General features: G+C 67.7%; 40 protein-coding genes (1 of these 40 running past the window's edge). 23 read left to right on the forward strand and 17 right to left on the reverse strand.

Annotated features, from left to right (window positions below; genetic code table 11):
• The 6 genes from AC5P8R_RS18020 to AC5P8R_RS18045 form a co-directional block, all read right to left on the reverse strand.
• Window positions 1–79, reverse strand: partial view of a hypothetical protein gene (locus AC5P8R_RS18020; protein WP_141098646.1) — the beginning only. 326 nt of this gene lie to the left of the window's left edge; 79 of the gene's 405 nt are visible here — the first part of the coding sequence; its start codon is at window positions 77–79; the stop codon falls past the left edge of the window.
• Window positions 80–437: 358 nt separating this feature from the next.
• Window positions 438–893, reverse strand: coding sequence for an SEL1-like repeat protein (locus AC5P8R_RS18025; protein WP_049420889.1), 456 nt, complete (start codon window positions 891–893; stop codon window positions 438–440).
• Entirely contained in the window at window positions 890–5,575 is a 4,686-nt protein-coding gene (locus AC5P8R_RS18030) for a DUF8616 domain-containing protein (protein WP_495223693.1), read from the reverse strand. Before AC5P8R_RS18030 ends, AC5P8R_RS18025 begins: the two co-directional genes overlap by 4 nt.
• 315 nt (window positions 5,576–5,890) lie before the next feature.
• The gene (locus AC5P8R_RS18035; protein WP_169411271.1) at window positions 5,891–7,246 is read right to left on the reverse strand and encodes a Gfo/Idh/MocA family protein; all 1,356 of its coding nucleotides are present in this window, start codon (window positions 7,244–7,246) and stop codon (window positions 5,891–5,893) included.
• 65 nt (window positions 7,247–7,311) lie between these two features.
• Window positions 7,312–10,287, reverse strand: coding sequence for a TonB-dependent receptor domain-containing protein (locus tag AC5P8R_RS18040; RefSeq protein ID WP_495223694.1), 2,976 nt, complete (start codon window positions 10,285–10,287; stop codon window positions 7,312–7,314).
• Between the two features lie 132 nt (window positions 10,288–10,419).
• Window positions 10,420–13,779: a TIM-barrel domain-containing protein gene (locus AC5P8R_RS18045; RefSeq protein WP_495223704.1), complete on the reverse strand. Its 3,360-nt coding sequence runs from the start codon at window positions 13,777–13,779 to the stop codon at window positions 10,420–10,422.
• A 322-nt stretch (window positions 13,780–14,101) separates the two neighbouring features.
• Here AC5P8R_RS18045 and AC5P8R_RS18050 point away from each other — a divergent pair, with 322 nt between their 5' ends.
• From AC5P8R_RS18050 to AC5P8R_RS18075, 6 genes are all read left to right on the forward strand, one after another.
• Complete coding sequence (locus tag AC5P8R_RS18050) at window positions 14,102–15,256, forward strand: SIS domain-containing protein (protein ID WP_495223695.1); 1,155 nt, start codon at window positions 14,102–14,104, stop codon at window positions 15,254–15,256.
• Window positions 15,249–16,187 (forward strand): ROK family protein, encoded by a 939-nt coding sequence (locus AC5P8R_RS18055; protein ID WP_046433033.1) that lies wholly within the window; start codon window positions 15,249–15,251, stop codon window positions 16,185–16,187. Before AC5P8R_RS18050 ends, AC5P8R_RS18055 begins: the two co-directional genes overlap by 8 nt.
• Before the next feature lie 16 nt (window positions 16,188–16,203).
• Entirely contained in the window at window positions 16,204–17,538 is a 1,335-nt protein-coding gene (locus AC5P8R_RS18060) for a D-tagatose-bisphosphate aldolase, class II, non-catalytic subunit (RefSeq protein WP_014648754.1), read from the forward strand.
• 33 nt (window positions 17,539–17,571) lie between these two features.
• Window positions 17,572–18,348 carry a DeoR family transcriptional regulator gene (locus AC5P8R_RS18065; protein WP_495223696.1) on the forward strand — a complete coding sequence of 259 codons (777 nt, stop codon included), beginning with the start codon at window positions 17,572–17,574 and terminating at the stop codon, window positions 18,346–18,348.
• Window positions 18,345–19,460 carry an N-acetylglucosamine-6-phosphate deacetylase gene (gene nagA, locus AC5P8R_RS18070; RefSeq protein WP_126411477.1) on the forward strand — a complete coding sequence of 372 codons (1,116 nt, stop codon included), beginning with the start codon at window positions 18,345–18,347 and terminating at the stop codon, window positions 19,458–19,460. Before AC5P8R_RS18065 ends, nagA begins: the two co-directional genes overlap by 4 nt.
• Before the next feature lie 192 nt (window positions 19,461–19,652).
• Window positions 19,653–21,431, forward strand: a complete 1,779-nt coding sequence (locus AC5P8R_RS18075) for an MFS transporter (RefSeq protein ID WP_495223697.1) — start codon at window positions 19,653–19,655, stop codon at window positions 21,429–21,431.
• A 52-nt stretch (window positions 21,432–21,483) separates the two neighbouring features.
• On the opposite strand, the gene AC5P8R_RS18080 is transcribed toward AC5P8R_RS18075, so the two are convergent.
• The 6 genes from AC5P8R_RS18080 to AC5P8R_RS18105 all read right to left on the reverse strand — a co-directional run bounded on the left by AC5P8R_RS18080 (window position 21,484) and on the right by AC5P8R_RS18105 (window position 25,687).
• Window positions 21,484–21,954, reverse strand: coding sequence for a SecDF P1 head subdomain-containing protein (locus AC5P8R_RS18080; protein ID WP_180834995.1), 471 nt, complete (start codon window positions 21,952–21,954; stop codon window positions 21,484–21,486).
• Entirely contained in the window at window positions 21,951–22,502 is a 552-nt protein-coding gene (locus tag AC5P8R_RS18085) for an HdeD family acid-resistance protein (RefSeq protein ID WP_014648758.1), read from the reverse strand. The genes AC5P8R_RS18080 and AC5P8R_RS18085 overlap by 4 nt, the downstream gene beginning before the upstream one ends.
• Window positions 22,503–22,560: 58 nt before the next feature.
• Complete coding sequence (locus AC5P8R_RS18090) at window positions 22,561–23,256, reverse strand: ComF family protein (protein ID WP_014648759.1); 696 nt, start codon at window positions 23,254–23,256, stop codon at window positions 22,561–22,563.
• 93 nt (window positions 23,257–23,349) lie between these two features.
• A complete protein-coding gene (locus AC5P8R_RS18095) occupies window positions 23,350–24,690 on the reverse strand; it encodes a chloride channel protein (RefSeq protein WP_014648760.1) in 1,341 nt (446 codons plus the stop codon).
• Between the two features lie 123 nt (window positions 24,691–24,813).
• Window positions 24,814–25,008 carry an NIF family HAD-type phosphatase gene (locus AC5P8R_RS18100; protein ID WP_197651620.1) on the reverse strand — a complete coding sequence of 65 codons (195 nt, stop codon included), beginning with the start codon at window positions 25,006–25,008 and terminating at the stop codon, window positions 24,814–24,816.
• A 115-nt stretch (window positions 25,009–25,123) separates the two neighbouring features.
• The gene (locus tag AC5P8R_RS18105; RefSeq protein WP_049442015.1) at window positions 25,124–25,687 is read right to left on the reverse strand and encodes a DUF3658 domain-containing protein; all 564 of its coding nucleotides are present in this window, start codon (window positions 25,685–25,687) and stop codon (window positions 25,124–25,126) included.
• 160 nt (window positions 25,688–25,847) lie between these two features.
• On the opposite strand from AC5P8R_RS18105, the gene bioB reads away from it, so the two are divergent.
• The 5 genes from bioB to bioC all read left to right on the forward strand — a co-directional run bounded on the left by bioB (window position 25,848) and on the right by bioC (window position 30,686).
• Entirely contained in the window at window positions 25,848–26,891 is a 1,044-nt protein-coding gene (bioB, locus tag AC5P8R_RS18110) for a biotin synthase BioB (RefSeq protein WP_014648762.1), read from the forward strand.
• A gap of 67 nt (window positions 26,892–26,958) precedes the next feature.
• Complete coding sequence (gene bioF / locus AC5P8R_RS18115) at window positions 26,959–28,182, forward strand: 8-amino-7-oxononanoate synthase (RefSeq protein ID WP_046433053.1); 1,224 nt, start codon at window positions 26,959–26,961, stop codon at window positions 28,180–28,182.
• 18 nt (window positions 28,183–28,200) lie between these two features.
• The gene (gene bioH / locus AC5P8R_RS18120; RefSeq protein ID WP_495223698.1) at window positions 28,201–28,980 is read left to right on the forward strand and encodes a pimeloyl-ACP methyl ester esterase BioH; all 780 of its coding nucleotides are present in this window, start codon (window positions 28,201–28,203) and stop codon (window positions 28,978–28,980) included.
• Window positions 28,981–29,009: 29 nt separating this feature from the next.
• Window positions 29,010–29,789, forward strand: a complete 780-nt coding sequence (locus tag AC5P8R_RS18125) for an SDR family oxidoreductase (protein WP_014648765.1) — start codon at window positions 29,010–29,012, stop codon at window positions 29,787–29,789.
• A 12-nt stretch (window positions 29,790–29,801) separates the two neighbouring features.
• On the forward strand, window positions 29,802–30,686 hold the full coding sequence (gene bioC, locus AC5P8R_RS18130; protein ID WP_014648766.1) for a malonyl-ACP O-methyltransferase BioC: 885 nt from the start codon (window positions 29,802–29,804) through the stop codon (window positions 30,684–30,686).
• 259 nt (window positions 30,687–30,945) lie between these two features.
• Here bioC and AC5P8R_RS18135 read toward each other — a convergent pair whose 3' ends face one another.
• Window positions 30,946–31,590 (reverse strand): YdcF family protein, encoded by a 645-nt coding sequence (locus AC5P8R_RS18135; protein WP_049442020.1) that lies wholly within the window; start codon window positions 31,588–31,590, stop codon window positions 30,946–30,948.
• The gene (locus AC5P8R_RS18140; RefSeq protein WP_014648768.1) at window positions 31,575–32,537 is read right to left on the reverse strand and encodes a pyridoxal-phosphate dependent enzyme; all 963 of its coding nucleotides are present in this window, start codon (window positions 32,535–32,537) and stop codon (window positions 31,575–31,577) included. The genes AC5P8R_RS18135 and AC5P8R_RS18140 overlap by 16 nt, the downstream gene beginning before the upstream one ends.
• A 160-nt stretch (window positions 32,538–32,697) precedes the next feature.
• Between AC5P8R_RS18140 and AC5P8R_RS18145 the strand changes: the two genes are divergently transcribed.
• Window positions 32,698–33,189, forward strand: a complete 492-nt coding sequence (locus AC5P8R_RS18145; protein WP_032957537.1) for a hypothetical protein — start codon at window positions 32,698–32,700, stop codon at window positions 33,187–33,189.
• A gap of 551 nt (window positions 33,190–33,740) precedes the next feature.
• Entirely contained in the window at window positions 33,741–35,630 is a 1,890-nt protein-coding gene (gene mnmG, locus AC5P8R_RS18150) for a tRNA uridine-5-carboxymethylaminomethyl(34) synthesis enzyme MnmG (RefSeq protein ID WP_495223699.1), read from the forward strand.
• Window positions 35,631–35,780: 150 nt separating this feature from the next.
• Here the strand turns inward: mnmG and smeC are convergent, their stop codons facing one another.
• Genes smeC through smeA form a run of 3 tightly spaced genes read right to left on the reverse strand, consistent with a single transcriptional unit; the run spans window position 35,781 to window position 41,551 of the window.
• The gene (smeC, locus tag AC5P8R_RS18155) at window positions 35,781–37,196 is read right to left on the reverse strand and encodes a multidrug efflux transporter outer membrane subunit SmeC (RefSeq protein WP_495223700.1); all 1,416 of its coding nucleotides are present in this window, start codon (window positions 37,194–37,196) and stop codon (window positions 35,781–35,783) included.
• Complete coding sequence (gene smeB / locus AC5P8R_RS18160; RefSeq protein ID WP_046433064.1) at window positions 37,193–40,342, reverse strand: multidrug efflux RND transporter permease subunit SmeB; 3,150 nt, start codon at window positions 40,340–40,342, stop codon at window positions 37,193–37,195. The genes smeC and smeB overlap by 4 nt, the downstream gene beginning before the upstream one ends.
• Before the next feature lie 12 nt (window positions 40,343–40,354).
• Complete coding sequence (gene smeA, locus AC5P8R_RS18165) at window positions 40,355–41,551, reverse strand: multidrug efflux RND transporter periplasmic adaptor subunit SmeA (protein ID WP_329890718.1); 1,197 nt, start codon at window positions 41,549–41,551, stop codon at window positions 40,355–40,357.
• Window positions 41,552–41,679: 128 nt separating this feature from the next.
• Between smeA and baeS the strand changes: the two genes are divergently transcribed.
• From baeS to AC5P8R_RS18215, 10 genes are all read left to right on the forward strand, one after another.
• The gene (baeS, locus tag AC5P8R_RS18170; protein ID WP_014648774.1) at window positions 41,680–43,071 is read left to right on the forward strand and encodes a sensor histidine kinase efflux regulator BaeS; all 1,392 of its coding nucleotides are present in this window, start codon (window positions 41,680–41,682) and stop codon (window positions 43,069–43,071) included.
• A complete protein-coding gene (locus tag AC5P8R_RS18175; RefSeq protein WP_014648775.1) occupies window positions 43,068–43,757 on the forward strand; it encodes a response regulator in 690 nt (229 codons plus the stop codon). The genes baeS and AC5P8R_RS18175 overlap by 4 nt, the downstream gene beginning before the upstream one ends.
• A gap of 135 nt (window positions 43,758–43,892) precedes the next feature.
• Window positions 43,893–44,714 (forward strand): nucleotidyltransferase domain-containing protein, encoded by an 822-nt coding sequence (locus AC5P8R_RS18180; protein ID WP_495223701.1) that lies wholly within the window; start codon window positions 43,893–43,895, stop codon window positions 44,712–44,714.
• Between the two features lie 141 nt (window positions 44,715–44,855).
• On the forward strand, window positions 44,856–45,386 hold the full coding sequence (locus AC5P8R_RS18185; protein ID WP_014648777.1) for a gamma carbonic anhydrase family protein: 531 nt from the start codon (window positions 44,856–44,858) through the stop codon (window positions 45,384–45,386).
• A gap of 123 nt (window positions 45,387–45,509) precedes the next feature.
• Window positions 45,510–46,199 (forward strand): RDD family protein, encoded by a 690-nt coding sequence (locus AC5P8R_RS18190; RefSeq protein WP_014648778.1) that lies wholly within the window; start codon window positions 45,510–45,512, stop codon window positions 46,197–46,199.
• Entirely contained in the window at window positions 46,196–47,188 is a 993-nt protein-coding gene (locus tag AC5P8R_RS18195) for a stage II sporulation protein M (RefSeq protein ID WP_014648779.1), read from the forward strand. Before AC5P8R_RS18190 ends, AC5P8R_RS18195 begins: the two co-directional genes overlap by 4 nt.
• Window positions 47,178–48,794: a DUF4129 domain-containing protein gene (locus AC5P8R_RS18200; protein WP_495223702.1), complete on the forward strand. Its 1,617-nt coding sequence runs from the start codon at window positions 47,178–47,180 to the stop codon at window positions 48,792–48,794. The genes AC5P8R_RS18195 and AC5P8R_RS18200 overlap by 11 nt, the downstream gene beginning before the upstream one ends.
• Window positions 48,791–49,975, forward strand: a complete 1,185-nt coding sequence (locus tag AC5P8R_RS18205) for a DUF4350 domain-containing protein (protein WP_495223703.1) — start codon at window positions 48,791–48,793, stop codon at window positions 49,973–49,975. Before AC5P8R_RS18200 ends, AC5P8R_RS18205 begins: the two co-directional genes overlap by 4 nt.
• Entirely contained in the window at window positions 49,972–50,958 is a 987-nt protein-coding gene (locus AC5P8R_RS18210; protein WP_197621833.1) for an AAA family ATPase, read from the forward strand. The genes AC5P8R_RS18205 and AC5P8R_RS18210 overlap by 4 nt, the downstream gene beginning before the upstream one ends.
• Window positions 50,955–52,253: a DUF58 domain-containing protein gene (locus AC5P8R_RS18215; RefSeq protein ID WP_014648783.1), complete on the forward strand. Its 1,299-nt coding sequence runs from the start codon at window positions 50,955–50,957 to the stop codon at window positions 52,251–52,253. Before AC5P8R_RS18210 ends, AC5P8R_RS18215 begins: the two co-directional genes overlap by 4 nt.
• The last annotated feature ends 275 nt before the right edge of the window (window positions 52,254–52,528 follow it).

Here is a 52,528-nt window from a genome sequence, read left to right on the forward strand (position 1 = left end):
GAATTCCAGCTAACTGGAGATCATGAATATCAATACTCACAAGTTCCTTCTCTTTGGCCAATGCTACAAGCTGGCTCAACAGCTGCAATCTCTGCCCCGCCCGCAAGCACACCAACAGAACGCTCGCAAATGAAATTCCCACTTCCCTATTCCCACCTCAGACCCACTCACTTAAGAATCTTCAAAGCGCTCCTGAGCACCCTCCGAAGACCTTGGCAGGCCTCTTATTCAGGCTCACAGCAACCACTTCGATGCACTTGCTCCCCACAACGTCCCATTACCCCGTACAAGATGAGAATTCCATTGTCATTCCCATCTATTGACATACGACCGGTAGCCGAAAGCCCACGCCCATCCTCTGCGCACCATGTGAGCCTGGGGACTTAGTGCGTAGCTGGACGTTGTTAGCCCTCAATCGGCAAGTGACCTCTCTCTCCCTATCGTTTACTACCGCATCGTTGAGCTGCTATGCGGGCCGCTTGCTCAAGTTCAGAGTCCGCGCCTCTCACCCCCTTCAACGCGGCACTCTTGAGCCATGCGTATGCCTCACTTGATGACGCGCAGTCCTTCTTGTCCTTCAACATGAAGAACACGTTGTACTGTGCAATCGGGTGCCCCAGTGCTGCGGCATAGACAAGCCACATGTGGGAGCTGCCAGCCGTGCCTCTGCCCTCGAAGTGGCGTGAGATTCGAAACGCTGCCTCAGCGTCGCCCGCGTCTGCGCGGCCAGTCAACGCAAGTAGCTGCTTATCATCAAGCTCAGCGCCACTATCCGTCGCGATCGAGCCGTCAAGCTCAACCACCGGCCTTTCCGGCTGAGGGGGCACCTGTGCATTTACATACCCTGCACCCACCAGATACAGGAGAAGACCAGTCTTCTTGAACATGCTCATTTGACCCCACCCTCCTTCATGAAATTCACCCACTCTCCAGGATTGCTTTTATCTTTCTTCCCTTCAGGTGTTTTTCCATAGTTTCCTTGATCCGGATACAAAGGATCGTTCTTTGCCCAGGTGTACTCGGTAGGCGCCTGAATCGTCATATTCAGCGCCTTAGATAGCTGCTGAGCTGGGATCGGCCCACCATTTACCGACTTACCTGTTCGACAGGAATAGAGCCTGATATACAGATACTTTGAAAGATCTGCATCGCGTCGAATTGACTGCGCCAGCGATTCAACAGACATGCTTCTACCATCCGGCCCTATGAAGTTATTTCCGTTGTGGTGAATGCTAATGGTAAGCATATTCGGGGGCGACGGAATCATTTTATTGCCCAGATAAGAATCAGGATTGTCGTGGGGTGGAATATAGTTTAGGTCGGTAAGCCCGTGAGGGTCGACCCGCCTTGCCGGGGAAGCGCTAGCGTACCCATAGGTCGAGATCCCCCCCATCAACCCAATCGGATCACTCTGCGAATACCGCCCCACAGCCGGGTCGTATTCACGCTGGTAGTTGTAGAACAACCCACTCACATCCGTCGCCTGCTGGCCCGGAAAACGCAACGCCAGCTCGAACACCACACCATCGCCATCCGGGTCGGTACTCGGAATCTGGTTGCCGAACACTTCGCTCTTGTTGCTCCACTCCCAGATCGCCACATCGCGCGCCGGGTCGATCACTACGCGCGGTGTGCCCAGGTGATCCGGCTGCACGTAGGCAAGTTCCGGCACGCCGGTAGCCGGCATGTTGATCAACGCCACCGGGTAGTTGTCCAGCCAGATGGCCTGCTGCTCCGCCTGGCCTGTGGCCGAGTAGTTGCCCAGCCACTGCCCTGCTTCGTCGTACAGGGTGATCTGCGCTGCACCACCGGCCGGGGTACGCAGCACGCGCTCGCCGCGGTGGTTGTAAACGTAGCTCTCCAGTGTGGCGTTACCCTGCTTCACCGCGTTCATGCGGTTGGCATCGTTGTAGGTGAACGCCTTGCTGCCAATACTGGTGGTATTGCCCGCTGCGTCATGGCTGCGTGCCTCGCCATCCACAGCAGTCAGGCGATGGCTGGTTGCGGGATAAGTGTAGCTGGCCGTGCCTGCCGAGGTGGTCAGCGCGGTGCGATTGCCGGTGGCGTCATAGGCATAGGTCTCGATCGGGGTGCCGGTCGTGCCGTCCTGGGTCTGGGTCAGGCGACCCAGCGCGTCATAGGCGTACTGGGCCAGCAACGTCGAGCCTGTGCCGTTCTTCAGCTCGGTGATCGAACCGACGGGATCGTAGCCATAGCCCAGCGACAGGCCACCGGCGGCCGGGTCATGCACCGCCTGCGGGCGGTAATCCAGATCCAGCGGACGCTGCAGCTGGCGGCCGTTGCCGTAGGTCCAGCCGGTCGCCGGGCCGAAGGCCGCATAGGTCACGTTGTTCACCACGATCTGGCGCGCCTGACCAAGCCGGGTCAGGCCGATCTGGCTGATGCGGCCCTGGGTATCGCGCACGTAGTCAGCCACGCTGCCGTCGGGGTAGGTCAACGCGGTCAGGCGGCCCGACTTGCTATAGGCGTAGCGCAGCGTGCTGGCAACGCCGTTGACGGTCTGTACCTTGCGGGTGACCTGGCCGAAGCGGTCATGGCAGTACTGGGTGCTGCCATTGGCATGCAGCACCTGCCCAAGCCGTCCCTTGGCGAAGCGCTCGTCGGCGGCACAGGCGGCAGGCGCCACGTCATAGCTGTAGCCCACGTCCAGATTGGGGTCCGGATAGGCGATGCCGATCAGGCGGTTGAGCCCATCGTAGTGATAGGTGGCGGTGACGCCGCGTGCATCGGTGGCCGTCTTGCGATTGCCGGCGGCATCCACGGTGAAGCTGCTGGCACCGCTGTCCGGGCTGACTTGCCCGGTCAGATCACCGAAACCGTTATAGGCATAAGTGGTGTGCAGGCCCTTCGGGTCGGTGACCTGGGTGACCTGGTCCAGCGCGTCGTACTGGCTGCGGATCTCCGCCGCGACGCCACCAACGTCCTGCAGGATTTGCGCCAGGCGGTTGAGCGGGTCGTACTGCTGGCTGGTCACGCGCTGCAGGGCGTCGGTCACCGTCTGCGGGTTGCCGTTGGCATCGTAGGTAAAGCCGGTGGCGTGATTGCCTGCGTCCTTCAGTGCGGTCAGCTGGCCGAGTGTGTTGAACGTCCGTGCCAGGGTACGGCGCAGCGTGCCGCCTGCATCCAGCGTGTCTTCCTTGAGGCGATTGCCGGCGTTGTCCAGCGCATAGTGAATGGTGTTGCCCGCACTGTCCGCGATATCCGTCAGCCGCTGGGCGGCGTCGTAGACATAGGTGACGCTGCTGCCGTCAGGCTCGGTGACCTGTTGCACCTGGCCGGTCGGCCAGTAGCTGATCTGGGTCATCCGATCCTCGGCTGTGGTGGCACCGCGCACGGTGACCGAGGTCGGCCAGCCGCGGGCATGGTAGGTGTAATCGGTGACCACGCCGTTGGCATCCTTGACCGACAGCGGCCTTCCGAAAGCGTCGTAGGCCAGGGTCTCAACCGTCTGGCCGAGCGCATTGGTCACACTGCGCAGGTCGCCCTTGCGATAACTGCAGGCACCATTGCCCGCGCATCCCGCGTCGTCCGCAGTGTAGTAGGCATAGGTGGAGACATCTGCCACATCACTGCGTGGGCCATCCACGCTACGCAGCAGTCCCACCAGCGGGCACTCCGGCCCTTCGGCCTCACAGTAGGTCTGCGTGGTGATGCGGGTATCACCGGTCACCCTGTCGCGCACGGTGATGGTGGTCGGCTGGAGGCGTGCATTGCGCGCGATGCGGATCTCACGGTTACCGACGGTCTGCTGCACCAGCCGATTGCTGTCCATGGCCACGCGCGTTTCGCTGACGCGCTGATCCGGAGTACCGGCCGCTTCGGTGGTGGTGGTCACGCTGACGGTGCCTGCGACAGCGTCGCTGGCCTCCGCATAGGCGTAGTTGGTGACGACACCACGGCGGTCGGTCGCCGACTGCAGCCGACGCCGGAAATCGGTGCCCTCGGGCAGATAGGTGCGAGTGATGCTGCCATTGCTTTCGGTGATGCCATTGACCTTGCGCGGAAGGCCACTGGTGCCGCTGGCGGTCAAGGCGTAGGTGCTCTGCTTGCCCAGTGCGTCGGTGACGATGGTGGTGCCTGCCGGGGTGTACTCCAGGCGCACGCCATCAATGCCCACGTCGGCTTGGCTGCAATCGCCGGAATGGCGGCTGCAGGTGACTCGCCCTTGCGTGTCATAGCCGTACCAGCTGTAGCGCTGGTTGTCTTCGGCGGTCACGCCGGTCAGGTAGCCCGGGAAGCGGGCATCCTCATAATGATACGTACGGCTGGCACCGTCTGCATAGGTCGCGGTGATCAGTTCCCCGGCCGGGGAGTAGGCGTAGCTCACCACAGGCTGGCCGGCGATCACCAGGGCCGAGATCAGTGAATCGTCGCCCGGCGCGAGGTACTGGACGTCCACGCGTCGGCCGGTTGAATGGGTGATGCTGAGCAGGCGGCCGCGGCCGTCGTGTGCATAGGTCAGCGACGTTCCGTCTTCGAAATCGCGGCGCTGCATCAAGCCATCAGCATCAAAATGAATGCGCTCTCCGGCACGTGAAAGTTGCCAGTTGGTGCCCTGCTGGACCGCGCGATCGCCGCTTCCGTCGATGGCTTCGTAGCTTGCCCCCACTTTCTGGAATGCGGTCTGCCCGCCATCGGCGCCGATCAGCCCAACTTTCAGTTCGGGGCTGGGAGGGAAGGTGGAATCGTCTACGCCTGCGGTAAGCCGCAGATTGTGGGAATGGGTCCAGCCCGTGCCCAACGCGCCACCCGCCGTGCTTGTCAGGGAGTGATAGTGGCGTTGGAAGTTCACCCATCCAAGGTTGAAATCCGGCTCAGGCTGGGATTTATCGCCAGTGGTCGGGTCACACGGGTTACCAACGGGACACTGCTGCGGCGGCAGCGGCGCGCTTGTGTAGGAGAGCATGGGCGACATGTGCGGCTCGTCCTGCTGGACCAGTGAGCACATCTGCAGGGCCTCATTCCACGTCAGGGACGGTCGATTCGGACAAAGCGCCGTTCTGGCCCGGCGCACACGCTCCCACCCCACTATCGACGAGCATTCTTGAGTGCTCTGATGATAGAAGTTCAAGGTGTAATGGAAATCCTTCTCCTCGTTGGTGACGCTACCGTCGTCGCCCCTGCCAAGTCCAAGGAGCTCCACCCAAGGATCCTCCGTGAGTGAAGTCGCCGGGCACTGCGGGTCGCTGACGCGGGTAGCGAGGATCACGCTACGAATCTGATCTTCGGAGGAGTACTCCTGCCCTGAGTGGATGTAGACCCAGTCGGTAGTAACGATCTTCTCGGGTCTGACCCGGTAGTCGTAGATGACCTTCTTTCCAAGGACGCGTTGGCGTTTGACATGCCAATCGAAGGGTTTGTCCTTTTCGTACTGGGAAAAGAGCGACCTGATGTCCTTCTGCACCGCCGCTTCGGTGGCTCGCGGCTGGCCCATCGACAGGTAGCTCTCCCACTTCTTCTGCACCTCCTGCGCCTGCGCAGCCCAAGGAGCCAGGCTCCCTAGCGCGATCATCGCCAGTGCGGCACACGAAATGGTCTTCAGTCGTTCCAACATCCCTGTTCTCCTTCCTGGACGAACACAGCTCCGGCGGGAACGAGAACGTGGGGCAGCTGCCTCGCCACGTCATGCTTCGGATCGTCCCTGGTCCGGAATGCGGCCTGACCGCATGGAGGACGTTATCTCCGATGTGGTTTACACATTCAAGTCAGAAACTGTGGAGTGGGTCGGATTTCAGAGTTTTCTGATAAAGCGAGCGGCCGACCGCACAAGCAGCCGGGCGTGGGCTCGGCTCTACAAGGCGAATGCCCACAGAAACAGAAACGCCGGGCATGGCCCGGCGTTTGCATCACAGCAGGGAAGGGATAAACCTCAGTACTTCCCGTCGAACGCGAAGATCGGCTTGCGCGTCTTCCACGCACCAGCAGTAAAGTCCGGGAACTCCAGCGTCTGGAAGCCGTTGGCGATCGACTGCTCGCTCAACGGGGTAATCGCACTCCAGGTCACCGCGTCGTAGATGTCGATCGGCATCGGTGCCTTGGCCTTCAGCGCTTCCACAAATGCATGGATGACGAACCAGTCCATGCCACCATGGCCGGCACTGGCGGCAGTGTCGGCATTCTGTTTCCACAGCGGGTGCTCGTACTCGTCCTGGTACTTCTTGAACTCTTCCCACTGGTGCGGCGGGCTGCGGCCTTCGATGTGGATCGAATGGTTCACGTCCATCCACAGGCCCTTGGTGCCTTGCACACGGAAACCCATTGAATACGGGCGCGGCAGCGAGGTGTCGTGCTGCAGCAGGATGGTCTCGCCGTTCTCGCAGGCCAGCGTGGTGGTCACGATGTCGCCGAGCTTGAACTTCACCTTGGTGCTGGGGTGGGTGGTGCCGCCACTCTTGGCCACGGTGTATTCGTGCAGGCCGCGTGCCTTGGTCGCGAAGGCGTTGATGTGGGTGAAGCGGTTGCCACGGTTGATGCCGGTGTACATCGCGCACGGGCCGATGCCGTGACTGGGATACAGCTCGCCGTTGCGCTCCACCGAATGCTCGGTGCGCCAGCGTGCTTCGCTCCAGCCCTTGGGACCGAACTCCACGCCGCTGTCGTAGGGCTGGTTGGGATCGCCGGAATTGAACTTCACGCCGCGCAGGTCGTGCTGGTAGCCGGCCTGCAGATGCACCAGTTCGCCGAACAGCCCCTGGCGCACCATCTGCAACGCCGCCATCACGTCGCGACGGTAGCAGACGTTCTCCAGCAGCATGTACGGGGTGCCGGTGCTCAGCTGGGTCTTCAGCACGTCCCAGTGGTCCTGCAGGGTGATGCCGGCCACCACTTCGCAGCCGACGGCCACGCCGGCCTGCATCGCGGCTATCGACATCGGTGCGTGGTATTCCCACGGCGTGGCGATGATCACGCCATCGATGCCCTTCTGTTCCAGCAGGCGCTTCCACGCGTTGGTGTCGCGGTCCTGGCCATAGGTCTTCGGCGCGGGCTTGCCGGCCTTCGCCACCATCTCTGTGGCACGGCCCAGCATGATCGGCTCGATGTCGCACAGGGCAACCACTTCGACGTCGTCGCGACGCACCAGCTCCTTCAGCAGCACCAGCCCGCGCATGCCGGTGCCGATCATGGCCAGACGCACCTTGCGTCCGCGTGCCCAGGCGGGGGTCTGCGGCAGCAGGCTGCTGGCGGCAACAGCGGCACTGGCCGCGATGAATTCCCTACGCTTCATGGCAAACATCTCTCCTCTTGGCAGCGTGCCGGCCGCAGCCGGCACGCCAGGTCACGCAAACGGAATTACTTGAACCGGTAGCCGATGGTCACACTGTAACCACGACCGAAGATGGTTGCGTAGTCACTGGAGTCACCCAGGAAGCTGTTCGGATCGTAGAACGGCAGGCGGTTGAACAGGTTCTTGACGGTGAAGCTCAGGTTCCACGCATCGTCCGGGCGCCAGGTGACGCTCATGTTGGCGGTCCACCACGACGGTGCACCATCGCACTTGCTCTTCTGCAGGGCCAGGTAGCCGCCGGTGCAGGTTTCCTTGTTGTTGCTCTCTTCGTCGATCTGGTCGGTGGCCCACTTGGTGCCGCCGACATAGTTGACGAACATGCTGGTGGTCACCTGCTTGTAGGTCCAGTCGGCATTGAGCGTGGCGCGCAGGCGCGGATTGTTGTAATAACCCACAACGTCGCCGTAGTACCAGCCGTTCTCCGCGTCCATGTAGAAGCGGTTGCGGTTGGCGATGGTGGCGGCCAGGCCGATGTTCAGGTTGCCCCAGTCGCCCAGCGAGAAGCGGCTGCGCGCATCGATGTCGAAGCCGTCGATCAGGGTCTTGCCGCGGTTCTTGTACTGGCCGACCACGCTGGCCACGTTGCCGGCGGAGTAGCCCGGCAGAGTGGCCGGGCAGCTCACGCCGCTGGCCGGATCGGCGCACATTGCCGCCAGCTGGGCCAGGTTGGCACGGTCGCTGTCGGTGATCGGCGAGCGCGACATCGAGATGATGTCTTCCATGCGGCGATAGTCCGGCGCGACGATTTCGTTGTTGCGGTAGATGAACCAGTAGTCGGCCGACACCGACAGCCAGCTGGCCGGCTCGTAGACAAAGCCGAGGGTGGCGATCTTCGCCTTCTCCGGCTTCAGGTCCTTGTTCGGCTGGGTCATGCGCGCCACGGTACGGCTGCAATCGACGTTCAGCAGGCTCTTGCCCAGATCGACATCGCCCGGCCGCTGCGACTTCAGCAGCAGGTTGGCGATGGCGTTGGTCTCGTTGCAGCGCAGCTCGTCACGGAAGCCGCCGAGCTGGGCGAACACGCCACCGTTGCCGGACTCGGCCAGGCTCGGTGCGCGGAAGCCGGTGGAGTAGGTACCGCGCAGCATAAGCTGGTCGAACGCCTGGTACTTGAAGCCGATCTTGGGCGCGATGTTGGCGCTGAAGTTCGGATACTTGTCCACACGCACTGCGGCATCCAGCTCCAGCTTGTCGGTGATCGGCGCCACGGTCTCGGCGAACAGCGCGTAGGTGTTGCGCTTGCCGTCGAACCACGAGCCGCCCTGCTGGGTGATCAGGCCGTTGGCTGCATCGGCGTTGCCCGGGGTGTAGAAAGTTTCGCGGCTGGCGTTGAAGCCGAATGCGGCGCGCATCTCGCCGGCCGGCAGCTGGAACAGCGGGCCTTCGATCTTGCCGTCCAGGGTGTGCAGGCGGGTCCACGACTGGATGTCGAAGGTCGGGAACGCTTCACGGATCAGCGCGGCGTTGGCGTCGCTGATCTCGCCGAACTTGTACGCCGGATGGTCGGAGATGATCACCCGACCGGTACCTGGATCGATCGTGTATGGGCCGAAGGCCTTCTCGAAGCCCTTGGTGTTGACGTTGATCGTCTGGTAGGTGGTGGAGTGGGTACCCGCGCTGGCGAATGCGGTTTCCCAGTTCCAGTCGCCCCGGTTGCCACGCGCACCGGCCAGCACGCGGTAGCTCTTGTCGGTATTGCGCTGGCCGAAGTAGTTCGCGCCGGCATCCTGCAGCAGGTAGTTCAGGCCGACCACGCCGCCCATCATGGCCTTCAACTGCGGGCTGGCGTGGTTGTACTCGTTGTTGGGGCCCAGGAACGGATACAGGAACTGGTTGACGGTGTTGCCGGTGTTGCGCGAGAACCAGCTGGTCGGGTTACCGGTCGTGGTGCCATAGGTGCGCGGCGTGCCGCCGTTGGCGCGCAGGTCGATGTCGGTATAGGTCGCCTCGGCGAAGATCTCGGTGTTGTCACCGACCAGGAAGGTGCCGTTGAGGTAGGCGGTGTTGCGCTCGGACTTGGCGCCGGCATCGATCTCGTTGTTCATCCAGGTTTCCCAGACGCAACGCGGGCCGGCCGCTTCACTGGTCAGCACGTTCCTGCAGCCCGGCGCAGCTTCCTGCACGCGGCGGCCGGTGACCGGATCGAAGGCGAAGTAGGTGCCCGGGTTGAACTCGCCCGGCTTGCTGCCCACGCCCAGGCGCAGGTTGTTGAGGTAGTTCGGGTTGTTGACGTAGTACTGGTCCGGACGCTTGTCGTAGAAATCGCTCAGCGGAATCGCGTCGCGACGGTACATGTTGACCGCGCCATAGATATTGAAGCGGTTCTCGGCCAAGTCACCGAAGCCGGCGGTGATGCTGGCCTGGCGCTCACCGTAGGAATCGATGCGCGAGGAGGTGTCGTTGGTGAAGCTGATCTCGGCACCCTGGAAGTTGCGCTTGGTGATCACGTTGATCACGCCGGCCACCGCGTCGGTACCGTACACGGCCGACGCGCCGTCGGTCAGCACTTCCATGCGCTCGATGGCCGCCGCCGGGATCGCATCGATGTTGACGAACTGGGTCTGGAAGCCGGCCGGCGCACCGTAGTACGACAGGCGGCGACCGTTCAGCAGCACCAGCGTGCCCTGTGCGCCGAGCCCGCGCAGGTTGGCCTGCGAGGCACCATCGGAACCGGTGAACAGCGAGCGCGCATCCTGCTGCGCAGGGCGTGCGGCCGGCAGGTTGTCGAGCACCTGCAGCAGCGTGCGCGCACCCATGTTCTGGATGTCCTGCTTGCTGATCACCTGCACCGGCGAGGCGGTTTCAACGTCGGTGCGGCGGATGTTGGAACCGGTGACCTCGATGCGGGCCAGGTCGGTGGCCTTGTCCTTGCTCTCTTGGGCGAAGGCGGGAACGGCGACCGACAGCAGCACGCCGGCGATGGCCAGCGTCAGCGGAGCGATCGAGCGACAGGGGGGGCGGTGGTGGCGGGCGGGCAACATCGGGGTTCTCTCCTGGCAGGGGTGCGGCGCAAAAAGTGAGCGCGTGGGCGTTCGGCGGGCAAAACGCTCCCGGGCCACGGCCATGAGGGCCGTAGTCGGATTGGGCGGGGGAGGAGCGGTGTTACGTGGGGGTCATGGGGCGACGATGCTGGCGGAGTCGCCCTCCTGGCCGATCAGTACGGCGTTGGCCCAGTTGGCGCAGACCTGGGCGGGTTGACTGCCCTGCGCACCCAGCGTGCGCAGGCTCAGGGTGGAAAGGCCACGGATGTCCAGCTCCGGCTTGACCACGCCGGGCGCCTTGACCAGGCCGCTGTCGTACAGCAGGCGGTTGTCACCCCAGACCTGGAACTGCAGGCCGCCGGCGCTGCGGCAGGCGTCGTCGATGCCGAGGTCGGCACGCAGCAGGTGCCAGCCGCCCTGCAGGCGCAGGTCGATGCGGCTGCTGGCGCCGACGCCCAGGCCACGGCGGAACTGCAGGCCGTTCATGCGCATGCCGGCGTCGCCACGGAAGGACTGGTCGGTACGCAGCTGGCTGGCCAGCGCGGCCGGCACCGGCAGCTCGGAGAGATAGCGCTGCCGGGCCGGTCGCTCCGGTTCCTGGTGTTCAAGGATGTGGAAGGTGGACAGGGCGATCGGGCCGACATCGCGCGGCTGCAGTGCATCGAACGCGCGGGCGCTGCCCTGTGCGGCGGTGACCATCGGGTCGGTGCTGCTGGCGCCGTCGCCTTCGGGGTTCTGCACGCTCAGCACGCGGAAGCGCAGCAGGCGGCCGGCGTGGGCCGGGAAGTCGATGCGCTGCACGCCTTCCTTCAACTGCAGGCGGCCACGGGCGATCGGCTCGCCCCACTCACCGTTGCTGTCGCCCAGGTAGACCTCATAGTCACGTACCTGCCCGTGCTTCCAGTTCTTGTCATTGCGTGGCGCGATGTCGATGCCATCGATCATCTTCCGCTCGCCGAAGCCGATCACCCACTCGTGGGCGCCGGTGCGCACGGCCTGGTTGCGCACGCTGCGGAACCAGGTGGCCGGATCGTCGTCGAAAGCATTTTCCAACGCATGGCCAGGCTCTTCGGCCGGGCGGTTGACCACCAGCAGGCTGTCGGCCGGCAGTTCGCGGCCCAGCACCGGTGCGGCCGGATAGGCATCATCGGTGGCTGCGGCAGCGACTGCGAAGTCCAGCTGCAGCTGCAGTGGCTGGCGGATATCCTGGGTGGCAGTGCGCACATGCACGGTGCCGCGGCGGTCCTTGGCATCGAAGTACCAGCCCTCGTTGGCGCTGTTGAAGGCGGCAGCATCGGCCAGCGCCGGCAGCGCGCGGCCACCGGCCTGCACCGCACGTGGTGCCTGCCGGCTGAGTACGCGCAGGCCGTAGCGGCGCTGCGCCAGCTGGCCGTTGTACTGGCCCTGCACGGCGTCGATCTGCACCTGCACCGGGCCACTGCCCTGCGCCGGCGCCTGCACGCGGATTACCTGCGTGCTCGACTCGCCCTGCTGATAGCGGCGCGTGTTGCCATCGTCTTCGTACAACGTGTACTGCGAGTCGCCCTGCGGGTACAGGTCGAAGGTCACTTCATCGAGCGGTTTTTCGCCATCGAACAGCATCGACGGGTACATCGGCAGGATCGCACCGGCACGCACGAACACCGGCAGCGTGGCCAGGTCCACCTGGCGGTCCAGCTGGCGGCCGTCGGCACCGGCCTGCACGCGACGGCCGTCCCAGTAGTCGATCCACCCCCCGGCCGGCAGGTGGATGTCGCGGCGCCAGCCACGGCTGGCGGCCTGGCTGCGGTACACCGGCGCCACCAGCAGGTCGCGGCCGAGCAGGAACTGGTACTTGTAGGTTTCATCCTGCGCATGCGGGTCGCGCGGGTTGTCCCACATCAGGCCACGCACCGGCGGTGCACCGGTCTGCGCGGCCTCGTGCACCAGCCCATACATGTATGGCGTCAGGCGCATCTTCAACTTCAGGTAGTCGCGGTTGATGCTGCGGTAGGGCTCGTCGTACCACCACGGGTGCTTGCGCGCGTTCGACGACCAGCCGCTCATGCCCATCAGCACCGGCGTGAACGCCTTCCACTGCAGGTCGCGGGTGAAGGTCTCGGCGCTTCCGCCGAAGATCGCATCCACATCGCCGCTGGCGTAGGCCATGCCGGACAGGCCCGAACCGACCAGGGTCGGCACGTGCCAGCGGATGTAATCCCAGCTGCTGCTCTGGTCGCCGGTCCATGCCACCGCGTAGCGCTGGATACCGGCCCAGCCCATCACCGTCCACAGGAACGGGCGCGAATCGGAATTGTCGAGGATGCCGTTGAATGCCTGGCGGTTGGCGTCCATCGCGAACTGGTAGCCCTTGCCGGTCCAGGCCACGTCCAGCTTCTGCACGCGGCTGCCGGCCTTGCCCACTTCCCACGCGATCTTGTCGACGCCGTTCTCGGTCCACAGGCCGGTGCGGAAGCCGTAGCCGGCCAGCCCCTTCACCGTTTCCGGCAGCTGCTTGTAGCCGCAGCCGTAGCCATCGTTGGGCAGAATCCAGCCACCGGGCATGTCGTGGGCGCGGTACTGCTTGGCCACGCTGTCGATCACATCGGGCGTGGTGCCGGTCGGGCCGTCGCTCCAGCCTTCGGGCACGGTGCCGGGCTTCCTGCTGTTGTCGCCGTCGTTGTAGCAATCGGCATCGCCGTAGGACAGCGCCCAGCGCGCGACCATGTTGGGGCGGCCGGTCAGCTGGGTGTAGCGTTCGATCAGCTTGGGCAGGTCGGCGCCCACGAAGTAGTACGCATCGAAGCGGTCTTCGCGATGCAGCAGCGTGGCCTGGTCGCTCTGGCGCAGGTCGTAGCTGCCATCGCTCCATGTATTGCGCAGCATGCCCCAGCCACGGCTGCTCAGCAGCATCGGCGCCGGGCTCGGCCGATCACCTTCTTCCCAGCCACCGGAATAGGACACCTCCAGCTCGCGGCCCTTGAACTGGTAACGGCCGTTCTGCTGGCCACCACCGAAGTAGCCCTCATCGGCCTGCGAGGACAGCACCTGCACGCTCTGCGTGGCATCCAGATCCAGCGGTTGCAGTTCCTGCCACAGCGCGGTGGGCTGGCCATTGTCCAGCCGTTCCAGGCGCAGGCGCAGCGGCTGCCGCTGTACATGCAGTACCAGTGCCTCGGTACGCACGCGGATTTCCTGTGCGTCTTCTTCCAGCTGCGCCTGCACGCTCGCCTTGGGCTGCGGCAGCACGATCGGCGCGGCCTTGTCGCCGGCGCCGGTCAACGTGCCGTTGCGGCCGGCCTGCACGCGGATGATGTCGGTCGCCGGCAGTTCAATGCGGATGCGCGCGCCCTTGTCGGTCTGCAGGTCCCAGCCCTGCACGCCGTCGCGGCTGGCGCTGGCGCGGACGGTACGCAGGTTGCCGACCGGCTCGGCGCGGGCCGTCATGGACGCCAGCATCAAGGCCGGCACCAGGGCCAGCATCAGCGGCGAGCGACGAACGCAGTTTTCCACGCGGACTCCCAACCCGTTCACCGGGCGTTTCGAAAGCGGTTGGGCCGACTCTAGGGCAGCGATTCGAAAGATGTCAACAAATTGAAAGGAAAAAGGAAGATATATTCCATTGAAACGAAAGTTGCTGCGCCGCAATACTTTGTGTAAGCGCTTGCAGGCGCCTGTTAAGCATTGTGCGATACGGAATTCCGTCGGTCCTTTCGTTTTTCCCGGCATCGCGGGCAAGGCAAAGCCACTCACCTTTTTTCTTTCTTTTTACTTTCGATGTTTGACATTTCGAAAGAAAACGCAGATGGTGCGCTGGCCCAACTGGAACCTCCGAATGGACGTCACCCTGCTTTCCGATGTGTCCGCCTGGCAGCGCCTTGGCGGAGCCGATACCGCTACCGAAATCGCCCAGCAGCCTGCGCTGTGGGAAGCCCTGGCACAGGACCTGTCGCGTGCCCGCGACCGCCTGCAGGCCTTCCTCGGCGACAGCCTCAACGATCCCAACCAGCGCGTGCTGTTCACCGGCGCCGGCAGCTCCGGCTTCATCGCCGAAATGGTGGCCGACGCGATCAACGCGCAATGGCTCGCCGAGGTGCGCGTGGTGCACACCACCAGTCTGCTGACCCACCCGGCGCTGTACCTGCAGCGCGACCGTCCGACCCTGCTGGTCTCGTTCGGCCGCAGTGGCTCCAGCCCGGAGAGCGTGGCGGCGGTGGACCGCGTGCGCAGCGACGTGAATGACGCGCGCTTCCTCGACATCACCTGCAACGCCGATGGCGAGCTGGCCCGCCGTGGCGCCGGCCGTGCCGACACCTGCACCCTGCTGATGCCGTCGGCCAGCTGCGACCGCGCCTTCGCCATGACCAGCAGCCTGACCTGCATGCTGCTGGCCGCGCTGACCGTGTTCGATCGTTCGCCGTGGGATGCGCGCGTGACGCGCCTGAAGCAGATCGCCGCGCTGGCCCGCGAAGGCCTGGCGCAGTGGGATGCACCGGTGGCGACACTGGCGCAGCGCCCGTTCAACCGCATCATCTACCTCGGCAGCGGCCCGCTGGAAGCACTGGCACGCGAGTGCGCGCTGAAGGTGCTGGAGCTCACCGCTGGCCGCGTGCTGGCGCTGGCCAACACACCCCTGGGCTTCCGTCATGGCCCGAAGTCGACGCTGGATGGCAACACCCTGGTGGTGGTGCTGCGCAGCGTGCAGCCGCTGGCGCGCCGCTACGAACAGGACCTGCTGGAAGAACTGCGCCGCGACGGCGTGGCCGGCCAGGTGCTGGCGATCGGTCCGCATTCGGACATCGGCGCCGACGACGAATACACCCTCACCGTGCCGGCACTGGACGATCCGTGGCTGGCACCGGTGTGGCTGGGCTTTGCGCAGCTGTTCGCACTACAGCGCTCGGCCGCGCTGGGCCTGACCCCGGACAACCCGTTCCCGGACGGCACCGTCAACCGCGTCGTCAAGGGCGTCACCATCCACCATGGCTGAGCTGATCGCCCACGCCTGCTACGGCATCGACATCGGCGGCACCAAGATCGAGCTGGTGGCGTGCGATGTGGCGATGCAGGTTACCTGGCGCCGCCGCGTGGCCACCCCACAGGGTGACTACGACGGTTTCCTGCAGGCAGTCGTGGCGCTGGTCGCCGAGGCCGATGCCGCACTGGGCCGCAGTGATGCGGCGATCGGCATCGCCCTGCCCGGCGTGCGCGACCGCCGCAGCGGCCGCCAGCTCAGCGCGAACGTGCCTGCGTTGACCGGCCACAGCGTGGCCGCGGACCTGCAGGCGCGGCTGCAACGCCCGCTGCATTTCGGCAACGACCTGCAGTGTTTTGCCCTGTCTGAAGCACACGGCGGTGCCGCCGACGGCTACCCCAGCATGTTCGGCGCCATCCTCGGCACCGGTGCTGGCGGTGGTTTCTGCGTGCAGGGCCGCCTGCTGACCGGTTTCAACGGGCTGGCCGGCGAATGGGGCCACTGGAGCGTGCCCGGTCATCTGCTGCAGCGCCACGGCCTGCCGCTGATCGACTGCGCCTGCGGCCTGCAGGGCTGCGTGGAGCGTTATGTGTCCGGCAGTGGCGTGGCGATGATCGAGCGCCACCTTGGTGGCAGCGCCGCCGACGCCAGCGCGGTGATCGCCCTGGCCGAAGCCGGTGATGCCCGCGCGCGCAAGGCGCTGGACATCCATCGCGACCTGCTCGGCCACAGCCTGGCCGCGCTGGTGCTGGCGCTGGACCCGCACGTGATCGTGCTCGGCGGCGGCCTTTCGCAGTACGCGCCGCTGTACCAGCACCTGCCCGCCGCCATCGCCGCCCACCTGTTCAAGGGTGTGCAGGTGCCACCAATCGTGCCGCCACGCTTCGGCGATGCCGGTGGCGCACGTGGTGCCGCCCTGCTCGCCTGCCAACCCTCGTTTTCCTGATGTCCGGAGCCTGACCATGTCCCCGTTGCAGACCCTGCTTGCTTCCCACCGCGCCGGTGCCAATGTCGGCCTGTACAGCGTCTGCTGCAGCAACGAGCAGGTGCTGCGCGCGGCCATGCACGTGGCACAGGCACATGGCACCGTGCTGCTGGTCGAGGCCACCTCCAACCAGGTCGACCAGTTCGGCGGCTACACCGGCATGACCCCGCCGCAGTACCGCGATTACGTCGGCACCCTGGCCGATGAGGAAGGCTTCCCACGCGAACGGCTGATCCTGGGCGGCGACCATCTCGGCCCGAATGCCTGGCAGAAGCGCCCGGCGGCCGAAGCGATGACCCACGCGCGCGTGCTGATCGAAGCCTACGTCGCCGCCGGTTTCCACAAGATCCACCTCGACTGCAGCATGTCCTGCGCCGATGACCCGGTGCCGCTGCCCGATGCCATCGTCGCTGCGCGTTCGGCCGAGCTTGCCGAGATCGCCGAACGCACCGCCGCCGAACACGGCCTGCCGCCGCCGGTCTACGTGATCGGTACCGAGGTGCCGATTCCCGGCGGCGAAGCCTCGCTGGCCGAAGGCCTGCAGGTGACCACGCCGGCTGCCGCCGCGCAGACCCTGGCCATCCACCAGCAGGCGTTCGACACGCCACAGCTGCGCGATGCGTGGCAGCGCGTGATCGCGATGGTGGTGCAGCCGGGCGTGGACTTCGACCACAGCAGCGTGCATGAGTACAACCCGGACGCCGCCCATGCGCTGGCCGACTTCCTCGAGCGGCAGCCGCGCATCGTGTTCGAAGCGCATTCCACCGACTACCAGCGCGAAAGCGGCCTGCATGCGCTGGTACGCGACCACTTCGCCATCCTCAAGGTCGGCCCGGCGGCCACCTTCGCCTACCGCGAGGCGCTGTTCGCGCTGGCCGCGATCGAGGCCGAACTGCTGCCGGCCGCACAGTGCTCGCACCTGCCGCAGGTGCTGGACGAGGTGATGGTGGCGCAGCCGAAGTACTGGCAGTCCTACTACCAGGGCGATGCCGCCGCGCTGCGCCTGCTGCGCCGTTATTCCTTCAGCGACCGCTGCCGCTACTACTGGGGCGAGCCGGCGCTGGTACAGGCGGTGCAGACCCTGTTCGCCAACCTGGAGCAGCATGCGCCGCCGCTGGTGCTGCTCAGCCAGTACCTGCCGGAGCAGTACCGCGCCGTGCGCGAAGGCAGCCTGGCCAACACCCCCACCGCGCTGGTGCAGCACCGCATCGGCCTGTGCCTGGGTGAGTACGCCCGTGCCTGCAGCGCCAACCAGGCCGGACCCCGCACGCAGAACGCAGGTTCGGCTGCCGGCGTTCCTGCGAACGGCTAATCTCTACCTTTTCCCGCAAAACCGAGAATGGCCATGCGCAACACCCGCTCCCGCCGGCAACAGATCCTGCAGCTGCTGATCGAGCACGGCTCGGTGCAGGTGGCCGATCTGGTCGAGCGCTTCGGCGTGTCGGCGGTGACGATCCGTGCCGACTTGACCCACTTCGAATCGCAGGGCCTGGCCAACCGCACCCACGGCGGCGCGACCCTGGTGCGCACGCCGCCGCAGGAACAGGACATCCATGAGAAGGACGCGCTGAACCTGCCACTGAAGGAATCGATCGGTGCGCGCGCTGCGCGCCTGGTGCAGCCGGGCGACAACATCATCATCGATTCCGGCTCGACCACGATGACGCTGGCCCGCCACCTGCGCGCGCATCGCGACGTGACGGTGATGACCAACGGCGTGAACATCGCCTGGGAACTGGCCAATGCCGCGGGCATCACCGTGCTGCTGACCGGTGGCCTGCTGCGCCAGCAGTCGCTGTCGCTGCAGGGCAGCCAGGCCGAAGCCAGCCTCAACTCGTACAGCTTCGACACCCTGTTCCTGGGCGTGGACGGCCTGGACCTGCAGTTCGGCCTGACTACCCACGACGAGGCCGAAGCCCGCCTCAACCACCGCATGGTCGAGCGTGCGCGCCGCATCGTGGTGCTGACCGATGCCTCCAAGTTCGGCCGCGTCAGCCTGCACCGCATCGCCCTGCTGGACCAGATCCACGCCATCATCACCGACGCCGGCATCGACGATGCAACCCGCGAAGGGCTGCAGCGGCTGGGCATCGAAGTGATCATCGCCGAGCCCACCGCATGACCGAGACCCGCACCCTGCATGGCCGCATCCTCACCCCGCTGGGCTGGCGGCGGGGGCACGTCCACTTCGATTCACGCGTGCGCCAGCTGCAGGTGGACGACCACAGCGGCGCCGACGACCTGCAGCTGCCGGTGATCCTGCCCGGCTTCGTCGACCTGCACGTGCATGGCGCGGCCGGCGTGGACCTGATGCAGGGCGGCGACGTGGCACGCACCATCGCCCGCACCCATCTGCGCTTCGGCACCACCACGCTGCTGGCGACCACCATGACCGCCGGGCTGGACGAGATCGAGCACGCGCTGCACGGCGTCGCTGCGGCAATGGCGGCGCCTGATACCGACGCCGCCAGCATCGTCGGCGTGCATCTGGAAGGACCGTTCATCAGCCCGCAGCGGCTGGGCGCACAGCCCAATCGCACGATCGAGGCGACGGTGGCACTGGTGCAGCAGCTGCACGCGCTGGCGCCGATCCGGGTGATGACGCTGGCGCCGGAGATCGGCGAGCACACCGCGTTGATACCCGCGCTTTCGGCGATGGGCATCCGCGTGCAGCTGGGCCACAGCGCCGGCACCTACGAGGAGGGCGTGGCGGCGCTGCAGGCCGGTGCCTCCGGTTTCACCCATCTGTTCAACGGCATGACCGGCGTTGACCACTATCGCCCGGGCATTGCGGCGGCGGCCCTGGCGCATGCGCAGTACGCCGAGATCATCCCCGACCTGCAGCACATCCACCCCGGCGTTATCCGGCTGGCCGCGCGCGCGATCCCGCGCCTGTACGCGGTGACCGACGCGACTGCCGCCACCGGCATGCCCGACGGCGAGTACGCGCTGGGCGAGCAGCGCGTGCACAAGTGCGGCGGCTGCGTGCGCCTGGCGACGGGTTCGCTGGCCGGCAGCGCACTGACCATGGACCAGGCGCTGCGCAACCTGGTGCGCGTCGGCCTGGACCTGGCCGACGCCTCGCAGCGGGTTTCCACCTTCCCGGCCGACTATCTGGGCCTGGGCGATCGCGGCCGCATCGCGCCCGACGCCCGCGCCGACCTGGTGGTGCTGGACGCCGAACTGCGCCTGCAGCAGGTGGTCATTGGTGGGCGCGTGGTCGATCTGACCTGACGCAAGCGATGCGGCCCGGATGCCGCGCGGGCTCCCTGTAGAGCCGAGCCATGCTCGGCTCACCGCGCGAAGCGCGGCATGGGGAACCTCGATATCGGAACGGAAAGCAGCCGAGCATGGCTCGGCTCTACAGAATGCACTCTGCGACGAACCGCCGCCGGGCCTGGCCCGGCGCTACCACAGGAACTGCCGATGACTGCAAGCACCGCCCCGCGCTGGCCCGTACGCTACCTGCTCTTCATCGGCGGCCTCGGCGGCCTGCTGTACGGCATCGACATCGGCATCATCGCCGGTGCCCTGCCCTACCTGGAGGCAACGGCCAGCCACGCCTGGCAGCTCAGCAGCCAGCAACTCGGCTTCGTGGTGGCGGCGGTACTGCTGGGCAGCGTGCTGTCCTCGCTGTTCGCCGGCATGGTCGCCGACCTGATCGGTCGCCGCGGTGCGATGCTGCTGGCCGGCCTGCTGTTCACCGCGTCGATTCCGATCATGGCGCTGGCCTCGGGCTACACGCCGCTGCTGCTCGGGCGGCTGCTGCAGGGCATCAGTGGCGGCCTGATCGGCGTGGTGATTCCGCTGTACCTGGCCGAAGTGCTCAGCCCCGAACGGCGTGGACGCGGTGCGGCGATGTTCCAGCTGCTGCTGACCATCGGCCTGGTGTTGGCGGCACTGATCGGGCTGTACCACGCACATGCGGTGGATGCCGCCGCCGAAGCCGTGCGCTCGCTGCCACCGGCGCAGCAGGCGCAGGAACTGTTCACGGTGAAGGATCATGCGTGGCGCACCATCTTCTGGAGTTGTCTGGCGCCCGGCCTGCTGTTCTGTGCCGGCATCTTCTGGCTGTCCGAATCGCCGCGCTGGCTGGTGCGCCGCGGCCGCGTCGATGATGCCCGCCGCAGCCTGCAGCGGGTGCTGCCTGCTGCCGACGTGGAACCCACCCTCGCACAGATCCAGGCGCCGGAATCGAGCAGCAGCGACGGCAAGCGCGACCCACTACTCAGCCGACGCTACGTGGTGCCGTTCGTGCTGGCCTGCGTGGTGCTGGCCTGCACCCAGGCCACCGGCATCAATTCGGTGCTGGCCTACGCGGTGAACATCCTCAACCAGGCCGGCCTGTCCGGCTCGGTGGCCAACGGCGCCGACGTGGCGATCAAGCTGCTCAACGCGGTGATGACCGTGGTCGCGCTGCTACTGGTCGACCGCAAGGGCCGCAAGTTCCTGCTGATGCTCGGCAGCGGCGGCATCTGCGTGGCCCTGCTGGCTGCCGCCACGCTGTTCTTCCAGGCCGAGCGTGGCCGCGCCGACGTGCAGCCGCAACTGCAGGCGGCGGTCAGCGGCGACGGCCTGCGGCTGGTGCTGGACGACGCACAGTGGCAGCGCCTGGGCGGTGGCATAAACAGCGAAGGCCGGCCGATGCAGCTGACCGTGTCGTACGCCTACGGTGACTTCACCAATGTGCGCGCCCTGCGCAGCGACAGCCTGACCGACCGCGAGCTGCGCATCGAGCGTGCCGGGACCGTGCAGCCGGACAGTGTGATCGGCGCGTTCTTCCGCAAGCTGCATCTGAACCCGTTCGCCGACCCGGCCAAGGCCGCACAGGCACCGCTGCGCATCGAGCAGGCCCGCATCGGCCCGGTGCCGCCGCCGGCGCATGGCTGGGCGGTAGCCGCCTGCATCCTGGTATTCGTCGCGTTCTTCGCGGTCGGCCCCGGCGTCTGCGTGTGGCTGGCACTGTCGGAACTGATGCCCAATCGCATCCGCTCCAACGGCATGAGCATCGCCCTGCTGATCAACCAGTTCGTGTCGACCACCATCGCGGCGATCTTCCTGCCCACGGTGGGCCACTACGGCTACGCCAGCATGTTCCTGTTCTGGGCGGCGTGCACGTTCGTGTTCTTCCTGGTAGCCGCGTTCTGGCTGCCGGAGACCAAGGGCAAGTCACTGGAGGAGATCGAGGCAAGGTTCGCACGGTAGCGGTCGACCTTGGTCGACCTCCGCGCGTAGCGCGGTGGTGTTGGCGCGCCCGTCACTGACCGGTGATGTGCCTGGCCAGCGCCTGCGCCTCGGCAATGCTCGGCAGCCCGCTCAGCATCATCGATTCCCCGAAGGGGCCTTTCACCGTCGCCACCATCAGCACGCGGCCGTCCACGCTGATCGCCGCGCGCTGGCCCACCAGGGCCGAGGTGCCATCGTGGATGCGCTGATGCGCTTCTGGCCGATAGCGGATCTGCAGGCCTGGCTGCTTGGCATCGTCCAGCACGTAGCGCACATCGGCGATGTCCGCACTGCCGGCAATCGGCGGCTCGCGCAGGGCCAGGGTTTCACCTTGCCAGTGCGCCGGAGTGCCGTTGCCAGCCGCATCGACCGCGCTCAGGCGCACGTCCACGCCGGCGCGCGGCGCATGATCCTTGCCTGCCAGCGCACCGGGCGTGGCACCCGGCATGCATCCGGCCAGCACCAGCGCCGCGCCCAGCAGGAGCGGACGCGCGCCCCTCATTTCAGCTTCCGCAGCTTGAACGCCACCAGCACCTGCAGCAGCCCGTACAGCAGGCTGCCAATGCCGATCCACAGCGTGGTCACCGCCACGCCTGCGTATGGATTGGCCGCGAACAGCAGCCCCAGCACCACCGCCAGCACGCCACTGAGGATCAGCAGCCACTCGCCCTGGATCTGCTTGCGCACGCGGATCGCGAAGACGATGCGATAGATGCCGGCTACCAGCAGCCACGCCGCCAGGAACAGCACCAGCACGCTGGCGGTGGCCAGCGGGTTGATCACCGCCAGGATGCCGAAGCCCAGCGAAGCGATGGCATACAGCGCCAGCCAGCCGCGCGAGGCGCCGCTGCCACCACTGATCAGTGCGAACAGGCTGATGACCCCTTCGATGATGGCCATCACGCCCAGCGTCCAGGCCAATGCCATGGCTGCGGACAGCGGCCAACCGATGGCGATGATGCCGAAGCCGAGCGCGACCAGGCCATACAGCAGCAGGATCCACCAGCTGCGGCCAACCGCTGACAACAAGGGAGACAAGGGGGAATTCATGGTCACTCCTTCGATCCGGAACCGGGTTCATCCTAGCCCGTGGCGATGAAGGGAGCGATCACGGCACCCGCGCGCACACCCATACCCGCACCTCTCTGGCGCCCACGCAGCGCAGGGTTTCGGCGATTTCCATCACCGTGCTGCCGGTGGTCATCACGTCGTCGACCACGGTCAGATGCGTGGGCACCGGCCCGTGGACATCGAACGCATCGAACAGGTTTTCCCTGCGCTGTTCGGCCGTGCGTTCGGACTGAGGTGCGGTGTGCCGCCGCCGGTACAGCCCCTGCCAGACCGGCAACGGCAGCAGCCGGCAGAGCTCGGCAGCCTGGTTGTAGCCGCGCTGGCGCAGGCGCCGGCGGTGCAGCGGCACCGGCACCAGCGGCGGGCAGGACCAGGGCGGTGGTGCGCGCTGCATCAACTGCGCCAGCAGGCGACCGGCCGCCAGGTCCTGATGGAACTTGTAGCGCAGCAGCAGCTGGTCCACCGGCGGCAGGTACAGCAGGCTGGCGTGGGTGGCCGTCTGCGGTGGTGCTTCCTCGCGGCAGCTGCCGCAGACGATCAGGCCCTCATCCGGCAACGGCAGTGCACACCGCAGGCAGGCGCGACCGGCCCAGGGCAGTCCGGCGAGGCAGGCGCGGCACAGATCGAGATCATCATGGCCCGGATCGCCGCAGACCAGGCAGCGCAGTGGCAGCAGGACACCCAGCAGTGCGCGGGAGACACGGGTTGCCGAATGCAGGAGATCAATACGCATTGCCCATGCTTCATCGCGCTGCCCATGTGCGGCCATCGGCGAAGCACCGATCGCAGTGTCGGGACTGCCCGCAACTGCAGAGGGTGCTGCCGATCAGGAAAGGCGTCCGCCCTGCCCAGGCCCGGTTGATGCAACGGCCGACGCCGTCAACACCTCCGCCAACCCACGATAGATCGGCACCCGGCATACCAGACCGGACACGCCCCGCGCGATCAGCACCGTGGCCAGGATCGGCAGGAGCAGATCGCCGCTGTCGGTCAGCTCCAGCGAGATCACCGCCGAGGTCAGCGGTGCCTGGGTGACGCCGGTCAGGTAGGCGCACATGCCCAGCAGCACGAACGCGCGCGGATCCACGCCCGGCATCAGCACCGCCAGGTTGTGGCCCAGCCCCGCGCCGACCGCCAACGCGGGCGAGAACAGGCCGCCGGGTATGCCGGCCACGTACGATGCCAGGTTGGCCAGCAGCTTCATCAACCCGAACTCGTGGCCGACCAACGCCTGCCCCTGCACCAGGCTGCGCGCCTGTTCGTAGCCGGTGCCGAACGCGCCGTCGCCGAACGTCAAAGCCAGTGCCACCACCGCCAGGCCGCAGCCTGCGGCCAGCAGCACCGGATGCCGCTGGCGCAGCTGGCCCAGCCAACGCGGGCGGCCCGCCGCACTGGCCAGCACCGCGCGCGCGAACAGGCCGCCCAGCAACCCGGCCACCACGCCGCACAGCAGGATCGCCAGCCAGCCCTGCCCCAGCGGCAACCGCGCGCTCACATGGCCGAAGTAGGTGTAGTTGCCGAGCAGGCCCAGCGACACCACGCCACCGACGATCACCGCCGTCAGCAGGGTGCCGGAGAAGCGATGCTCGAAACGGCCGCTGAGCTCCTCGATGGCGAATACGATGCCGGCCAGCGGCGTGTTGAACGCCGCGGCAATGCCCGCTGCACCGCCGGCCAGCAGGAAGTGCGAGAGCTCGCGAGGATCCTTGAAGCCGAACCAGCGGCCGAACAGGTACATCAGGCTGGCACCCACATGCACCGTGGGACCTTCGCGTCCGACGGACGCGCCGCCGAGCAGCGACAACGAGGTCAGCAGCAGCTTGCCGGCTGAGACCGCAGGCGAAAGATTGGTCTTCCGGAATGGCTCATCGGGCTTGTCCAACGCAGCGATGACCTGCGGAATGCCGCTGCCCCGCGTGGGCTTCAGCACGCCACTGGTCAACCAGGCCAGCAGCGCGAAGATGCCCGGCGTGAGCAGCAGGGCCCACCACGGCGAGTGCGCGGTGATGCGCTGGAACAGATGGAAGGCCGCGTCGCTGGCCTTGGCGAACAGGATGGCCACCAGCGCTACGGCCACAGCGCCGCCCCAGAGCGCGGCGCGGCGGCGCCAGGCCTCGCTGAGAACCAGCGCGGTGATGCGGCCGCGGAGGCGATGGAGATCGGTCATGGGGCACAGTCTGCGCGCCAGCGCTTGCGTTGGGCAGCGGTTATTGTGGCTGCAGGCCTTGCAGGATGCGGTGAAACGCGCGAGTGCGGGTGCTCGCCGATAGCACCTGCCCTGTGCAGCTACCTATGCCTGCAGGCGCTCCCGCCACCGGCGCTTCTCCACCGCACGCACGTTGGGCTGGGGCCGCAGGTAGACGTGGTAGCCGACGAGGCGGAAATCTGCGGGTCGCTCCAGTTCACGCTCGCTGGCATGCACCAGCGTCTCATCCAGATCGAGTATCAGCAGCTTTCCGCCCTGCGGCATCGTGTCCGGTTCCATGCGCATCCTTCTTTCATTGCCTCAGCTGCCGCCATCTTCTGGATGGACTTCAGCATGTGTCCTTCCAGCAGGTAGATGTAAGCACAGTTCCAGCCAGGTCCTGGTGGGCGCAAGCCTACTGCCGGACGCGCACTTCGCAACAGCCCATCCGCGTGAGGTCGCCCTGTGCCTGCAACATGCCCCGTTCCACCAGCATGCGTACACGCCCTGCATAGAACACATCGGGAATTCCCGATCGGCACTTCGGCTGCAGCGACATGACCATGCCCACAATGTAGGCGATCTTTCGGAACTGCCCGTCGCAGAGGGAGAACAGCTGCTCATCGATCGAGGCGATGTCCTCGCTGGTCAGCGCGGCGATGTTCTGCCGCGCCAGGTCAGTGAGATGGGCATCGTTGTCGGAGCGCTCGTCCGTATCGCGCAGGCAGCCATTGATGGCCAACAGGCGAACCAGCACATAGTGTCCGAAAGCCTCGAGCTCCTCCTTGGGCAACGTCGCCGGATCGAGCTGCCCTGCCGGGTAGTCCTTGAAGGTCACGAAGACGTGGTTCTTCCACTGCCCTGGCGTGTCGGACTGGCGCAGATCATCCAGCACCACGCGCAGGCCGCCGTCGGGCAGCTCGGCAAGGCTGCACAGCACCGCGTCGCGGCGGATCGGGTAGGACTGGTAGCTGTTCATGGCACGTGCTCGCGCGTCCGTATGCAGCGATGAACTTACACCGTAGCGCCCATTCATGGCGGTCAACCAATGTAAACCAGATGAGAAACAGCCAAGTTGACAGGGCTCACCAACCCACCCACACTGCCGCCTTCGCTCCACTCGTACCCAAGGTCCCGCCATGGCTGCTGCCATCCGCCACGACTGGCAACACGACGAACTGCAGGCGCTGTTCGATCTGCCGTTCCCCGAGCTGCTGTTCCGCGCCGCCGCAGTCCATCGCGAGCACTTCGACCCAGCGCAGGTGCAGGTGTCCACGCTGTTGTCGGTGAAGACCGGCGGCTGCCCGGAAGACTGCGCGTACTGCCCGCAGGCACAGCGCTACAGCACCGGGGTGAACGCGCAGAAGCTGATGGACACCGACGCGGTGCTGGCCAAGGCACGCCAGGCCAAGGCTGCCGGCGCATCGCGCTTCTGCATGGGTGCCGCGTGGCGATCGCCGAAGGACCGCGACATCCCGAAGGTGGCGGCGATGATCGCCGGGGTGAAGGCGCTGGGCCTGGAAACCTGCGCCACGCTGGGCATGCTCAGTGGCGAGCAGGCGCGTGCGCTGAAGGATGCGGGCCTGGACTACTACAACCACAACCTCGACACCGCGCCGGACTACTACGATTCGATCATCCACACGCGCCAGTACCAGGACCGCCTGGACACGCTGGCGCACGTGCGCGATGCCGGTCTGAAAACCTGCTGCGGCGGCATTGTCGGCATGGGCGAGACGCGCGCGCAGCGCGTGGGCCTGCTGCTGGCGCTGGCCACGCTGCCGGCGCATCCCGATTCGGTGCCGATCAACAAGCTGGTGCAGGTGGCGGGCACGCCGCTGCATGGCAGCGCCGAGCTGGATCCGTTCGAGTTCGTGCGCATGATCGCGGTGGCACGCATCGCCATGCCGCGTTCGATGGTGCGGCTGTCGGCCGGTCGCGAGGCGATGAGCGACGAACTGCAGGCGCTGTGCTTCGTGGCCGGTGCCAACTCGATCTTCTACGGCGACAAGCTGCTGACCACCGGCAACCCGGAGAGCGAGCGCGACCTGGCCCTGTTCGCGCGGCTGGGGTTGCAGCCGATGGCGGTGCAGGTGGATGCCGAGGGCCACGACCACGGCGGCACCGTGCACGCTGATATCAGCGCCGATGCGCCCGCCTGTGGCTGCGCTCACGCGGCCTGAGACGGGCCGCAAGCAGGCGCCGCGGCAACGCGCTACCCTAGCCGCCCCGTCGCCGCATTCAGCCGCCATGGCCCGCCCCGACCTGACCGCCCGCCTCCACGCCCAACGCGCCCTGCGCGATGCCCAAGGCCGTCGCCGCACGCGGCGCACGGTCAGCCGTCGTGATGGCGTCCGCCTGGAGGTGGACGGCCAGTGGCTGACCGGCTTCTGCAGCAACGATTACCTGGGCCTGGCCCAGCAGTTCAGCGTGGTCAACGCATTGCAAGATGCGGCCGCACGCGAAGGCTCCGGCGCGGGCGCCTCGCATCTGGTCTGCGGCCACCACGCCCTGCATGACGCGCTGGAGCGCGAAGTGGCGGAGTGGCTGGGCTACCCGCGCGCGCTGCTGTTCGGCAGTGGCTTCGCCGCCAACCTGGCCGTGCAGCAGGCGCTGCTGAGCGAAGAGAACGATGTGTGCGTGCAGGACAAGCTCAACCACGCCAGCCTGCTCGATGCGACGCGGCTGGCGGGTGCGCGCCTGCGCCGTTATCCGCACCTCGACGCCGAAGGCGCGATGCGCCAGCTCAAGCACGCGCCCGATGGCGCGGCGATGCTGGCCACCGACGGTGTGTTCAGCATGGATGGCGACATCGCACCGCTGCGTGCATTGTCGCTGGTGGCACGCCTGCAGCAGGCGCTGTTCTATGTGGACGATGCGCACGGCGTGGGCGTGGTCGGTGATGGCCGTGGTGCCGTGGCCGCCGCCGGGCTGGGCGTGGACGATGTGCCGCTGCAGCTGGTCACGCTGGGCAAGGCACTGGGCGGTTCCGGCGCGCTGGTGCTGGGCCGCGACGACCTGGTCGAGCACCTGGCCGAAACTGCACGCCCGTACATCTACACCACTGCGATGCCGCCGGCGCTGGCCGCAGCAGCACTGGAAGCGGTGCGCCTGGCGCGCCGTGACAACTGGCGGCGCTCGAAACTGACCGATCTGATCGCGCTGTTCCGCGGCGAAGCCCGCCGCCATGGCCTGGACCTGATGGCCTCGGAAACGCCGATCCAGCCGCTGCTGTGTGGCGATGACCATCGCGCCGTGGCGATGTCCCAGGCGTTGGAACAGGCCGGTTGGCTGGTCGGCGCGATCCGCCCGCCCACGGTTCCCGAAGGCAAGGCGCGCCTGCGCGTCACGCTGTCCGCGCTGCACACCCCCGAGCAGGTGCGTGGCCTGGTCGAAGCCATTGCCAGCGCGCGCGATCGCGTCGACCTGGCCGCGCGTGAGGCCGCGCCACCGCCGCTGCCTGTCTTTGCCTGAGCCTGTTGCCGTTTCCCCATGCATATCGACGTCACCGGCCAGGGGCCGGACCTGGTACTGATCCATGGCTGGGCCCTGCAGGGCGGCGTGTTCGCGCCGTTGGTGCAACGCCTGGCCGATCACTTCACCCTGCATCTGGTTGATCTGCCGGGCCATGGCCACAGCCGCGAGGACACCACGCCGCTGCGCCTGCCGTTCGTGGTCAATGCCATTGCCGCGGCCACGCCGCCTGCGGTGTGGTGCGGCTGGTCGCTGGGCGGCCTGTTCGCGCTGCACGCCGCCGCGACACTGCCGAAGGTGCGCGGGCTGGCGATGATCGCGGCCACGCCGCGCTTCGTGCGTAGCGAAGACTGGCCGCATGCGGTGGAGCCGGCGGTGTTCGAGCAGTTCGGGCGCGAGCTGGCCACCGACTTCGGTGGCACCCTGGAACGCTTCCTGGCGCTGGATGTCATGGGCTCGGCACACGCCCGCGAGGAGCTGCGCACGCTACGCCAGCGCCTGGTCGAGCGCGGTGCACCCACCGAACGCGCCCTGCTGGAAGGCCTGCGCCTGCTGGAAAGCACCGACCTGCGTGGCGCACTGCCGACGCTGGCCAAGCCCAGCCTGTGGATCGCCGGCCAGCGTGACCGGCTGGTGTCTCCGGCGGCAATGCAGGCCGCCGCGGCACTGGCCCCCGGTGCGCAGGCGCTGACCATCGCCCACGGCGGCCATGCGCCCTTCCTCGGCCATGCCGACGAGGCGGCCGCCGCCCTGCAACACTTCGTTGCCGGCCTGTCACCGGCCGATGGCGGACAATGAGCGCCTTCCTCATTCCGCAGGATTGATGCATGGATCTGGGTATCAACGGCCGCTGGGCACTGGTCTGCGGCGCAAGCAAGGGGCTGGGCCTGGGCTGCGCGCGTGCGCTGGTGCGCGAGGGCGTCAACGTAGTGATCGTGGCCCGTGGTGAGGCTGCGCTGCAGGCCGCCGCCGAAGCGCTGCGCGCCCTGCCCGGCGCCGCCGAAGTCCGCGTGGTCGCCGCCGACGTGACCACCGAGGCCGGTCGCTCCGCAGCGCTCGCCGCGTGCCCGCAGGTGGACATCCTGGTCACCAATGCCGGTGGCCCGCCACCGGGCGACTTCCGCAGTTTCGAGCGCGACGACTGGATCGCCGCACTGGACGCCAACATGCTGGCGCCGATCGCGCTGATCCGCGCCACCGTGGACGCGATGATCGCGCGTGGCTTCGGCCGCATCGTCAACATCACGTCCTCGGCGGTGAAGGCCCCGATCGACATCCTGGCGCTGTCCAACGGCGCGCGCAGCGGCCTGACCGGCTTCGTCGCCGGGCTGTCGCGCCGCACCGTGGCACACAATGTCACCATCAACAACCTGCTGCCCGGCCAGTTCGACACCGACCGCCTGCGCGCCAACTTCGCCCACAGTGCGGGCAAGGACGGCAATGCTGCCGAAGTGGCCGAACGCCGCCGCCAGCAGATCCCGGCCGGCCGCTTCGGCACGGCGGATGAATTCGGCGCGGCCTGCGCCTTCCTGTGCAGCGCACAGGCCGGTTACCTCACCGGGCAGAACCTGCTGATCGACGGCGGCGCCTACCCCGGTACGTTCTAAGAGACTTTCGCAATGCCGTCCCACTTCGATGCCCGCCATGTCCGCCGCGCGTTCGCCCGCGCCGCCAACAGCTACGACGCCGCCGCCGCCCTGCAGCGCGAGGTGCAGGCGCGGCTGGTGGAATCGCTGGACTACCTGGAGGCACGCAAGCCCGAGGTAGTGCTGGACATCGGCGCGGGTACCGGCCACGCCAGTGCGCTGATGAAGAAGCGCTGGCCGAAGGCGCAGGTGATCGCGCTGGACGTGGCGCTGCCGATGCTGGACCAGGCCAAGCGCCAGGCCGGCTGGTGGAAGCCGTTCCAGCGCCTGTGCGGCGACGCCGCCGCGCTGCCGCTGGCCGACAACAGCGTGGACGTGATCTTCAGCAACCTGTGCCTGCAGTGGGTGGACGACCTGCCGGCGGTGTTTGCCGGCTTCCGCCGCGTGCTCAAGCCCGGCGGCCTGCTGCTGTGCTCCACCTTCGGCCCGGACACGCTGGTCGAACTCAACGAAGCGTTCGCGGCCGCCGATGACCGCCCGCACGTGAGCCGCTTCGCGCAGATCGCCCAGTTCGGCGATGCGCTGATGATGGCCGGTTTCCGCGACCCGGTGCTGGACCGCGACCTGTTCACCCTGACCTACGACGACCTGCCCTCGTTGATGCGGGAGCTGCGCGCGATGGGCGCGACCAATGCGCGGGTGGACCGCCGCCACACGCTGACCGGGCGTGGCCGCTTCGCCGCGGCGGCAGCGGCGTATGAACCGATGCGACGCGCCGACGGCAAGCTGCCCAGCAGCTGGGAAGTAATCTACGCCCACGCCTGGGCACCGGACCCGGGCGCACCGATCCGCGAAGGCGGGCATGACGTGGCCTCGGTGCCGGTGTCGGCCATCCCGATCCGGCGCAAGCAGACCTGATCGCCCGGTCGTGCCGGCCGCTGGCCGGCACCTCACGATTCCACGGTGGACCTCTGCCGGCCAGCGGCCGGCACTACCGTATGCCACACCGTGCGCGAATCGCCCGGGTGGGTGCCGACCTTGGTCGGCACCCACCCAATCCGGGCGGTGTCGGCGATCCCGATCCGGCGCAGGCAGACCTGACCGGCTGGTAGTGCCGACCGCTGGCCGGCAACCTCACGATTCCACGATGGGCGTCTGCCCAAATCAGGTTTCCGCCTCAGGTGTTGGCCGGCGAACTCAGCGGCGGCCGCACCAGGTCGCGGTGGAAGAAATAGATTTCCTGCACCAGGAAGCGCCAGCTGGTGTGGAAGCTGCGGAAGCGCGTGCTGGGCGTGGACGAGGCCAGCGCATCGATGCCCAGCGCCTTGCTCAGGCGCAGCGCGCGCGCCATGTGCAACGGGTCGCTTACGATGATCACCCGGTGCAGGTCGCGCTGGTCCATCAGCCGCTTGGCCTCGACCAGGTTCTGCACGGTGTTGCGCGAGGCGGTCTCGATCAGGATCGCATCGTCCGGCACGCCATGCTTGAGCGCATAGCGCCGCGCCACCTGCGATTCGGAAAAGCGCGCGCCGGTGCCACCGTAGCCGCCGGTGAAGATCAGCAGTGGCGCGTACTGGGCTTCATAGAGATCCAGGCCATGACGGATGCGTTCTTCAAAGACCGGCGACGGCTTGGCGTCATAGGCCGCCGCACCGAGCACGATGATGGCGTCGGCCTTGGCTGCCTGGTCGCGCTCCCCCACCCAGACGATCCAGGCGGTCACGCCCAGCAGCCAGACCACCAGCAGCACGAACAGCCGCCACAGCCAGCCCAGCAGGCCGGTGCGGGGCCGGTGCCCGTCGCGGCTCAAGGCGCCCCCCAACGCAGCGCGGGCAGGTCGACATTGCCACCGGACAGCACCAGGCCCACCCGCAGGCCGGCGAACCGCTGCGGCTGTGCCAGCACCGCGGCCAGCACGGTGGCCGAGGACGGCTCGACCACCTGCTTGAGCACCTCCCACAGCAGGCGCATCGCGGCCATGGTGGCGGCGTCGTCGACCACGATCACCTCGACGCCGGCCGCGCGCAGCAGCGCGAAGTTGGGGGCGCCGATCAGGGTACGCAGGCCGTCGCAGATGGTGTCAGGGGTGAACGCGCCTTGGCGCTCGCCTGCGGCCAGCGAGCGCGCGGTGTCGTCGGCACCGGCCGGTTCGGCCAGCACCAGCCGGGTCTGGGGACTGGCGAACTGCAGGGCCCGGGCGGTACCGCTGGCCAAGCCGCCCCCTCCGACTGGGACTACCAGCACGTCGAACGGACCGTCGCTGTGCAGCAGCTCCAGGGCCGCGGTGCCCTGCCCGGCCATCACCGCCGGGTCCGCATAGGGATGGACCAGGGTCGCGCCGGTATCAGCCTGTACTTTGGCGCAGGCGGCCTCGCGGTCGGCGATGGTCGGCGGGCAGCGCCAGAGCGTGGCACCGTGGCGGGCGATGTTGGCCAGCTTGGCCGCCACCGCACCTTCGGGCACCACCACGTGGCAGGGAATGCCACGGGTGCGCGCGGCCAGGGCCAGGGCAGCGCCGTGGTTGCCGGACGAATGGGTGACCACGCCGGCACGGGCGCGATCGGCATCCAGCGACCACACCGCGTTGCAGGCCCCGCGGAACTTGAATGCGCCGCCGCGCTGCAGGTGCTCGGCCTTGAACGCCAGCTGCGCGCCGGCCAGCGCATCAAGCGTGCGCGAGCGCAGCACCGGGGTCACGCTGGCGTGCGGCGCGATCCGCGCAGCGGCAGCCAGGACATCGTCGGCACGGGGCAACAGTGAATCGCTCATGACGCAAGATTAACGTATGGCCCCACGCTGGCGACCCCGGCACAGGTCATGCCAGCATGAGGGCCTTCACCTCCATTCATCCTGGCCAGTGAAGTTAAGGGCCGATTCAACGCCTGCGCACGAAGCTGACTGCACAACCCGTCCTCTGGGGGGACCCACCATGAAAACGCGCCTGATGCTTGCCGGTGGCCTGTTGCTGGCCCTGACCGGCTGCACCACCTACGACTATGTCGGCGGTGGCCGCAGCGGCAGCTACTACCACGGTGCGCCGTCGGTGGAGTACCGCTACCCGGCCGGCTATCCCTACAACTACGGCTACCCTTACTACGGCGGCTATGGCGGCTACTACGGCGGCTATGGCAATCCGTACTACTCGCGCCCGATCTACCGCCCGCCGCACAACCACCGTCCGCCACCGCGCCCGCCCGGCAACGGTGGCGAGAACCGTCCGCCGCCGCCGCCGCGGCCGTCGTACAACGGCGGTTCGCCGTGGCGGAACATGGACTCGATGCGTCGCCCGCCGCAGTCGAACATCCAGCCGTCGGCGCCGCCACCGCCGGCCCGTCCGACCCCGGCGCCGAGCGCGCCGAGGATGAACGGTTCCCCGTGGCGCAACATGGATCGTGGGACGCAGCGCACAGTTGAGCGCTGAACCGTCTTGCATTTCACCCGGTCCAGGTTGCACTCTACGGAACCGGTGACGGCCCGCGTCACAAAGTGACAAAAAGCGAGACGGGCCGCCGCAAAAATCTCTACGTCGATATCCGACAGGAACATCTGGATCCCCCCTGTTCCGGCCCTGTCGGATGTCGGCACCTCTGAAGACAGACGGCCCCGCACTGCGGGGCCGTCTGTTTTGCCGGGTCGCCAACCGGAGAGAGCCCCAGCGTCGGTAGATCCACGCCATGCGTGGTCGGGCCTTTCCCGGCAATCCCAAAAAAAAAAGCAGGGCCGGACAGTCCCCCGACTGCCGGCCCTCTGCTCCCCCACCGTGCGCCTGTACCGGCCCCTGTTCCAATTCCGGTCACGGGCGCCTGCGGCGCCAGCCACGGTGGGTGCTATTGGGTTATCTGCAATAATCCTGCCAACTTTAGGGCTGATTTCGACGCCGGCCGGCCGGCACCGACGCCGCGGCCCCGAATGGCGCTAAAATCGCCACCCCGGCGGCGCCCCGGCCGCGCCCGCCCCCAGCTGAACAGCCCCATGAACCCGTCCTTCCATCGTTACGACGTCATCGTCATCGGCGGTGGCCACGCCGGCACCGAAGCCGCGCTGGCCGCGGCCCGTACCGGCGTGCGCACCCTGCTGCTGACCCACAACATCGAAACGGTGGGCGCGATGAGCTGCAACCCGGCCATCGGAGGCATCGGCAAGGGCCACCTGGTCAAGGAAATCGACGCCCTGGGCGGTGCGATGGCGCATGCCGCCGACCGTGCCGGCATCCAGTGGCGCACCCTCAATGCCTCCAAGGGCCCGGCCGTGCGCGCCACCCGCTGCCAGGCCGACCGCAACCTGTACCGCATGGCGATCCGCGCCATCGTTGAAGGCCAGGCCAACCTGACCGTGTTCCAGGCGGCCGTCGATGACCTGGTCATCGAAGGCGACGCCGTGCGCGGGGTCATCACCCAGACCGGCCTGCGCTTCGATGCCGAGGCCGTGGTGCTGACCGCCGGCACCTTCCTGGCCGGCAAGATCCATGTCGGCCCGACCCAGTACGCCGCCGGCCGCATGGGCGACCCGCCGGCCACCACGCTGGCCGCGCGCCTGCGCGAGCGCCCGTTCCAGGTGGACCGCCTGAAGACCGGCACGCCACCGCGCATCGACGGCCGCTCGCTGGACTACAGCGTGATGGATGAGCAGCCCGGCGACTTGCCGCGCCCGGTGATGTCCTTCCTGGGTTCGGTGGACGAGCATCCGCAGCAGGTCAGCTGCTGGATCACCCACACCACCGAACAGACCCACCAGATCATCCGCGACGCGCTGCACCGCTCGCCGCTGTACAGCGGCCAGATCGAAGGCATCGGCCCGCGCTACTGCCCGTCCATCGAGGACAAGGTGGTGCGCTTCGCCGAGAAGGCCAGCCACCAGATCTTCGTCGAACCCGAAGGCCTGGGCATCGTCGAGATCTACCCCAACGGCATCTCCACCTCGCTGCCGTTCGACGTGCAGTTGGAGATGGTGCGCAGCATCCGCGGCTTCGGCAACGCGCACATCACCCGCCCCGGCTACGCGATCGAGTACGACTTCTTCGATCCACGCGGGTTGAAGGCTTCGCTGGAAACCAAGCTGGTCAACGGCCTGTTCTTCGCCGGCCAGATCAACGGCACCACCGGCTATGAAGAAGCCGCCGCGCAGGGCCTGCTGGCCGGCCTCAACGCCGCACGCCAGGTGCGTGGGCTGGACGGCTGGTGCCCGCGTCGCGACGAGGCCTACCTGGGCGTGCTGGTGGATGACCTGATCACCCACGGTACCAACGAGCCGTACCGCATGTTCACCAGCCGCGCCGAATACCGCCTGCAGCTGCGCGAGGACAACGCCGACCAGCGCCTGACCCCGGCCGGCCGCGAGATGGGCCTGGTGGATGACCAGCGCTGGAGCGCGTTCGAGACCAAGCAGGCCGCCGTCGCCGCCGAGCGCGCGCGCCTGGGCGCGCTGTGGGCGACCCCGGCCAATGCGCTGGGCCGCGAAGTGCAGGACACGCTGGGCGTGGCGGTCAGCCGCGAAACCAACGTGCTGGACCTGATCAAGCGCCCCGAGCTGGATTACGCGCAGCTGATGCAGGTGCCGTCGCTGGGCCCGGCCGTGGCCGACGCCAAGGTGGCCGAGCAGGTGGAGATCGGCGTGAAGTACGCCGGCTACCTGGACCGCCAGCGCGAGGAGATCGAGCGCCAGCAGCGGCATGAAGCCACGCCGATCGCTGAAGCCTTCGACTACGCCGCGGTGCGCGGGCTGTCGGCCGAAGCCCTGCAGAAGCTGGAGCGCGTGCGCCCACAGACCATCGGCCAGGCGCAGCGCATCCCGGGCATGACCCCGGCGGCAATCTCGCTGCTGCTGGTGCACCTGGAGCGTGCACGCCGGGGCCGCGTGGCGTAGGCAGCACCGTCCGCTTCTGGTGGGTGCCGACTTGGGTCGGCACATGAATCTGCCTTGGTGGGTGCCGACCTTGGTCGGCACGAATCATCAGATCGCGACACTCCATGCTTCCGTGCCGACCAAGGTCGGCACCTACCAGAGCAGGGCGCGTTACCGTGCGTCTGCGCCACCGCCCAGCACCTTGAACAGCGTCACCCGGTTTCCCGCTTCCTGCTGCTGCAGCGCGATCAGGTCCTGCTGCGCGGCAAACAGGCTGCGCTGCGCATCCAGCGCCTGCAGATAGCCGTCCAGCCCGGTGCGATAGCGCGCCTCGGCCAGCGTGTAGCTGCGCTGGCTGGCGGCGACCAGTGCCCGTTGTGCCTCCATCTGCGCGCCCAGGTGATCGCGCGTGGCCAGGGCATCGGCCACTTCACTGAAGGCCTGCTGGATCGCCTTCTCGTACTGCGCGATGCCGATGTCCTTGCCAATCTTCGAGGCATCCAGTGAGGCCTTCAACGCACCGGCGTGGAAGATCGGCGCCGTGATGCTGGGCGCGAACGACCAGCCGCGGGTGCCGGCCGAGAACAGCGTCGACAACGCGGTGGAGCTGTGGCCGTAGTTGGCAGTCAGCGTCAGCGTCGGGAAGAACGCGGCGCGCGCGGCGCCGATATCGGCGTTGGCCGCCTGCAACGCGTGTTCGGCGGACAGCACGTCCGGACGCTGCAGCAGCACGCTCGAGGGCAGGTTGGAAGGCAACGGCGCCAGCGCCACGGTGCCGTCCAGTGCCTGTGCGCTGGGCAGCAATGCCGCGTCCAGCGGAGCACCCACCAGTAACTGCAGCGCATCACGATCCTGCGCCTGCTGGGTCTGCAGCCTGGCCAGCGCAGCGCGCGCGGCGTCCACACTGGTCTGCACCTGCGACAGGTCCAGGCCCGAGGCCAGGCCTTGTGCATGGCGGGCCTCGGTGCGCTGCAGGGTCTGCTGCTGACTGTCCAGCGTCTGCCGGGTGAACGCCAGCGACTGCTCGTCGGCCGCCAGCGCCAGCCAGGCCGTGGCCACTTCGGCGACCAGGCTGGTGCGCGCCGCACGCTGGTTCTCGGCACTGGCCAGCCAGTTCTGCAGCGCCTCGTTCTTCAGGCTGCGGATGCGCCCGAACAGGTCCAGTTCCCAGCTGCTGAAGCCCACCTGCACGGCATCGGATTCGGTCACCTGGCTGACGCCGATCTCGCTGTTGGCATCACTCACCCGCGAACGGGTCACGCTGCCGCTGGCATCCACCGACGGCAGCAGCGCCGCGCGCTGGATGCGGTACTGCGCGCGTTCCTTCTCCACCTGCAGCACCGCCACGCGCAGGTCGCGGTTGTTCTGCAGTGCCAGCGCGATGACCTGCTGCAGGCGCGGCTCCAGGAACACCTCGCGCCAGGCCGGCATCGCCAGTGCTGGCCCGGTCTCGCCGGTGGCGGCATTGGCGAACTGTGCCGGCACCGGCGCCTCGGGGCGCTGGTAGTGCGGGGCCATGCTCTCGCAGCCGCCCAGCACGGTGGTCATCGTTGCGGCCGCCAGGGCGCGCAGCAGCATCGCCTTCATGGGCGTGCCTCCGGGGCAGTGGCGTCGGCCGGCGCGCGGCCCGGGAACAGGCGGCGCACCAGCAGGTAGAACAACGGCACGAAGAACATGCCCAGCACCATCGAGGCGACCGTACCGCCGGCCACGCCGGTACCCAGCGAACGGCGCGCGGCCGAACCGGCGCCGGTGGCGAACACCAGCGGCAGCACACCCATCAGGAATGCCAGCGAGGTCATCACGATCGGGCGCAGCCGCAGGTAGACCGCCTGCAGGATCGCTTCGCGGGTGCGCTTGCCCTGCTGCTCGAGGATGCGCGCGAACTCGACGATCAGGATGCCGTTCTTCGCAGCCAAGCCAATCGTGGTCAACAGACCGACCTGGAAGTACACGTCGTTGTTGAGGCCACGCAGGTTCATCATCAGCACGGCGCCGAACACGCCTACCGGCACCGCCAGCATCACCGCGAACGGTACCGCCCAGCTTTCATACAGCGCGGCCAGGCACAGGAACACGAACAGCAGCGAGATGGCATACAGCATCGGCGCCTGGTTGCCCGACAGCTGTTCCTGGTAGGCCATGTCCGACCAGGCATGGCTGAAGCCTTCCGGCAGCGTGTCGGCCAGGCGTGCGATCTCGGCCATCGCCTCGCCGGAACTGACGCCCGGTGCCGGCTGGCCGGTGATCTCCATCGCCGAGACGCCGTTGTAGCGCTGCAGCGCGGCCGGCGCACTGGTCCAGTGCGCGCTGACCAGCGACGACAGCGGTACCATCTGCCCGGCCTGGTTGCGCACGCTCCAGCGCTCGATGTCCTGCGGCTGCATGCGGGCTTCGGCCGTGCCCTGGATGAACACCTTCTTGATGCGGCCCTTGTAGATGAAGTTGTTGACGAAGTCGCCACCCAGCGCGGCGTTCAAGGTGTCATTGATGTCCTGCGGATTCACGCCCATCGCCTGCGCCTTGGCGTCGTCCACCTTCACCGCGTACACCGGCGCGTCTTCCAGGCTGGCGTAGCGCACGTTGACCAGCTTCGGATCCTTGGCAGCCTCCTTCAGCAGCGTGTTGCGCGCGGCCACGGCGGCGGCATGGCCGGCACCGCCTTCGTCCTGCAGTTCCAGGGTGAAGCCACCGGCATCGCCGAGGCCGAGGATGGCCGGTGGCGAGGTGATGAACACCTGCGCATCGGGCACGCTGGCCATGGCCGCGGTCAAGCGCGCGGCGATGGTATCGGCATCGTCCTTGCGGTCGTCCCAATCCTTGAGCCGGATGAAGGCCTGGCCGACGTTCTGGCCACTGCCGCTGACACTGAAACCTGCGGTGGCCTGGATTGACAGTACGCTGTCGTCCTTCACCGCGGCGGCGCTCAGGCGATCCATCACGGCACGGGTCTGCTCCAGGGTGGACCCGGCGGGCAGCTTCACCAGCGCGTTGAGCATGCCCTGGTCTTCATCGGGCAGGAACGCGCCCGGCAGGTGCCACAACAACAGGCCGGTGGCCACGCTCAGCACCAGGTAGAACAGTACGCCCAGCGTGCGCCGGCCGAGGAAGCGGTCGACGCGATGGCGCAGTCGGTTGGAGGTGCGCTCGAAGCGATGGTTGAACCAGATGAAGAACTTGCCCAGCAGGCCCGGCTCGCCAGCGTGGTCGCCATGCGGATGGCCGCCCTTGGGAATCTGGTGCAGGATGCTGCCGCACAGCGCCGGGGTGATGGTCATCGCCACCAGCACCGACAGGATCATCGCAGCGGCGATCGTCACCGAGAACTGGCGATAGATCACGCCGGTGACACCGCTGAAGAACGCCATCGGCAGGAACACCGCGGTCAGCACCAGCACGATGCCGACCAGCGCGCCGGTGATCTGGCCCATCGCCTTCAACGTGGCTGGCTTCGGTGCCAGCCCTTCGAAGGTCATCACCCGCTCCACGTTCTCCACCACCACGATGGCGTCGTCCACCAGCAGGCCGATGGCCAGCACCAGCGCGAACATGGTCAGCGTATTGATCGAATAGCCGAAGGCGGCCAGCACGCCGAAGGTGCCCAGCAGCACCACCGGCACCGCGATGGTCGGGACCAGCGTGGCCCGCCAGTTCTGCAGGAACAGGTACATCACCAGCACGACCAGCGCGATCGCCTCGATCAGGGTGATCACCACTTCCTTCAGCGAGATGGTCACGAACGGCGTGGTGGTGAACGCCACGTGGTAGGTGTAGCCATGCGGCCAGTACTTCTGCAGCTGCTGCAGTCGTGCCTCGACGGCCTTGGAGACGGCGATGGCGTTGGCACCGGCGTTGAGCTCGATGCCCAGCGAGGCCGACGGCTTGCCGTTGAACGTGCTGATGCTGTCATAGCTTTCCGGGCCCAGGCCGATCGTCGCCACGTCGCCCAGGTGCACCACGCTGCCATTGGCATCGGCCTTGAGCACCACCTGCGCGAACTGCTCGGGCGTGTGCAGGCGGCTGCGCGCGGTCACGGTCGCGTCCAGCTGCTGGCCCTTCAGCGCCGGCTGGCCACCGAGTTCACCGGCCGACACGTCGGTGTTCTGCGCCTGCAGTGCGGTCTCGATGTCCGACGGCATCAGCGCGTACTGGCGCATCTTTTCCGGGTCCAGCCAGATCCGCATGGCGTATTCCTGGCCGATCGGCTGGATGTTGCCGACACCGCTGACGCGGCTGATCTGGTCGTCGATGCGCGCTTCCATGAAGTTGGCGACATCGAAGTTGTCCATGCTGCCGTCTTCGCTGGTGAACGACAGCACCTCGAAGATCGAACCGCTGGACTTGGTGATGGTCAGGCCGTTCTGCTGCACCGCCTGCGGCAGCGTCGCCATCGCGGCCTGCAGCTGGTTCTGCACCTGCACCTGCGCGGTGTCCGGGTTGGTGCCGGTGGCGAACACCAGGTTGACCTGCGCCGAGCCATCGGAAGCACTGGTCGAGGTCATGTACATCAGGTGGTCCAGGCTCTGCTGGGACTGCTCGATGACCTGGGTGACCGCGTTTTCCACGGTCTGCGACGAGGCGCCGGTGTAGGTGGCGCGGATGGTGATGGTGGGCGGGGCGATCTGCGGGTAGCGGTCCACCGGCAGGATCAGGATCGCGAGCAGGCCGAGCAGGCTGACCGCGATGGCGATCACCCAGGCAAAGATCGGCCGGTCGATGAAGAAACGAACCATGCGCGGCAGGCCTCAGTGCGACTTTTCGTCGGTGTTGCCGTTCGGGTCGACCGCCGGCATCGCCGCCAGCTGCGCCGTGGTGGCCGCCACCGCCTTCACCTGCTGGCCCAGCGCTACCGCACTGCCGTTGCTGACGATCACCCGCTCGCCAGCCTTCAGGCCCTGCGTGATCTGCCACTGGTTGCCCACCACCTGGCCGGTGCTGACCCGCCGCTCGACCACGCGATCCTTTGCGTCGAGCAGGCGCAGCAGCGGCTCGCCACGTTCATTGCGCAGCACCGCCTTCTGCGGCACCAGCAGGGCACGCGCATCGGTGGCCATCGGCAACACCGCCTTCAGGTACATGCCCGGCAGAAGCAGGCCCTCCGGGTTCGGAATGACCGCGCGCAGCACCACGTTGCCGGTGCCTGGATCGACTGCGCTGCCGACGAACTCCAGCGTGCCCTCATGGGCATAGGTGCTGCCGTCCTCCAGCAGCACCTTCACCTGGGCCTTGCCATCGATGGCCTTCACCAGGCCGGCGTCGAGCTGCTTGCGCAGCGCCAGCATCTGCGTGCTGGACTGGGTCACATCCAGATAGACCGGGTCCAGCCGTTGAATGGTCGCCAGCGCCGCGTCCTGGCCGGCGGCGATCAGCGCGCCGGCGGTGACGCTGGAGGTACCGATGCGGCCGTCGATCGGTGCGGTCACCCGGGTGTAGTCGAGGTTGATGCGGGCGGCCTGCAATGCCGCGCGCGCGGCAATCACGTTGGCCTGGGCCTGCTTCAGTGCCGAGGTCGCATCGTCGGCGTCCTGCTTGCTGGCCGCGTCCATGCCCAGCAGCGTACGGGTGCGCTCAGCCTTCGGCTGCGCCGACAGCACAGCGGCCTCGGCCTGCGCCAGCTGGCCACGCGCGGTATCGAAGGCGGCCTGGTACGGCGCCGGATCGACCTGGTACAGCAGCTGCCCGGCCTTGACCTGCTGGCCTTCGGTGAACAACCGCTGGCGGATCAGCCCACCGATCTGCGGCCGCACCTCGGACACCTCGAACGGCACCGCCCGGCCGGGCAGGGTCTGCTGCAGTGCCAGCGGTTGCGCGCGGGCGGTGATGACGCCGACTTCGGGGGTGGCCGGGGCCTCGGTCCTGCCCGCCGAGCAGGCCGCCAGGGCCAGCAGCAGGGGCAGCAACAACGCACGGGGGAAGCGGAACAGCGGACGCAGGAGTGACATGGGGGGCGTGGGGGCCTTTCGTTGACCCGTGCACGCTGCCGTGAAAGTGTGCAGAGAATATGGAGATTGTGCGACCGGCTCAGCGGGCGCTTGCTTTCGGCGCCGCATGCGCCGCTAATGGCCCGGCGATGGCGAAGATTCGATTCAAATTCGGCCTGACCGCGAAGACCTTCCTCGCGATCTTCACCGCCTGCCTGCTGGTGCTGGCAGTGAACGGCATTGCCAGCCGCGTGGCGTTCCAGACCGGCTTCCTGGACTACCTCAACGACCAGGGCGACCTGCGCATGCAGCGCGTGATGCCACACCTGCAGCGCGAGTACCGCACGCACGGCGGCTGGGAGCATCTGCGCGGTGACAGTGACCGCTGGGCGCGGCTGCTGCGCCCGGACCTGGGCCATGGGCACGAGGGGCCCGTGCCGCCGCTGTCCGACCAGACCGGCGTTCCCTCGCGGCTGGGCCTGTTCGATGCGCAGCATCGGTTCGTGGCCGGCAACCCGGACGCGATCAGCGACGACGAGCCGCACAGTGTGCAGGTGGACGGACACACCGTCGGCTGGCTGGGCATGGTGCCGTTCCAGACCGTCATCGCCACCAACGACCTGAATTTCTACAACACCCAGGTGCGCGCATGGTGGGTGATCGGCATCTCGCTGCTGCTGGTGACCGTAGTGCTGGCCTGGCTGGTGTCGCGCGCGCTGCGCCAGCGCCTGGCCAAGCTGGCCGCCGCCACCCACCGGCTCGCCGCCGGCGACTACGCCACCCGCATCGAGCGCACCAGCGATGACGAGCTGGATGCACTGGTCAACGACTTCAACCGGATGGCGCAGGCGCTGGACGACACCGAGCGCAACCGCCGCGCCTTCATCGCCGACATCTCGCACGAACTGCGCACGCCGCTGGCGGTGGTGCGCGCCGAACTGGAGGCGATCGAGGACGGCATCCGCCCGCTGGACCGCGCCAACCTGGGTGCCCTGCAGGGCGAGATCCGCCAGCTGGGCAAGCTGATCGACGACCTGCACGACCTGTCGATGACCCAGTCCGGTGGCCTGGCCTACCGCTTCGCCCCGCTGGACCTGGTGGCGCTGCTGCGTAGCGAGCTCAATGGCATGCGCGTGCGCTTCTCCACGGCGGGGCTGGCACTGGAAGAAGCGCTGCCCGCCACACCGCTGCAGGTGTCCGGTGACGAGCGCCGCCTGCAGCAGGTGCTGGCCAACCTGCTGGAAAACGCACTGCGCTATACCCATGGCGGCGGCCGCGTGCGCGTGCAGGCTGCGCGCGTGCCCGCCGGCGTGCAGCTGATCGTGGAAGACACCGCGCCGGGCGTACCGGCCGACAAGTGCGCGCTGCTGTTCGAGCGCTTCTACCGGGTGGAGAGTTCGCGCAACCGCGCCAGCGGCGGCAGCGGGCTGGGCCTGGCCATCAGCCACAACATCATCCTCGCCCACCACGGCCATATCCACGCCGAGCCCTCGCCGCTGGGCGGGCTGCGCGTGGTCGTCACCCTGCCGGAGTCCGCATGAGCCTGTCCCCCGCCGCGTCCGCGAAGATCCTGATCGTCGAGGATGAGCCACGCCTGGCCTCGGTGCTGCGCGACTACCTGGCCGCCGCCGGCATGACCAGCGAATGGGTGGACGATGGCGGCCAGGTGATCGACGCATTCGCGCGCTACCAGCCCGACCTGGTGCTGCTGGACCTGATGCTGCCGCAACGCGATGGCGTGGACCTGTGCCGCGAACTGCGCGCCGGCAGCGACGTACCGGTGATCATGGTCACCGCGCGGGTGGAAGAGATCGACCGCCTGCTGGGCCTGGACATCGGTGCCGACGACTACATCTGCAAGCCGTTCAGTCCGCGCGAAGTGGTCGCGCGGGTGGTGGCGGTGCTGCGCCGTTACCGCCCGGACCCCGCTGCACGCGCCAACAGCGGCCTGCATATCGACGAACCGGCGGCACGCGCCACCTGGAACGGCAAGGGCCTGGACCTGACGCCGGTGGAATACCGCCTGCTGCGCACCCTGCTGGCCACGCCCGGCCGGATCTGGGCGCGCGATGAGCTGCTCGACCGCCTCTACCTGGACCACCGCGTAGTGGTCGACCGCACCGTCGACAGCCATGTGCGCAACCTGCGCCGCAAGCTGGCCGACGCCGGCATGGAAGGCGAACCGATCCGTTCGGTGTACGGCATGGGCTACAGCTACGAACCCTAGCCGGTAGTGCCGGCCGCTGGCCGGCAACCGCAGAATTCCAGGTGCGTCCATTGAGGTTGCCGGCCAGCGGCCGGCACTACCCGTGCGCAACTGCGCTACAGTCGAGCACGCTCGACATCAACGGATCACGACTGCATGGACGACATCCACCCGATCGCGCCGGGCAAGCGCGCCGCCATTCTTTCCAGCCTCGCCGACATCGAACGGCGACACGACGTGCGCGTTCTGCTGGCGTGCGAGTCCGGCAGCCGTGGCTGGGGCTTCTCTTCGCCGGACAGCGATTACGATGCACGCTTCATCTACGTGCATCGCCAGCCGTGGTATCTCACCGTCAACGAGAGCACCGGCCCCGGCGATGCGCAGCGGGACGTGATCGAACTGCCGATCGACGATGAGCTCGATGTCAGCGGCTGGGACCTGCGCAAGGCATTGCGCCTGGTTTCAAAATCCAATCCGACACTGATTGAATGGCTGCGCTCGCCGATCATCTACCAGCAGGATCACACCGCAGTGTCGCAGCTTTGGAAGGCAGCTGAGTCGTTCTATTCACCACTGGGCACGTGGTGGCACTACTTCAACATGGCGCGCTCGAACCATCGCGGTTACCTGCGTGGCGAAACGGTACGCACGAAGAAGTACCTGTACGTGCTGCGCCCACTGCTGGCCTGCCAGTGGATCGAGCACGAACAGACCCCCCCGCCGATGGCCTTCGAGGACCTGCTGGACCGGCTGCTGCCGCACGGCCCGGTGCGTGAAGCCATCGATGCCCTGCTGCCGGTTAAACGCGCCAGTGCCGAGGTCAGTGCCGGACCACGCATCGCGGCGATCAGCGATTTCATCGATCGTGAACTGGCCATCCGGACTGCGCAGGCGCCGCAGCTGCCCGCTGGACACGGTGATGCGGCGTGGCTGGATGAGCTGTTCCGGCAGATGCTGGCCGAGCACGCGCCGATCTGAGCGGCTGCACCTGACTCGGGTAGTGCCGGCCGCTGGCCGGCAACCGCAGAATTCCAGGTACGCCCATGACGTTGCCGGCCAGCGGCCGGCACTACCACGCAGGTATCATCGCGGTGAACGCCCTGATTTCCGGAGACACCGATGAACCCGCTGCGCCCCTTCCGCGACAAGATGCCCGTCCTCGGCCAGCGCGTGTACATCGATCCGGCCTGCACCCTCATCGGTGACGTGGAACTGGCCGAGGACGTATCAGTGTGGCCGGGTACGATCATCCGCGGCGACGTCAATTACGTCCGCATCGGTGCGCGCACCAATGTGCAGGACGGCACCATCATCCACGTCAGCCACCACAGCCCGTACAACAAGGCCGGTTACCCGACCCTGATCGGCGAAGGCGTGACCGTCGGCCATGGCTGCATCATCCACGCCTGCACCATCGGTGATTACAGCCTGATCGGCATGGGCGCCTGCATCCTCGATGGCGCCCGTGTGGAACGCCATGGCTTCGTCGGTGCCGGAGCGGTGGTCGGCCCGGGCAAGGTGGTCGGTGAAGGTGAGCTCTGGGTGGGCAACCCGGCCCGCCCGGCGCGCACGCTGAGCGACAAGGAGATCGAGTCGCTGCACTATTCGGCCGACCACTACGTGCGGCTGAAGGACGAATACCTGGGCTGAACGGCCAACGCCGCCATGCGGCTCTGCTAAAGTCTGGGCCCGACCAGGACCTGTCGAGACCCCCATGCCTGTGGCTGCCTGCCGGAGAGGACTCCGCCGCCCACAACGAAGGCCATCGCACTGATGGCCGCACCGATGCTCGATACCTACCGCGAGGTGGTGACGCCGGAGGGTGTGCCGCTGCAGTTGCCGGCGGCCGGCCCGGTGCCCCGGGCGATGGCCTGGCTGATCGATCTGGGCGTGCGCATCGCGGTGCTGGTGCTGATGTCGATTCCGCTGGCACTGCTGGATTCGTTCGGCTCCGGGCTCGGCCTGGTGCTGATGTTCCTGGTCTATTGGGCCTACCCGATCGTCTGCGAAGCGCGGTGGGGCCGCACCCTGGGCAAGCGCGCACTGGGCCTGCACGTGCTCGCGCGCGATGGCGCGCCGGTGGGCTGGATGGCCGCCATCACCCGCAACCTGCTGCGCACCGTGGACATGCTGCCGTTCGGCTATGCACTGGGCCTGATCAGCAGCCTGTTCGATTCCCACGGCCGCCGCCTCGGCGACCTGGTGGCCGGTACCGTGGTGGTGCATGCACCGGTGCTGTACCTGCCGCCTCCGCCCACCATCGACAGCGTGCTGGCCCCGCCGCAGCCGCTGCGACCGGAAGAACAGGCGGCGCTGATGGCCTTCGCCGAGCGCGCGCCGCGGCTGTCGGCGGCACGCCAGCAGGAACTGGCCGGCATTGCCGAGCCACTGACCGGCACCCACGGCCAGGTCGGCGTGCTGCGCCTGTATGCCATGGCCAACTGGCTGCTGGGGCGGCGATGAAGCAGGAACAGTTCGTCGCCCGCTACCAGCAGGAATGGCAGGACCTGGAACACTGGCTGCTGCTGCGCGCCGGTGCTTCGCGCCGCACGCGGCGCAAGGCCAGCGCGCTCGCGCTGGACGATACCGCCTTCCCGCAGCGCTACCGGCGCCTGTGCCAGCAGCTGGCGCTGGCCCGCGAGCGCGGCTACAGCCCGCAGCTGGTGCAGCGCCTGCAGCAGTTGATGCAGCAGGGCCACAGCGTGCTGTACCGCACGCCGCCGACGCGCTGGCGCGGTGCGCTGGAATTCCTGGTGGCCGACTTCCCGTTGCTGGTGCGCAGCCAGGCGCGCAGCATGTGGGTGGCGCTGGCGATGTTCGCGCTGCCGGCGCTGGCCTGCTTCGTGCTGGTGCAGGTCTATCCGGACCTGATCCACATGGTGATGGACAACCGCCAGATCGCCGAGATGGAGCGCATGTACGATCCGGCCGCCGAGCGCCTGGGACGCGACAGCGGCACCGACTGGATGATGTTCGGCCACTACATCCTCAACAACATCAGCATCGCCCTGCGTACCTTCGCCAGCGGCCTGCTGGCCGGCCTGGGCACGCTGCTGGTGCTGCTGTTCAACGGCGTGATCATCGGTTCGGTGGCGGGCCACCTGCAGCACATCGGCCATGGTGATCCGTTCTGGCGCTTCGTCGCAGGCCATGGTGCCTTCGAGCTGACCGCGATCGTGATCGCCGGCGGTGCCGGTCTGCAGCTGGGCATGAAACTGCTGGCACCCGGCCGGCGCAGCCGCCTGGATGCACTGGTCGAGGGCGGCCGCATCGGTGCGCGCCTGTGCCTGGGCGTGGCGTTCATGCTGCTGGTGGCCGCGTTCATCGAAGCCTTCTGGTCGTCGATTGCCGACGTGCCGGCGTGGGGCAAGTTCAGCGTGGCCGGCATGCTGTGGGCCGGCGTGCTGCTGTGGCTGTGGCGCGGCGGACGCGGAGGCGGCCATGCGCATTGACCACCTGGACGTGGTGCTGCGCGCGCGCAGCGGCTGGGAAGCAATGGAGCTGGGCAGTGCCCTGTCGCGCCGCCACGCACGCGCGGTATGGGGCAGCTGGCTGCTGGCCAGTGCGCCGCTGTTCGTGGTCTTCAACGCGCTGGGTTGGTGGCTGGATGCATTCGGCTGGGCGTGGCTGGCAATGTGGTGGTGCAAGCCGCTGTTCGAACGGGCGCCGCTGTACGTGCTGTCGCGTGGCATCTTCGGCGAGCCGGTCGGTACGCTGGCGGCCCTGCGCGCGCAACGCAGCTGGGGCAATGCAGGTTTCTGGGGCTACCTGGGCTGGCGCCGTTTCAGCGTGCTGCGCAGCCTGTGCCTGCCGGTGAACCTGCTGGAGGGCAATGCGCCGGCCCAGCGCGGTGCACGCCGCCGCGCTGTGGCCGCTGGTGCGGCGGGTGCCGCCGCCGTGCTGACCGTGGCCTGCATGGCGTTTGAAGCGGTGCTGGTGTCCGGTGCGATCGGCGCGGTGTTCATGTTCATGCCGCTGGAGCTGATGTCCGAATCATGGCGTGCCGCGTGGGACATGATCGGCCAGGACACACCCGCCTGGGCGCGGGCCGGCTTCAACCTGGCGTGCTGGCTGGCCTCGTTGCTGATCGGTCCGTTCTACGTCGGCGCCGGCTTCGGCCTGTACTTGAACCGGCGCACGCAGATGGAAGCGTGGGACGTGGAGATCGCCCTGCGCCGCCTGCGCGAGCGGCTGCTGCCGGCGGCATCGACGCTGGCCCTGCTGCTGTGCCTTGCCCTGCCGCTGGCCTCCGCGCCAGTGCATGCGCAGGACGCGCAGACGGCCGCAGAACAGGCGGACGATGCCGGAGAGGACGAGGACAGCGCGGAGGAACCGGCCACTACGGCGAACGATCCGGCCAATACACCGGCCATGATCTTCGGTGCAGCGCCAGTGGACACCGCCGGCTTCCGCCAGGCGGTTAACCGCGCCTATGAGGACCCGCTGCAGCGCCCGACCCGCCAGGTCACGCGCTGGAAGCCGATCGAGCAGGCCGAGGAAAAAAAGAAGGAAGACAAGCAGCTGCAGCGTGACACCAACAGCAAGGGTGAACGCAAAGCGCGCAAGGACGGCATCGCCTGGCTGGCACGCCTGGCCGAGTGGGGCCTGTGGGGCCTGCTCGGCATCCTGCTGCTGGTGCTGCTGCTGACCGCGCGGCTGTGGCTGCCGTGGCTGCGCGGCAGTGGCCGGCGCAAGGCCGAGGCCGCACCGCAGGTAGTGGAAGAACCGGTGGAACTGCCGGTCGTGCTGCCGCCGGACGTGGCCACCCAGGCCGGCCTGCTGTGGGACCAGGGGCGGCCGCGGCAGGCGCTGGCCCTGCTGTACCGCGCCAGCGTGCGCACGGTGGGCGAGCGCAGCGGCATCGCGCTTCCGCCCGGTGCTACCGAAGCGCAATGCCTGCGCGCGTCGCGGCGCATGCCCGATGCCACCGACCGTGACCTGTTCGCGCGCATCGTGCGCATGTGGCAGTACGCCGCCTACGGTGGCCGCCTGCCCAGCCGCGCCGATTTCGATGCATTGGCCGATACCCTGCGCCGGCAGTACAGGTGGCTGGCATGAGTCCGCGCCTGTTCTGGTCGCTGCTGCTGGGCGCGCTGGTGCTGTTCGGCGTGCCGCTGACGATCCTTTACCTGCGCACGCACGAACGCGTGACCGAGACCGTGCAGCTGCCGCCGCAGGGCGAAGCTGGCTACAACCCGCTGTACGTGCTGGGCCAGGCCCTGCGTGCCGATGGCATCGAGGTGCACTCGCGGCCGCGGCTGGACCTGCAGCAGATGGCGCTGGGCCCGCACGATACGGTGGTGCTGCTGCAGGACAGCAGCGAACTGCCGGCACCGGCGGCCAGGGCCCTGCTGGCCTGGGTTGATGGTGGTGGCCATCTGCTGGTGCGTACGCCGCCGCCCGCCGAGGACGACGCCAGCAGCACGCAGGGGCCCCTGCTGGACCAGCTGGGCGTGGACAGCCTGTATCAGCAGAGTGACTGCCAGCCATTCCACGTCATCGATGATCCCAGCCACGTCGAGTTCTGCGGCGGCCGTCGCTTCACGCTGGGCTTTGCCGCCAATGCGCGGGCCGAACGGCGCTGGGGCAACGAGCGCAACCTGGTGTTCGCGCGCCTGCGCCATGGCCAGGGCAAGGTGAGCGTGCTGGCCGACATGGAATTCATGCGCGGCGAGGTGGATTCGCCGGCGGCACGCCTGGCGTCGGCCGCAGGCAGGGCCAGTGATGGCCTGCACGATCTCTCGCACCGCGACCTGACCCGTTACCTGCTCGACCCGAATTACGGCAAGGGAGCGTTCTGGCTGGTCTATGCCAGCCGCCCGCCGTCACTGTGGGCGCGCCTGTTCTACCAGGGCTGGCCGCTGTGGGCGCCGCTGCTGCTGGCCCTGCTGGGCTGGTTGTGGGCCCGCTCGCAGCGCTTCGGCAGCCTGCTGCCGTCGCCGGTGCTGGAACGCCGCTCGCTGCTGGAACACGTGCGTGCCAGTGGCGAGCTGCTGCTGCGCTTCGGCCACGGCACGCGCCTGTACGACGCCGTGTTCGTCCTGTTCCTGCATCGCCTGCGCCTGCGCGCACCAGTAGCCGCTGCACTGGACGGTGCGCCGCGCGATCAGGCCATCGCCGAGCTGCTGAAATGGCCGCAAGGCCGTGTTGCCAGCGCGCTCACGCCCCCGCCACCGCACGATTCCTCCGCCCTGCGCGAGCGCATCCGCTTGCTGCTCCAGATGAGATCCCTGCTATGACCGAAGTCCCCGAGCTGCCGGCGGCCGCCAACGCCCGCCTGATCGAACGCGTCGATGCCATCCGCACCGCCGTTGGACACGCCTTCATCGGCCAGGCCGATGTACTGGACCAGATCCTGGTGGCGCTGCTGGCCGGTGGCCACGTGCTGATCGAAGGCGTGCCCGGTCTGGGCAAGACCCTGCTGGTGCGTGCACTGGCACAGGCCCTGGAGCTGGACTACGGGCGCGTGCAGTTCACCCCCGACCTGATGCCCAGCGACGTCAGTGGCCACGCGGTGTACGACCCGAAGAGCGAGAGCTTCAAGATCCGTCGCGGCCCGGTGTTCACCAACCTGCTGTTGGCCGACGAGATCAACCGTGCCCCGGCCAAGACCCAGTCGGCCCTGCTGGAAGTGATGCAGGAAGGCCAGGTGACCATCGAAGGCAAGGCCTTCACCCTGGCGCCGCCGTTCATGGCGCTGGCTACGCAGAACCCGCTGGAACAGGAAGGCACCTACCCGTTGCCGGAAGCACAGCTGGACCGCTTCCTGCTGAAGGTGCTGATCGACTACCCGCAGCTGGAGGCCGAGAAGCGCATGGTGACCGCGATCACCAGTGGCCGTGCCGCCAGCGATTTCGACCTGAGCCAGGTGCCGCGTGTATTGGGGGCCGGCGAGCTGCTGGAACTGCAGCGCGCGACCGCGGCGATCACCGTCGATGACGAAGTGATCGACTACGCGGTGCGGATTGTGGCGGCCACGAGGCAGTGGCCGGGCATCGCGGTCGGCGCTGGCCCCCGCGGCAGCATCGCGCTGGTGCGTGCCTCGCGCGCGCAGGCGGTGCTGGCCGGCCGTGACTTCGTCACGCCGGACGACGTGCGCGACATTGCGCGCCCGGCGCTGCGCCACCGCATTGCACTGGCCCCGGAGCTGCAGATCGAAGGCCAGGACGCCGACGACGTGCTGGGCGCGCTGCTGGCCAAGGTGGAAGCACCGCGCCGATGAGACCGGCCCCGCTGCTGCTGGCGCTGCTGCTGGCCTGGGCTGCCTTGGGCGGCCTGGTGCTGGGCGGGTGGCTGCCGCGCTGGAGCTGGGCGCTGGCAGCCGTCGTCATCGCGCTGCCCGCCTTGTGGGATCTGTGGCGGCAGTCGCGGCGTCCGTCGCCGCAGGTACAGCGCGAGCTGCCCGAAGCGCTGGCGCTGGGCGTGCGCCGCGAGGCGGCGCTGCGCCTGCAGGCCGAGCAATCGATGACGGTGCAGGTGTTCGACCTGGTGCCCGGCGGCTGGCCGCTGGAAGCGCTGCCGCAGCGCGTGCGCCTGCAGGCCGGTACGGCGTCCACCCTGCACTACCACCTGCAGCCGCTGCAGCGTGGGCACTTCCGCTTCGAGGGGGTGCACCTGCGCATGCGTTCGCCGTGGCGCCTGTGGTGGCAGCAACGCACGCTGCCGCCGGCGCTGGAGGTGCGGGTCTATCCGAACTTCGTGCCGCTCACCCGCTTCGCATTGTTCAGTGCCGACCAGGCCTCGCGGCTGGTTGGTGCGCACGTGAAGCGCCGCCGTGGCGAAGGCACCGATTTCCACCAGATGCGCGAGTACCGCATCGGCGACAGCCTGCGCCAGCTCGACTGGAAGGCCACCGCCCGTGCGCGCAAGCTGATCTCGCGCGAATACCAGGACGAGAAGAACCAGCAGCTGCTGCTGATGCTGGACAGTGGCCGGCGCATGCTGGCCAGCGAAGGCGGGCTCTCGCACTTCGACCATGCCTTGAACGCCTCGCTGGTGGTGGCTTACCTGGCGCTGCGCCAAGGCGACGCTGCCGGCCTGTACGCTGCCGGGGGCGAACGCCGCTGGGTGGCGCCGCAGCGCGGCATGGGTACGGTCGAGCACCTGCTGCGCGCCAGCTACGACCTGCAGCCACGCGCGGTGGCCACCGATTACCTGGCCGCCGCCACCGAGGTGTCGCTGCGCCAGCGCCGGCGTGCGCTGGTGATGCTGGTCAGCAACGTGCGTGATGAGGACATCGAAGACCTGCTGGCGGCAGTGCGCCTGCTGCAGCGGCGCCACCTGGTGTGCGTGGCCAGCCTGCGCGAACGCGAGCTGGACGGCGCACTGGAGGGCGAGGTGCAGACACTGGAAGACGCCACCCAGGCCGGTGCCGCCGCGCTGTACCTGCAGCAACGCGCGAAGGCGCATGAGGCCCTGCGCAGCGAAAAGGTGATGGTGCTGGACGTGACCGCCGATGCCCTGCCCGGCGCGCTGGTGGAACGCTATCTGGCGGTGAAGCGCGAAGGGCTGCTCTGATACCCGCGATCGCCCTGGTAGGTGCCAACCTTGGTTGGCACGAAACCCACAGCGTCGACCAAGGTCGACATCTACCAAAACCGGTTGCCGGCCAGCGGCCGGCGCTACCCCCTGCAACAACCGCCGCATCGCCTTGGTAGGTGCCAACCTTGGTTGGCACGAACCCACAGCGCCGACCGAGGTCGGCATCTACCAAAACCGGTTGCCGGCCAGCGGCCGGCACTACCCCTGCAACAACCGATGCATCGCCCTGGTAGGTGCCAACCTTGGTTGGC

The sequence above is a fragment of the Stenotrophomonas sp. YJH_SMC_73 genome (genome assembly GCF_059370155.1).

Bases quoted from the DNA above. Each gene is read 5' to 3' on its own strand.
- AC5P8R_RS18205 (WP_495223703.1), top strand. From the start codon at position 48,791: ATGAGTCCGCGCCTGTTCTGGTCGCTGCTGCTGGGCGCGCTGGTGCTG.
- nagA (WP_126411477.1), top strand. From the start codon at position 18,345: ATGACCGAGACCCGCACCCTGCATGGCCGCATCCTCACCCCGCTGGGC.
- mnmG (WP_495223699.1), top strand. From the start codon at position 33,741: ATGAACCCGTCCTTCCATCGTTACGACGTCATCGTCATCGGCGGTGGC.
- bioC (WP_014648766.1), top strand. From the start codon at position 29,802: ATGCCGTCCCACTTCGATGCCCGCCATGTCCGCCGCGCGTTCGCCCGC.
- AC5P8R_RS18200 (WP_495223702.1), top strand. From the start codon at position 47,178: ATGCGCATTGACCACCTGGACGTGGTGCTGCGCGCGCGCAGCGGCTGG.
- AC5P8R_RS18195 (WP_014648779.1), top strand. From the start codon at position 46,196: ATGAAGCAGGAACAGTTCGTCGCCCGCTACCAGCAGGAATGGCAGGAC.
- AC5P8R_RS18215 (WP_014648783.1), top strand. From the start codon at position 50,955: ATGAGACCGGCCCCGCTGCTGCTGGCGCTGCTGCTGGCCTGGGCTGCC.
- AC5P8R_RS18030 (WP_495223693.1), bottom strand. From the start codon at position 5,575: ATGTTGGAACGACTGAAGACCATTTCGTGTGCCGCACTGGCGATGATC.
- AC5P8R_RS18090 (WP_014648759.1), bottom strand. From the start codon at position 23,256: ATGCGTATTGATCTCCTGCATTCGGCAACCCGTGTCTCCCGCGCACTG.
- AC5P8R_RS18185 (WP_014648777.1), top strand. From the start codon at position 44,856: ATGAACCCGCTGCGCCCCTTCCGCGACAAGATGCCCGTCCTCGGCCAG.
- AC5P8R_RS18105 (WP_049442015.1), bottom strand. From the start codon at position 25,687: ATGAACAGCTACCAGTCCTACCCGATCCGCCGCGACGCGGTGCTGTGC.
- AC5P8R_RS18145 (WP_032957537.1), top strand. From the start codon at position 32,698: ATGAAAACGCGCCTGATGCTTGCCGGTGGCCTGTTGCTGGCCCTGACC.
- AC5P8R_RS18175 (WP_014648775.1), top strand. From the start codon at position 43,068: ATGAGCCTGTCCCCCGCCGCGTCCGCGAAGATCCTGATCGTCGAGGAT.
- smeB (WP_046433064.1), bottom strand. From the start codon at position 40,342: ATGGTTCGTTTCTTCATCGACCGGCCGATCTTTGCCTGGGTGATCGCC.
- AC5P8R_RS18065 (WP_495223696.1), top strand. From the start codon at position 17,572: ATGCGCAACACCCGCTCCCGCCGGCAACAGATCCTGCAGCTGCTGATC.
- AC5P8R_RS18055 (WP_046433033.1), top strand. From the start codon at position 15,249: ATGGCTGAGCTGATCGCCCACGCCTGCTACGGCATCGACATCGGCGGC.
- AC5P8R_RS18035 (WP_169411271.1), bottom strand. From the start codon at position 7,246: ATGAAGCGTAGGGAATTCATCGCGGCCAGTGCCGCTGTTGCCGCCAGC.
- AC5P8R_RS18040 (WP_495223694.1), bottom strand. From the start codon at position 10,287: ATGTTGCCCGCCCGCCACCACCGCCCCCCCTGTCGCTCGATCGCTCCG.
- AC5P8R_RS18190 (WP_014648778.1), top strand. From the start codon at position 45,510: ATGGCCGCACCGATGCTCGATACCTACCGCGAGGTGGTGACGCCGGAG.
- bioF (WP_046433053.1), top strand. From the start codon at position 26,959: ATGGCCCGCCCCGACCTGACCGCCCGCCTCCACGCCCAACGCGCCCTG.
- AC5P8R_RS18060 (WP_014648754.1), top strand. From the start codon at position 16,204: ATGTCCCCGTTGCAGACCCTGCTTGCTTCCCACCGCGCCGGTGCCAAT.
- smeC (WP_495223700.1), bottom strand. From the start codon at position 37,196: ATGAAGGCGATGCTGCTGCGCGCCCTGGCGGCCGCAACGATGACCACC.
- AC5P8R_RS18210 (WP_197621833.1), top strand. From the start codon at position 49,972: ATGACCGAAGTCCCCGAGCTGCCGGCGGCCGCCAACGCCCGCCTGATC.
- AC5P8R_RS18080 (WP_180834995.1), bottom strand. From the start codon at position 21,954: ATGAGGGGCGCGCGTCCGCTCCTGCTGGGCGCGGCGCTGGTGCTGGCC.
- AC5P8R_RS18075 (WP_495223697.1), top strand. From the start codon at position 19,653: ATGACTGCAAGCACCGCCCCGCGCTGGCCCGTACGCTACCTGCTCTTC.
- AC5P8R_RS18180 (WP_495223701.1), top strand. From the start codon at position 43,893: ATGGACGACATCCACCCGATCGCGCCGGGCAAGCGCGCCGCCATTCTT.
- smeA (WP_329890718.1), bottom strand. From the start codon at position 41,551: ATGTCACTCCTGCGTCCGCTGTTCCGCTTCCCCCGTGCGTTGTTGCTG.
- AC5P8R_RS18025 (WP_049420889.1), bottom strand. From the start codon at position 893: ATGAGCATGTTCAAGAAGACTGGTCTTCTCCTGTATCTGGTGGGTGCA.
- AC5P8R_RS18095 (WP_014648760.1), bottom strand. From the start codon at position 24,690: ATGACCGATCTCCATCGCCTCCGCGGCCGCATCACCGCGCTGGTTCTC.
- AC5P8R_RS18085 (WP_014648758.1), bottom strand. From the start codon at position 22,502: ATGAATTCCCCCTTGTCTCCCTTGTTGTCAGCGGTTGGCCGCAGCTGG.
- AC5P8R_RS18140 (WP_014648768.1), bottom strand. From the start codon at position 32,537: ATGAGCGATTCACTGTTGCCCCGTGCCGACGATGTCCTGGCTGCCGCT.
- baeS (WP_014648774.1), top strand. From the start codon at position 41,680: ATGGCGAAGATTCGATTCAAATTCGGCCTGACCGCGAAGACCTTCCTC.
- bioB (WP_014648762.1), top strand. From the start codon at position 25,848: ATGGCTGCTGCCATCCGCCACGACTGGCAACACGACGAACTGCAGGCG.
- bioH (WP_495223698.1), top strand. From the start codon at position 28,201: ATGCATATCGACGTCACCGGCCAGGGGCCGGACCTGGTACTGATCCAT.
- AC5P8R_RS18125 (WP_014648765.1), top strand. From the start codon at position 29,010: ATGGATCTGGGTATCAACGGCCGCTGGGCACTGGTCTGCGGCGCAAGC.
- AC5P8R_RS18050 (WP_495223695.1), top strand. From the start codon at position 14,102: ATGGACGTCACCCTGCTTTCCGATGTGTCCGCCTGGCAGCGCCTTGGC.
- AC5P8R_RS18100 (WP_197651620.1), bottom strand. From the start codon at position 25,008: ATGGAACCGGACACGATGCCGCAGGGCGGAAAGCTGCTGATACTCGAT.